The organism is Hymenobacter sp. B81, assembly GCF_044628455.1.
Lineage (GTDB): Bacteria > Bacteroidota > Bacteroidia > Cytophagales > Hymenobacteraceae > Solirubrum.
In genome coordinates this window covers 2,045,896-2,100,036 of sequence record NZ_JBIYZW010000001.1, presented here as the reverse complement: position 1 = coordinate 2,100,036, position 54,141 = coordinate 2,045,896, and the positions used below count along the sequence as shown (strand labels likewise).

General features: G+C 66.3%; 55 protein-coding genes (2 of these 55 cut by a window edge). 23 read left to right on the top strand and 32 right to left on the bottom strand.

The features are described 5' to 3' along the window. Positions 1-3 carry the 5' end (the start) of a Crp/Fnr family transcriptional regulator gene (locus ACE191_RS09250; protein WP_400191916.1) on the bottom strand. It extends 606 nt beyond the left edge of the window, so 3 of the gene's 609 nt are visible here — the first part of the coding sequence; it begins with the start codon at positions 1-3; its stop codon lies beyond the left edge, outside the window. Positions 4-122: 119 nt separating this feature from the next. Here ACE191_RS09250 and ACE191_RS09245 point away from each other — a divergent pair, with 119 nt between their 5' ends. Continuing rightward, on the top strand, positions 123-1,259 hold the full coding sequence (locus ACE191_RS09245) for an FAD-dependent monooxygenase (RefSeq protein ID WP_400191915.1): 1,137 nt from the start codon (positions 123-125) through the stop codon (positions 1,257-1,259). A gap of 78 nt (positions 1,260-1,337) precedes the next feature. After that, a complete protein-coding gene (locus ACE191_RS09240; protein ID WP_400191914.1) occupies positions 1,338-2,210 on the top strand; it encodes a carbohydrate kinase family protein in 873 nt (290 codons plus the stop codon). Positions 2,211-2,483: 273 nt separating this feature from the next. Here ACE191_RS09240 and ACE191_RS09235 read toward each other — a convergent pair whose 3' ends face one another. The 5 genes from ACE191_RS09235 to ACE191_RS09215 all read right to left on the bottom strand — a co-directional run bounded on the left by ACE191_RS09235 (position 2,484) and on the right by ACE191_RS09215 (position 8,783). After that, on the bottom strand, positions 2,484-3,182 hold the full coding sequence (locus ACE191_RS09235) for a hypothetical protein (RefSeq protein ID WP_400191913.1): 699 nt from the start codon (positions 3,180-3,182) through the stop codon (positions 2,484-2,486). Positions 3,183-3,404: 222 nt separating this feature from the next. Continuing rightward, positions 3,405-4,460, bottom strand: a complete 1,056-nt coding sequence (locus ACE191_RS09230) for a hypothetical protein (RefSeq protein WP_400191912.1) — start codon at positions 4,458-4,460, stop codon at positions 3,405-3,407. Beyond that, a complete protein-coding gene (locus ACE191_RS09225) occupies positions 4,448-5,698 on the bottom strand; it encodes a polysaccharide ABC transporter ATP-binding protein (RefSeq protein ID WP_400191911.1) in 1,251 nt (416 codons plus the stop codon). Before ACE191_RS09225 ends, ACE191_RS09230 begins: the two co-directional genes overlap by 13 nt. Next, complete coding sequence (locus ACE191_RS09220) at positions 5,698-7,953, bottom strand: cytochrome P450 (protein WP_400191910.1); 2,256 nt, start codon at positions 7,951-7,953, stop codon at positions 5,698-5,700. Before ACE191_RS09220 ends, ACE191_RS09225 begins: the two co-directional genes overlap by 1 nt. Further along, positions 7,953-8,783, bottom strand: a complete 831-nt coding sequence (locus ACE191_RS09215) for an ABC transporter permease (RefSeq protein WP_400191909.1) — start codon at positions 8,781-8,783, stop codon at positions 7,953-7,955. The genes ACE191_RS09220 and ACE191_RS09215 overlap by 1 nt, the downstream gene beginning before the upstream one ends. A gap of 45 nt (positions 8,784-8,828) precedes the next feature. Between ACE191_RS09215 and ACE191_RS09210 the strand changes: the two genes are divergently transcribed. Beyond that, entirely contained in the window at positions 8,829-9,905 is a 1,077-nt protein-coding gene (locus ACE191_RS09210; RefSeq protein ID WP_400191908.1) for a UbiA family prenyltransferase, read from the top strand. Here ACE191_RS09210 and ACE191_RS09205 read toward each other — a convergent pair. From ACE191_RS09205 to ACE191_RS09195, 3 genes are all read right to left on the bottom strand, one after another. Next, on the bottom strand, positions 9,887-10,837 hold the full coding sequence (locus ACE191_RS09205; RefSeq protein WP_400191907.1) for a glycosyltransferase family 2 protein: 951 nt from the start codon (positions 10,835-10,837) through the stop codon (positions 9,887-9,889). The two genes, ACE191_RS09210 and ACE191_RS09205, sit on opposite strands and share 19 nt — an antisense overlap. 64 nt (positions 10,838-10,901) lie before the next feature. After that, positions 10,902-12,044: a glycosyltransferase family 4 protein gene (locus tag ACE191_RS09200; protein ID WP_400191906.1), complete on the bottom strand. Its 1,143-nt coding sequence runs from the start codon at positions 12,042-12,044 to the stop codon at positions 10,902-10,904. 199 nt (positions 12,045-12,243) lie between these two features. Beyond that, a complete protein-coding gene (locus ACE191_RS09195; RefSeq protein WP_400191905.1) occupies positions 12,244-13,086 on the bottom strand; it encodes an oxidoreductase in 843 nt (280 codons plus the stop codon). 289 nt (positions 13,087-13,375) lie between these two features. Here ACE191_RS09195 and ACE191_RS09190 point away from each other — a divergent pair, with 289 nt between their 5' ends. The 4 genes from ACE191_RS09190 (at position 13,376) to ACE191_RS09175 (ending at position 15,281) form a co-directional block, all read left to right on the top strand. Then, complete coding sequence (locus ACE191_RS09190; RefSeq protein ID WP_400191904.1) at positions 13,376-13,861, top strand: TlpA disulfide reductase family protein; 486 nt, start codon at positions 13,376-13,378, stop codon at positions 13,859-13,861. A 47-nt stretch (positions 13,862-13,908) separates the two neighbouring features. Beyond that, positions 13,909-14,532, top strand: coding sequence for a thioredoxin family protein (locus tag ACE191_RS09185; RefSeq protein WP_400191903.1), 624 nt, complete (start codon positions 13,909-13,911; stop codon positions 14,530-14,532). A 103-nt stretch (positions 14,533-14,635) separates the two neighbouring features. Continuing rightward, positions 14,636-14,935 (top strand): heavy metal-binding domain-containing protein, encoded by a 300-nt coding sequence (locus tag ACE191_RS09180; RefSeq protein ID WP_400191902.1) that lies wholly within the window; start codon positions 14,636-14,638, stop codon positions 14,933-14,935. A 133-nt stretch (positions 14,936-15,068) separates the two neighbouring features. Then, complete coding sequence (locus ACE191_RS09175) at positions 15,069-15,281, top strand: heavy-metal-associated domain-containing protein (protein WP_400191901.1); 213 nt, start codon at positions 15,069-15,071, stop codon at positions 15,279-15,281. 74 nt (positions 15,282-15,355) lie between these two features. Here the strand turns inward: ACE191_RS09175 and ACE191_RS09170 are convergent, their stop codons facing one another. After that, positions 15,356-16,051, bottom strand: coding sequence for a TVP38/TMEM64 family protein (locus ACE191_RS09170; RefSeq protein ID WP_400191900.1), 696 nt, complete (start codon positions 16,049-16,051; stop codon positions 15,356-15,358). A gap of 92 nt (positions 16,052-16,143) precedes the next feature. Here ACE191_RS09170 and ACE191_RS09165 point away from each other — a divergent pair, with 92 nt between their 5' ends. Then, positions 16,144-17,397, top strand: a complete 1,254-nt coding sequence (locus ACE191_RS09165; protein WP_400191899.1) for a zinc dependent phospholipase C family protein — start codon at positions 16,144-16,146, stop codon at positions 17,395-17,397. A gap of 121 nt (positions 17,398-17,518) precedes the next feature. Then, positions 17,519-18,472 (top strand): alpha/beta fold hydrolase, encoded by a 954-nt coding sequence (locus tag ACE191_RS09160; protein ID WP_400191898.1) that lies wholly within the window; start codon positions 17,519-17,521, stop codon positions 18,470-18,472. A gap of 88 nt (positions 18,473-18,560) precedes the next feature. On the opposite strand, the gene ACE191_RS09155 is transcribed toward ACE191_RS09160, so the two are convergent. The 6 genes from ACE191_RS09155 to ACE191_RS09130 all read right to left on the bottom strand — a co-directional run bounded on the left by ACE191_RS09155 (position 18,561) and on the right by ACE191_RS09130 (position 29,378). Then, the gene (locus tag ACE191_RS09155; RefSeq protein ID WP_400191897.1) at positions 18,561-20,927 is read right to left on the bottom strand and encodes a hypothetical protein; all 2,367 of its coding nucleotides are present in this window, start codon (positions 20,925-20,927) and stop codon (positions 18,561-18,563) included. Between the two features lie 343 nt (positions 20,928-21,270). After that, on the bottom strand, positions 21,271-22,569 hold the full coding sequence (locus ACE191_RS09150; RefSeq protein ID WP_400191896.1) for a CUB domain-containing protein: 1,299 nt from the start codon (positions 22,567-22,569) through the stop codon (positions 21,271-21,273). A gap of 203 nt (positions 22,570-22,772) precedes the next feature. Beyond that, positions 22,773-24,185: a TolC family protein gene (locus ACE191_RS09145; protein ID WP_400191895.1), complete on the bottom strand. Its 1,413-nt coding sequence runs from the start codon at positions 24,183-24,185 to the stop codon at positions 22,773-22,775. 152 nt (positions 24,186-24,337) lie between these two features. After that, on the bottom strand, positions 24,338-27,451 hold the full coding sequence (locus tag ACE191_RS09140; RefSeq protein WP_400191894.1) for an efflux RND transporter permease subunit: 3,114 nt from the start codon (positions 27,449-27,451) through the stop codon (positions 24,338-24,340). A gap of 63 nt (positions 27,452-27,514) precedes the next feature. Beyond that, positions 27,515-28,684: an efflux RND transporter periplasmic adaptor subunit gene (locus ACE191_RS09135; protein ID WP_400191893.1), complete on the bottom strand. Its 1,170-nt coding sequence runs from the start codon at positions 28,682-28,684 to the stop codon at positions 27,515-27,517. Between the two features lie 190 nt (positions 28,685-28,874). Beyond that, complete coding sequence (locus tag ACE191_RS09130) at positions 28,875-29,378, bottom strand: ferritin-like domain-containing protein (protein ID WP_400191892.1); 504 nt, start codon at positions 29,376-29,378, stop codon at positions 28,875-28,877. 156 nt (positions 29,379-29,534) lie between these two features. On the opposite strand from ACE191_RS09130, the gene xseA reads away from it, so the two are divergent. The 8 genes from xseA (at position 29,535) to ACE191_RS09090 (ending at position 36,022) form a co-directional block, all read left to right on the top strand. Then, the gene (gene xseA / locus ACE191_RS09125; protein WP_400191891.1) at positions 29,535-31,040 is read left to right on the top strand and encodes an exodeoxyribonuclease VII large subunit; all 1,506 of its coding nucleotides are present in this window, start codon (positions 29,535-29,537) and stop codon (positions 31,038-31,040) included. Positions 31,041-31,048: 8 nt separating this feature from the next. Then, entirely contained in the window at positions 31,049-31,273 is a 225-nt protein-coding gene (xseB, locus tag ACE191_RS09120; RefSeq protein ID WP_400191890.1) for an exodeoxyribonuclease VII small subunit, read from the top strand. Positions 31,274-31,309: 36 nt separating this feature from the next. Continuing rightward, positions 31,310-32,023, top strand: a complete 714-nt coding sequence (locus tag ACE191_RS09115) for a hypothetical protein (RefSeq protein ID WP_400191889.1) — start codon at positions 31,310-31,312, stop codon at positions 32,021-32,023. A 120-nt stretch (positions 32,024-32,143) separates the two neighbouring features. Continuing rightward, positions 32,144-32,455 (top strand): hypothetical protein, encoded by a 312-nt coding sequence (locus ACE191_RS09110; RefSeq protein ID WP_400191888.1) that lies wholly within the window; start codon positions 32,144-32,146, stop codon positions 32,453-32,455. A gap of 23 nt (positions 32,456-32,478) precedes the next feature. Continuing rightward, positions 32,479-33,174, top strand: a complete 696-nt coding sequence (locus tag ACE191_RS09105; protein ID WP_400191887.1) for a hypothetical protein — start codon at positions 32,479-32,481, stop codon at positions 33,172-33,174. A gap of 182 nt (positions 33,175-33,356) precedes the next feature. Further along, the gene (locus ACE191_RS09100) at positions 33,357-34,178 is read left to right on the top strand and encodes a sensor histidine kinase (protein WP_400191886.1); all 822 of its coding nucleotides are present in this window, start codon (positions 33,357-33,359) and stop codon (positions 34,176-34,178) included. Further along, complete coding sequence (locus ACE191_RS09095; protein ID WP_400191885.1) at positions 34,178-34,582, top strand: response regulator transcription factor; 405 nt, start codon at positions 34,178-34,180, stop codon at positions 34,580-34,582. Before ACE191_RS09100 ends, ACE191_RS09095 begins: the two co-directional genes overlap by 1 nt. A 162-nt stretch (positions 34,583-34,744) precedes the next feature. Further along, a complete protein-coding gene (locus ACE191_RS09090) occupies positions 34,745-36,022 on the top strand; it encodes a hypothetical protein (protein WP_400191884.1) in 1,278 nt (425 codons plus the stop codon). 27 nt (positions 36,023-36,049) lie between these two features. Here the strand turns inward: ACE191_RS09090 and ACE191_RS09085 are convergent, their stop codons facing one another. Then, positions 36,050-36,406 (bottom strand): MGMT family protein, encoded by a 357-nt coding sequence (locus ACE191_RS09085; protein ID WP_400191883.1) that lies wholly within the window; start codon positions 36,404-36,406, stop codon positions 36,050-36,052. A 151-nt stretch (positions 36,407-36,557) separates the two neighbouring features. Here ACE191_RS09085 and ACE191_RS09080 point away from each other — a divergent pair, with 151 nt between their 5' ends. After that, on the top strand, positions 36,558-38,675 hold the full coding sequence (locus ACE191_RS09080) for a M13 family metallopeptidase (RefSeq protein ID WP_400191882.1): 2,118 nt from the start codon (positions 36,558-36,560) through the stop codon (positions 38,673-38,675). 128 nt (positions 38,676-38,803) lie between these two features. Next, entirely contained in the window at positions 38,804-39,238 is a 435-nt protein-coding gene (locus tag ACE191_RS09075; protein ID WP_400191881.1) for a hypothetical protein, read from the top strand. 97 nt (positions 39,239-39,335) lie between these two features. On the opposite strand, the gene ACE191_RS09070 is transcribed toward ACE191_RS09075, so the two are convergent. The 3 genes from ACE191_RS09070 to ACE191_RS09060 form a co-directional block, all read right to left on the bottom strand. After that, a complete protein-coding gene (locus ACE191_RS09070; protein ID WP_400191880.1) occupies positions 39,336-40,088 on the bottom strand; it encodes a peptidylprolyl isomerase in 753 nt (250 codons plus the stop codon). A 96-nt stretch (positions 40,089-40,184) separates the two neighbouring features. Then, a complete protein-coding gene (locus ACE191_RS09065) occupies positions 40,185-41,087 on the bottom strand; it encodes a manganese catalase family protein (RefSeq protein WP_400191879.1) in 903 nt (300 codons plus the stop codon). A 176-nt stretch (positions 41,088-41,263) separates the two neighbouring features. Beyond that, complete coding sequence (locus ACE191_RS09060) at positions 41,264-42,454, bottom strand: zinc dependent phospholipase C family protein (RefSeq protein WP_400191878.1); 1,191 nt, start codon at positions 42,452-42,454, stop codon at positions 41,264-41,266. Between the two features lie 223 nt (positions 42,455-42,677). Between ACE191_RS09060 and ACE191_RS09055 the strand changes: the two genes are divergently transcribed. Further along, positions 42,678-43,709: a hypothetical protein gene (locus tag ACE191_RS09055; protein ID WP_400191877.1), complete on the top strand. Its 1,032-nt coding sequence runs from the start codon at positions 42,678-42,680 to the stop codon at positions 43,707-43,709. A gap of 9 nt (positions 43,710-43,718) precedes the next feature. Here ACE191_RS09055 and ACE191_RS09050 read toward each other — a convergent pair whose 3' ends face one another. From ACE191_RS09050 to ACE191_RS09040, 3 genes are all read right to left on the bottom strand, one after another. Beyond that, positions 43,719-44,342, bottom strand: coding sequence for a hypothetical protein (locus tag ACE191_RS09050; protein ID WP_400191876.1), 624 nt, complete (start codon positions 44,340-44,342; stop codon positions 43,719-43,721). Positions 44,343-44,390: 48 nt separating this feature from the next. Next, positions 44,391-44,906, bottom strand: a complete 516-nt coding sequence (locus ACE191_RS09045; RefSeq protein WP_400191875.1) for a CinA family protein — start codon at positions 44,904-44,906, stop codon at positions 44,391-44,393. 82 nt (positions 44,907-44,988) lie between these two features. Next, on the bottom strand, positions 44,989-46,281 hold the full coding sequence (locus ACE191_RS09040; protein WP_400191874.1) for an amidohydrolase family protein: 1,293 nt from the start codon (positions 46,279-46,281) through the stop codon (positions 44,989-44,991). A 151-nt stretch (positions 46,282-46,432) separates the two neighbouring features. On the opposite strand from ACE191_RS09040, the gene ACE191_RS09035 reads away from it, so the two are divergent. Further along, positions 46,433-46,690: an acyl-CoA-binding protein gene (locus tag ACE191_RS09035; protein ID WP_400191873.1), complete on the top strand. Its 258-nt coding sequence runs from the start codon at positions 46,433-46,435 to the stop codon at positions 46,688-46,690. Positions 46,691-46,812: 122 nt separating this feature from the next. On the opposite strand, the gene ACE191_RS09030 is transcribed toward ACE191_RS09035, so the two are convergent. Genes ACE191_RS09030 through ACE191_RS09020 form a run of 3 tightly spaced genes read right to left on the bottom strand, consistent with a single transcriptional unit; the run spans position 46,813 to position 48,168 of the window. Continuing rightward, on the bottom strand, positions 46,813-47,037 hold the full coding sequence (locus ACE191_RS09030; protein ID WP_400191872.1) for a CDGSH iron-sulfur domain-containing protein: 225 nt from the start codon (positions 47,035-47,037) through the stop codon (positions 46,813-46,815). Between the two features lie 42 nt (positions 47,038-47,079). After that, complete coding sequence (locus ACE191_RS09025) at positions 47,080-47,568, bottom strand: hypothetical protein (RefSeq protein ID WP_400191871.1); 489 nt, start codon at positions 47,566-47,568, stop codon at positions 47,080-47,082. A gap of 45 nt (positions 47,569-47,613) precedes the next feature. Continuing rightward, on the bottom strand, positions 47,614-48,168 hold the full coding sequence (locus ACE191_RS09020; protein WP_400191870.1) for a GNAT family N-acetyltransferase: 555 nt from the start codon (positions 48,166-48,168) through the stop codon (positions 47,614-47,616). Between the two features lie 142 nt (positions 48,169-48,310). Between ACE191_RS09020 and ACE191_RS09015 the strand changes: the two genes are divergently transcribed. Further along, on the top strand, positions 48,311-49,033 hold the full coding sequence (locus ACE191_RS09015; RefSeq protein WP_400191869.1) for a hypothetical protein: 723 nt from the start codon (positions 48,311-48,313) through the stop codon (positions 49,031-49,033). Between the two features lie 89 nt (positions 49,034-49,122). Here ACE191_RS09015 and ACE191_RS09010 read toward each other — a convergent pair whose 3' ends face one another. Then, the gene (locus ACE191_RS09010; protein WP_400191868.1) at positions 49,123-49,581 is read right to left on the bottom strand and encodes a hypothetical protein; all 459 of its coding nucleotides are present in this window, start codon (positions 49,579-49,581) and stop codon (positions 49,123-49,125) included. Positions 49,582-49,694: 113 nt separating this feature from the next. Between ACE191_RS09010 and ACE191_RS09005 the strand changes: the two genes are divergently transcribed. Further along, positions 49,695-50,318 carry a deoxynucleoside kinase gene (locus ACE191_RS09005; protein ID WP_400191867.1) on the top strand — a complete coding sequence of 208 codons (624 nt, stop codon included), beginning with the start codon at positions 49,695-49,697 and terminating at the stop codon, positions 50,316-50,318. Between the two features lie 215 nt (positions 50,319-50,533). Here the strand turns inward: ACE191_RS09005 and ACE191_RS09000 are convergent, their stop codons facing one another. The 5 genes from ACE191_RS09000 to ACE191_RS08980 form a co-directional block, all read right to left on the bottom strand. Further along, on the bottom strand, positions 50,534-51,208 hold the full coding sequence (locus ACE191_RS09000; RefSeq protein ID WP_400191866.1) for a DUF2461 domain-containing protein: 675 nt from the start codon (positions 51,206-51,208) through the stop codon (positions 50,534-50,536). A gap of 152 nt (positions 51,209-51,360) precedes the next feature. Further along, positions 51,361-52,158, bottom strand: a complete 798-nt coding sequence (locus ACE191_RS08995) for a DUF547 domain-containing protein (RefSeq protein ID WP_400191865.1) — start codon at positions 52,156-52,158, stop codon at positions 51,361-51,363. 205 nt (positions 52,159-52,363) lie between these two features. After that, positions 52,364-52,825, bottom strand: a complete 462-nt coding sequence (locus ACE191_RS08990; RefSeq protein WP_400191864.1) for a hypothetical protein — start codon at positions 52,823-52,825, stop codon at positions 52,364-52,366. Between the two features lie 5 nt (positions 52,826-52,830). Further along, entirely contained in the window at positions 52,831-53,895 is a 1,065-nt protein-coding gene (locus tag ACE191_RS08985; protein WP_400191863.1) for a hypothetical protein, read from the bottom strand. A 40-nt stretch (positions 53,896-53,935) separates the two neighbouring features. Next, positions 53,936-54,141, bottom strand: the 3' end of a protein-coding gene (locus ACE191_RS08980) for an MOSC domain-containing protein (protein ID WP_400191862.1). The gene runs 613 nt beyond the window's last position; the window shows 206 of its 819 coding nt (coding positions 614-819); the start codon falls outside the window, past its right edge; it ends in the stop codon at positions 53,936-53,938.

Here is a 54,141-nt window from a genome sequence, read left to right as displayed (position 1 = left end):
CATGGCGGGCGAATGGGGCGGCAAAATAAGGCAGCGGGCGCCATTACTTAACATATGTAAAACCGGCCCGGCGGCCCGCCCCCTAGTTTTGCGGCATACTTCGCTTCTACCTCACCAAGGCTATGAAAATCAGCATTGTGGGTGCGGGCATTGCCGGGCTGGCAATGGCCGTGGCCCTGAAACGCGCCGGCTTCGACCCCGAACTCTTTGAAGCCGCTCCCGCCGTGCGGGCCGCCGGCGCCGGCCTGGGCCTGGCGCCCAACGCCATCAAAGCCCTGGCCGCGCTGGGCCTGGCCGAGCAGGTGGTGCCGCTGGGCCGCGCGCTGCCCTACTTTCGCATTCAGGCGCGCCGCGGCACCGTGCTCACCCACACCGACAGCCGCGCCGTCAGCGCCCGGTACGGGCTCGACAACTTCGCCATTCACCGCGCGGCTCTCCACCAGGCGCTGCTGCAGGCCCTGGGCGACGTGCCCATCCATACCGGCAAGCAGGCCATTGGGCTGATCCAGGACGGCAACGCTGTGCAGCTGGCGTTTCAGGACGGCAGCCTGCACCAAACGCCCTACCTGGTGGTGGCCGACGGCATCCAGTCGGCTCTGCGCCGCCAGCTGGTGCCCCACTCGGTTCCCCGCTACGCCGGCTACAGCTGCTGGCGGGCCGTGGTCGACGCGCCCGACCTTGACGTGCCGGGCGCATTCGAAACCTGGGACCCGGCGGGCCGGTTCGGCCTGGTGCCCCTGCGCCAGGGGCAGCTCTACTGGTTTGCCTGCCTCGCCGGACCCGCCCAGTGCCCCGCGTTCAAGGCCTACACGCTGGCCGACCTGCAGCAGCAATTTCAGCACTTCCACGACCCGGTGCCGGCGGTGCTGGCGCGCACCACGCCGGCGCAGCTGCTGCACCACGACATCTACGACCTGGAGCCGCTCGACCGCTTTGCCTACGGCAACGTGCTGCTGGTAGGCGACGCGGCCCACGGCATGACGCCCAACCTGGGCCAGGGTGCCTGCCAGGCCCTGGAAGACGCCGTCGTGCTGGGCGCTATTCTGCGGCAGCAATCCGGGGTGCGGGAGGCCTTTCAGGAGTTTGAGCGCCAGCGCCTGCCCCGCACCGGGGCCCTTATCCGCCAGTCGCGGCGCGTGGGAGAGGTGGCGCAGACCACCAATCCGCTGCTGGCCGCGCTGCGCAATACCCTGCTGCGCCTGGCGCCGGGGCGGCTGCAGCAGCGGCAGTTCGACCAGCTCTACAACGTGCAGTTTTAAGCGGCCTGTTTCCTGCGAGCTACGTCGAAACCGGCGCGGACCAGCCGGTTTCGACGTAGCTCGCTTATTTGCCATTGTATGTCCCACGTGCTCATTCTGGGCGGCACTACGTTCGACCACGTCGTGACGCTACCCCACCTGCCTTCCCCGGTTCCGCAAACCATCCACTCGGCCCCGTTTCACGAGGGTACCGGCTCCACTGGCGCGGGCAAGGCCTTGGCGCTGACGCGGCTGGGCCTGGCCAATACCCTGTATTCCGCCCTCGGCGACGATGCCTTCGGGCGCCACATCGTGGCCGACCTGCAAGCCCAGGGCGTGGACTTCCGCTACCACCTGGACCCCGCCGGCACCGAGCGGCACATCAACCTGATGGACGCCACCGGCCGGCGCATCTCGTTGTTCGTAACCCAATCGTCGGAGGAATTGGCCTTCGACCTGGCAGCGGTAACCGAGCTGGTGAGCCGGAGTCGGTGCGTGGTGCTGAACATCATTCCCTACTGCCGCCAGTTCATTCCCCTGCTGCAGGGCTATCCGTACCCCGTCTGGACCGACCTGCACGATTACGACGGCCAGAACCCCTACCACCAGTCCTTCATCGACGCGGCCCGGTACATTCACCTCAGCTCCGACAACCTGCCGGACTACCGCGCGGTGATGCAGCGGCTGGTGGCCGAGGGCAAGCAGCTGGTCGTGTGTACGCACGGCGCGGCCGGGGCTACGCTGCTCACTGCGGCGGGCCAGTGGCTGGAACAGCCCGCCGAGCCGGTGCCGGTCGTGGTGGATGCGAACGGCGCGGGTGATAGTTTCTTCGCCGGTTTTCTGTTCGGCTACCTGCAGAATAAGCCCCTGCCGACCTGCCTGCGCTACGGCGCCTTGTGCGGCGCCTGGAGTGTGGGAACCCGGGGACTGGTAGGCGAGGGGCTGACCGCTGCGGCGCTGGAAGCTGGTTAGTTAGGTCGGCTCAGGGGCTGAACCCCGGGAACAATGCCGGCTTTGTAACCAGCAGGGAACCCCAAGGAGCGCCAGGTATCCAGACTCCTCGTCTTTTCCAAAGCAGGAGCAAACACAAGTAGTTGCCTCCGCGACCTGCTCAGACACGGAAAAACCCCGGCTGTTGGCGCAGCCGGGGTTTTGCAGAAGCAGAAGCGGCAAACAGCCGGTTCCTACTTATTCAAAGGAGCCGACCGAGGGAAGGTGAAGTTCCCGCCGCCTGGCCCTGCGGCCCTACAGCTTAATCACGCCGGAGGATGGGGCGCCGCCGCCCGTGGGGGGCGGGCCACCGGCCGCGGCCTGATCGGCCAGCATGCGGTACTGCTGCGTGCCCTTTGCGGTCTGAATCGAGCCTGCCACGGTGTACAGGTACAGGTCGCCCGACACGGAGTAGTCGTTGTTGAGGTTGTTGACGAAGAAGTTAATCTCCACGGTGTTCATGCGCGAGGCCCGCTCCAGGAAGGTCTCCATCAGCGTGTCTACCTGGGCTTCGGTCAGGCCCTTCGACTGCATGGTTTCGCGGGTCTTTTCGTACGAAGCCGAGGCCCCGCCGCCGCCGAAAAACCACGTCCACACCGAGAGGTTGGCGCTGGCGGAGGTCTTCTCGTACTCCTTGATTTGCTCGCGGTACGAGGCCGACAGCATGCCCAGGGCCAGCTCGTTGAGGTCTTTCACATCCTGGCTCGACATGGCCGTAACCTGCAGCTTGGCCTTTATGGTGCCGCTGGAGTGGGCCGGCACGGTGTAGGCCAAACCGGTAAGCTGCCCCATGCCCGATACCGTGATGGAGAATGAGTCGCTGGAGGAGCCCGTTACGCTCATTTCTTCCGCGGCAGGCGCAACGCGCGGAGTTGGATCGATAAGCGCCACGTCGGTGGCCGTGATGGTAATTTCGCCGGGAGCTTCGGCTACTTCGTAAGTCGGTTGTGCCATGACACAAAATGAATGAGGTGAAACGATAGGTCAAAGCAACAGGTAATGAAGGTCTTGCGGCAGCGTAGAACCACGGGTTCGGTTAAAACGGGTAGTTCTACGCGGCCGCTTGCCCGGCATAGAATAACGGCCCGGGGTAGGCGAATCCGGTGACCTGGCCCGCTAGGAGCTGCTGGAATGCCCCGCACACCGAAGCAGGTGCGGCTGCATTGGGCAAGCCGTTCAGCCCCCAGCCTGCGCGGCCCGGTAGCGGGCCAGGGCTTCGAGGCAGAAGGCGGTAGTAATTTCCTCCGAGCCCCAGCCCATCCGCTTTTTCGGCCCGCCGTAGTACACCAGCCACCGCGGCCAGTGGCCGGGCCTTTCCTGGGTTTGCAGTAGAAACGCTACGGCCCCGGCTAGCTCGGGCGGCGCGGCCTGCAGGCTGAGCAGGGCGCACACCGACAGGGCTGTGTCCACCACGGTTTCGCCCAGGCGCCCGTCGGGCTTGGCGGCGGCGCAAATGCGGTCGATGATGGGCTGGCGCAGGGGCTCGAGGCGGGTGGGGCAGAGGGGGTAGGTGCGGGCGAAGAAGTAGTACACGATGGGCGCGTCGCGGTACCACAGGTCACAGTCGGCCTCGCGGCCCTCGGCAATGATGCGCAGCAGAAAGTCGATGATGGGCTGGGTTTCGGGCCGCTCACCGAGGTAGTACAAGGCGTTGGCATTCACCACCCCATCCACGTCGTTGCGGTTGGCCTCCACGCCATACCAGAACTTTATGCTTTGCAGGGGCCGCAGCAACTCGGGTAGCGTCACGCGCCAGTAGGTGCGGTTGGCGTTCCAGCGTGGGCGCAGCAAGAACCAGGAGTAAAACAGCCCCTGGCGGGTGCGGTTAGCCAGCAGCAGCGGCTCGTTGCCGGGTGGCGGCCAGCCCAGCCCGCGCGCGCGCAGCACGGCCGAGATGCAGCAGGTGTCGTCCACATCGAGCGGGCACAGGTAGCGCCAGCGGTGCAGCAGCGTAAAGTGATTCCACAGCCCGCCGTGGGCCATCTGATACTGGAAAAAGTCCGTGGACAGGGCCAGCATGGCGTCGGCGCGCGGGTCGTCGGCCAGGTGCAGCAGGCTGCCGGCAATCAGGGCCGTGGGGAAGATGGCGCTGTCGGGCAGCGTCCAGCCCAGCATGGGGGCGTCGGCCGCGCAGTACACGCAGAACTCGCCGTTGGGGTACTGGTGCTGCTGCAGGTAATCCAGCCCGCGGGAAATGGCCGCGTCGAGGATGGCGGGGCTTATTGGTTCCATTCCGCGTCGATGGTAATCAGCTGTTGCATCATATTATGGACGTTTTTGTGGAGGCTGGGCGCATCCTCGAGGCGCAGTCGGCTGGGCGCATTATCCCAGCCCCACAAAGCCAGCGGCTGCAGGCCTTCGAAGTGAAAGATTACGGCTTTCACCAGGTACTCGCCGGCGGTGAGCGGCAGGTGGGGCAGCTGGCAGGCCAGCGCGTGCGCCCCGGCCTGCAGCACCAGCGGGTGCGGCTGATAAGCCCCCGTGATGCACACGCTGCCATCTTTGGTGTAAATGAAAAAGCCCCAGCCGACGTTTTCCATCGTCCGCAGGGCCTGGTAGTTCACGCTCAAGGTCAGAGCATCGCCGACTTGCATGGCTGCCCCGGAGCCCGCCAAACTCACTTCCATGATGGCTACCGGGTGCGCTTCGCTGAGCGTAACGACAGCGGAACTATTGGCCTCGCGGGCGGCCTGCGCCGCCAGCTGCCGGGTAAAGTAGTGGTCGAGCGCATCGGTGGCCGAGCCGGTGAAGCTCACCTGGCCTTTTTCGAGCACAATGCCGCGCTGGCACACCGCCTGAATGTGGTAGGGCTGGTGCGATACCAGAATGAGCGAGCCGCCGCCTGCTAGGTAACCCAGCATGTGGTTGATGCACTTGCGCTGAAAGTCGATGTCGCCCACCGCCAGCACTTCATCCACCAGCAGCACATCGGGGTGGAAGTGCGCCGCCACCGCGTAAGCCAGCCGCGACACCATGCCCGAGCTGTAAAACTGCACCGGCATCTCAATGGCCTCGCCCAGGCCCGTAAACTCGATGATGGCCGGCAGCAACGGCAGGGTGCGGGCCCGCGAATAGCCCAGCAGGGCCGCCCGCACGAAGATGTTTTCACGGCCGCTCAGCACCGGGTCGAGCCCCGCCCCCAGCTCAATGAGTGCCCCCACCTGCCCGCGCATCCGGATGGAGCCGGCGTCGGGCTTGATGAGGCCGTTGAGCAGCTTGAGCAGCGTGCTCTTGCCCGCCCCATTGGCTCCGATGATGGCCAGGGCTTCGCCGCGGCGCAGCTCGAATGACACATCACGGAGACTCCAGAACTCATTGCGCCGCAGCTGTTTGTCAGGTGGCCGCGCCCCGGGCCAGGTTTCGGCCGCAATATCGCGCAGTCCGTACCAGAGCGAAGTGCGAAAGTGGGTGCAGAATTTTTTGGAGAGGTTACGCACCGTAACCACGGCATCCGGGGACGAGGAAAGCATCAGGCAACGGGCTGTAGGGTAACGGGCAAGCTACTCAGCGCGCGAAAAATGGGCGTTGGAAAGTAGGTGGGCACCGCCGAGGGGTTAATTGGGCGAAGGCTGGAGCCTTGCGCCAGCACCCACTGCACCAGAATGCGGGCTTCCAGCCGGGCCAGGTGCGCCCCGATGCAGGCGTGAATGCCGCCCCCAAAAGATAGGTGCCGGGTTGGGCGGCGGCTCAGGTCGAGCTCATCGGGCTGGGTGTACCGCGCCGGGTCGCGGTTGGCCGCCACGATGCTGCACATCACCCGGGCCCCGGCCGGCAGCTCGTGCCCGCCCAGGGTTACGGCCTGGGTGCTGATGCGCCAAAAGGCGCTGAGCGGGGGCTCCAAGCGCAGGATTTCCTCGATAAAATTATCGATGAGCGCTGGGTTGGCCCGCAACTGCTCGGCCACCAGGGGGTGCTTGAGCAAGTAGTGCGTGGCATTGCTCATCAGCATGCTGCTGGTGGCAATACCCGCCAGCCACATGGTTTTGAGCAAGCTCAGCGCCGCCGCCTGCGAAAGCTCCCCGGCCTGGATAAGGGTGAGCAGGTGGTTCATCATGGTGGGCTGGTCGGTCGGCTCCCGCTGCTGCAGGTAGTCGGTAAAAAAGCCGGTTAGCTCAGCCATATAGTTGAGCTGGTAGGCGTGGCCGGGCATGCAGCTTTGCAGCTGCCGGAGCTCCGGTGCGGTCAGGCCCATTAGCTGCCCGCTCACACGCTGGGTAAGTGGAATGGCCAGGTCCGTCACAAAATCGAAGAGCGGACGGGTGTGTAAGTCATCGACCAGCTCAGCCAGAGTTGCTTCCGTGAATCCGCGCAGGGCCGCCAACTCTTTGGGAGCGAAGAAGGGCTGCATCAGCAGGCGGTTGGTGGTATGGGTGGGCGGGTCAGCCCCAATCAGCTCGTTGTCGAAATCGGAATTAAAGGTGCTCGAAAACACCAGTGGCTCCCGCAGGACTTTATTGATCAAGTCGGTGTCCAGGATCAGCCAGCCCTGTTCGGCGGGCAGAAACTGCAGGCCGCCCCACTGCCGCAAATGCGCGTAGGCGGGGTAGGGGTCGGCCTGGGCTTCGAGGGCACCCAGCGAAAACCGGGCGATGAACTCCGGTGGGCCCAAGGCGGGGGCCGGCTGCGGCACCGGACTTACCAGACCCCGCTCGGCCAACCGCTGCCGGCTGTTGGCAATAGTAGTCCGTTCGGGTTCGGTGGCGCGCAGGCCGGGCAACAGCTGAACGGTTTGCAGCACGGCCCGCTGGGCGGGCTCGAACAAAAAGGGAAACGGGTCGGCGCCGATGGGGTTAATCAGTTGATAGCCATCGGCTAGTGCAGCGCCTAGGGCACCGGCTACATTCACCGGGTATTGAATCAGGGCCAGCCAGTATTCCGGCCCCAGTATCGTGCCTGCCGCCAGCTGCCGGCCCGTGGTGCTCAGGTAGCAGGGCAACGCCAAGGGCTGAGGCTGCAGGCCTTGCAGCGGCTGCCGCAACGCGGGCAAGTGCCGCGCCAGGACCGGCGAATGGTAGGGCCAGATAAGCTGCGTGGCCGGCGCGGCGCTGGTAATGCCGTGCGCCATCAGATGCTGCTGGGCTTCTGCCACGCTGACTTTCGGGCAAAAAGTCAGGCAGGAATCCGCATTAGTAATCAAGACGACGAACAGCTCCACGGGGCACTTGCTGGCCAGGGGCCCCACCTGCTCAAAGCTACCGTTGACGACCAAGAGCGTGTAGTCGGGCTGCGTTACCTGGCTTATTACGCAATAGCAGAGGCCGACACGTAAGGCATCGGTCAAGCTCAGTCCTCCGGCGGCATACACGGCGGCTACTTCTCCCAGGCTGACCCCCAGCACCGCCGTGGGCTGCGCACCCAGTGCCCGCCACAGGTCCACCAGTGCTAACTGCATCACCAGGCTGGTATGCATCAGGCGGACCTCGCTGGCGAAGAAATCGGGGTCGGGCGGCCCGGTGAAATGGCCGAGAATAGAGGGGCCGCCCAGCTCTTGCTGGGTGATTCGCTCGCACGCATCGATGGTGGCCCGGAAAGCGGCCTCGTGGGCGTACAACTCGCGGCCGGTGCCCGGGGCGTACTGCGTACGCCCGCCGAAGGCGAACAGCAGGCGTGGGGCTGCGGCGCGCCCCCGTAGCCGCTGCACCCGCCGCCAGGTGCGGCGCAGGAGGCGCTTCAGGGCAGTTGACGCGTAGCGGGCTACCAAGGTGCGGGGCAACTGGCTAATCATCAGAGGCGGGCAATGAGGTGAGGCTGAGCCAGCCGGTAGACCAGCCAGTTGAGGATGAAGAAGATGCCCGTCAGCCCCGCTACTATTCCAAAGCCCGGCGCCGGGGCCGGCAGGCCCGTCAGCAGCCAGCTGCGGGTGGTAGTGAGTAAGGGCGCCACGGGGTTGAGACTGAGCCATTGGCCGAAGCCGACGGGGAGCGTGTACACGATGGGCGTAATTAAAAACCACAGGTTCAGCACCACGGGCAGGGCCTGGGTTACGTCGGCGTAGAGCAGGCCCAGCAGCGCCACCAGCCAGCCCAGGGCCAGGCCCAGTGTCAACAGCAGCCCCAGCCCCAGCGGAACCAGAGCCAGGGTGCCCGTCAGCGGCACGCCGAACCAGAGCAGCACGCCCAGCAGCACCAGCAGGCGCACGCAGCTGTTGAAAACCACCACGGCGGCGCCGGCCGTCACAAAGGCTTCGTGGGGCACGCGCACCTTGGCCAGCGTGGCGCGGGTGGCGTTGAGCTGCTGCAGCGGGCAGTTGAGGGCCTCCACGAAGCCCTGCCACAGAAACACGCCTGCCAGCACGAAAGCCGGGTAGGGCACCCCGCCGGTGGCCACCTGCACCACCTGCGCGCGGCCCAGAAAAATCCAGACCAGCCCGGCCACCAGTGGGGGCAGCAGCATCCAGGTGTAACCCAGCAGGCTTTGGCGAGCCTGCACCTTCAGATTGCGCAGGAAAAGCTGCCAGCCAATGCGATACACCACCCCCACATCGGCCCGCACGTCACGCAGAAAAGTGCGCGGGGCCTGCAGGGGCGACTGCGAAGTGTAGATTGTTTCTTTCATTTGAGGTTAATGAGGCAACGGCGCAGTGGCTGGCCCAAAGAAATTATGGTGAATGAAACGGCGCGGGCCCAGCCCGCAGCCCGGCAGCGAGCAGCCTACACCCTGTGGCAGATGTCCCGCGCCAGCGAGTGGTGGGCATATAAGTTTGCCCCGATTCTAGCCACGGCCTACGCCACGGCGGCCAGCCTGCGGGCGCCGCTGCTGCCCGTGCTGCCCCGCCTGCTGCTGCTGCTGCTGGCCCTGACGGTGGGCGCCACCTACGTGAGTTTGCTCAACGACTGGACCGACCGGGCTCAGGACCAGGCTGCCGGCAAGGCCAACCGGCTGGCCGGGCAACCCGCGGGGCGGGTAGTGGCGGCGCTGCTGGGCTGCCTGGCGGCCGGGCTGGCGTTTGGCAGCTGGTTCTGGCAGCTGAGTCGGCTGGCCGCGCTGCTGTACCTGGGCGCCTGGGTGGCCTACTCCTTGTACTCGCTGCCCCCGTTGCGGCTGAAAGTGCGCGGCGCCTGGGGCCTGCTGGCCGATGCGGCCGGGGCCCACGGATTTCCGCAACTGCTCACGGCAGTGCTGGTAAGCACCTGGGCCGGCGCTGAACCAACGGCGGCCTGGCTGGCGGCCGTGGGCGCCTGGGCCCTGGGCTGCGGGGTGCGCAACATTCTGTGGCACCAGCTGGGCGACGCCGACGCCGACACGCAGGCGCGGGTAAACACCTTCGTGGTACGCCGGGGCCGGCGGGCCGGCCGCCAGCTGGCCCGGGTGGGCTTGCTGGTCGAAGCCGGGGGGCTGGCGGCGCTGCTGTACCTGGGCGGGCTGGGCCTGGCCTTCCTGGCGCTGCTGCTCTACGGCGTGCTGGTCGGGCTGCGCACCCGCGTGTGGCAGCAGCCGGTGGTAGTGGCCGAGCCCCAGCCCGGCCGGCCGATTCTGCTCAACGAGTACTACGAGGTGTACTACCCGCTGGCCCTGCTGCTCACGCTGACGCTGCGCCACCCGGCCGACGGGGGAGTGCTGGGGTTGCACGCGCTGCTGTTTGGCTTGCACAGCTGGCAACGGCTGGCCGTGTGGGGGGCGCTGCTGGCCGTGGCGGGCAGCAAAGTGCGACGGCTGCTTCACGCGGAGCGGGGGTAGCTTTTGGCGTAGCTGTACACTTCGTACACGATGCGGTAGCTGGTCGTGAACGGTGCGGCGCGGAAGGCCTTGACCAGGTAGCGCAGCAGCAGGGTTTTGCGCTGCTGCTTGTAGCTGCTGTAGGCGTAGTTGAGCAGGTGCTGGGCCTGCCGCTGCTGAAACATGATTTTCTCGTGCCAGCGCAGGTGCTGGCGGTAGCGCTGCAGCAGCAGGGGCTCGTCGTGCAGGCTCAGCTCCTCGGCCACGGCCTGGTAGTCGCGCCCGTCGTAGATGTTCTGGCCGTGCACCTGCTTGAGCCAGTGCGGGGTGAGGGTGAACACGGCGGGCGTGGGCTGGTGCAGTACGAGGTCCAGCAGCAGGCACCAGTCGTCGGCAATGCGCATCTGCTCGTTCCAGCCGCTGCCCATGGCGCTGCGCCGCACAATCAGGGCCGACGACGGGGCCGGGCAGGTTTCCAGCATCAGGCGCCGCGTCTGGGCCGCGCTCAGCAGCCACCAGTCGCCGGCGGGCTGGGTGAGGTAGCGCCGCCGGGCCGAGGTCAGGTTGCAGAAGATTTCCAGGCCGTTGGGGCCGCCGCTGGTGCGCCAGTTCAGAAACCCTAGGTTCACCCCATGCTGCTGCAGCTGGGCTATGCCCGCGCTCAGGAAGCCCGGGTCCCAGATGTCGTCCGAGTCGAGCGTGGTCACGTATTCGCCCCGGCTGCGGCGCAGCCCGGCGTTGCGCGCCGCGGCCTGCCCGGCGTTGGCCTGGTACTCATACTCCACCTGCGGAAAGGCACTGACCACCCGGCGCGTGTCATCCGTCGAGCCGTCGTCGACCACGATGATCTGCTTGTGCGGATAATCCTGCGCCAGGGCGCTGCGGATGGCATCGACTACCAGGTGGGCCCGGTTGTACGTCGGGATGATGATGGAAGCTAGGCCCGCCTGCATGTACAGGTTTTAATCATAGATGAACGGTGGGGAAGATGGCGGCAATTGCCTGGGGATTGGGTGGCTAAACCAGCTGAAGCAGCTGCTGACTAAACTGCGCGCCGGGCTGCGGCGGCACCTCGCGGCGGGCGTGGGCGGCGGCGGCGCGGCCCAGGGCGGGCCAATCGGCCTGCCGTGCCCAGGCTCGTTCCAGCGCCTCGTCGAGGGCCGCGGGCGTGGCGGCGGCGGCCAGAAAGCCCGTTTCGTTGTCGCGCAGCAGCTCGGCCGTGCCGCCGGCGGCCGTGGCCACGGCCGGGCGGCCGCAGAGCATGGCCTCAACCAACGCCAGCGGCAGGCCTTCGTAGCGTGAAGGCAGCACCAGGACGTGGTGCCGGGCCCATACGGCGGTTACGTCGGGCACCTGCCCGGCCCAGGTCACGCGCCCGGTCAGGCCCAGCAGCTCGGCCATTTCCCGCAAAGCCAGCTCGTCGCCGCCGCGGCCGAAAAAGCTCACGTGCAGGTTGCGCTGCCGCCACTTGGGCAGGCCCAGTACCTGCAGCAGCGCGTCCTGGCCCTTGTCGAACACTTCCAGCCGGGCCACGCAGGCCAGCTGCAGTTCGGGCTGCGGCGCGGGCCAGGGCTGCTCGGCGGAGTAGGGTACGTTGAAAGGGTTGCGCACCACGCTGGCCTGCTCCAGGGCCATGCCCAGCTGGTGCTGGGTCAGCTCCAGGTTGTGGCGCGACACGAAGAAGCAGTGGCGGGCGACCCGGTAAGCCTGGCGGGCCTGCTCGCGCTGCAGCCGGGGCGGAAAGTACACCTCGGCCGCTTTCTGGGCCAGCATCACGTAGGGCTGATTCATCCGGCGGCAGAAATCGGCAAACACCAGTCCATCAAAGTTGGAGCCCTGGGCCACTACTATCAAGTGCGGCCGTTCGCGGCGCAGGTGGCGCCGCAGCTCGCGCAGCTGCCCGGCTTCCGCCGGCCACTTCCGGTGGGTGGGCAAGGCCCGGTTCAGCACGCGCTGGTAAAAGGGCGGGTAAGCCGGCATTCCAACCACGGTGCAGCCCGCGGCCCGCAGCTGCTGCACGCGCGGGTGCGCCGCGTCGAAGGCGGTTTTGAACACCGCCACCCGGTGCCCGGCCGCGCGAAGGCTCAGGGCCGCCTCGGCCCACAGTTCTTCGCTGCCGCCCCAGGGGTGCATGCAGGAGCTGATAATAGTAAAAAGCACGGGTAGGGAATGCCGCAAAAAGGAAAGTAAATATAAAGATGCGGCAAATATTGAACTTAAGCTAGAGCCCGCCCGCTACGGCCGGCGGCAAGCAACGGGCAGCCCCGGTGCCGCGGGCGGCAATGCAGGTCTGAAGCCCGCAAAAAGCCCGCTTCCGGGGTAGGAAGCGGGCTTTGCAGGCGCGTAGATAAAACTGCGGTTAGGCCGGAAAATCGGCGGAGTCACCGAGCGCGGCCACGCTTTCCAGCTCCTGCACCAGGGCGGCAAACTTTTCGCGGGCCCCTTTCACGGCAGCTTTGCCCAGGGGCAGGTGCAGGGGCGGGTTTTCCTGGCGCACGAGCTCGTACATGATCTGGGCGGCGCGCTGCGGGTCGCCGGGCTGGCGGCCGCTGTAGCCCTGAATGCCCTTCAGGTTTTCGCCCACCGTAGCCTGGTAGTCGTCGATGCTGGTGGTGACCACCGAGGCCGAGCGGCCGGCCCAGTCGGTGCGGAAGCCGCTGGGCTCGATGTTGGTAACGCGGATGCCCAGCGGGCCTACCTGCTGGGCCAGGCTTTCGCCGATGGCTTCGAGGGCAAACTTGCTGGCGTTGTACACGCCCACGCCGGGGAAGGTCTTGAGCCCGCCGATGCTGGTGATGTTGATGACGTGGCCGCTGCGGCGCGGGCGCAGGTGGGGCAGCACGGCCCGCAGCACGTGCAGGGGCCCGAATACGTTTACCTCGAACTGCCGCCGCACCTCGGCCGCGTCGATTTCCTCGATGCTGCCCAAAGAGCCGTAGCCCGCGTTGTTTACTACCACATCAAGGTAGCCCAACGCCTCGATGGCGGCGGCCACGGCCTGCTGCACCTGCGCCTCGTCGGTCACGTCGCACACCAAGCCGATGCCGTTGGCGCCAGCTTTCCGGGTGAATGCATCGGCCTGTTCGGCCTGGCGGAAGGTAGCGGCCACGAAGTCGCCTTTCTCGAGCAGCAGCGCGGCCAGCGCGGCGCCAAACCCGGTGCTGACGCCGGTGATAAACCACCGTTTAGGGGAAGTAGTCATAGTAGACAAGAAGGAGTGGGGTGGGAGCGGCCGCCAACTCTGGGGCCGTGGTGGTGAACTACCGACCCGCCCCCGAGGTTTGCGGCCCGGTTCAACTTACCGGGCTGTGGGCCGGCCGAGTGCGGGTGGCCGCCGCGGTTTTCAAGGCGTCGCCTGCGAATAGCGCATGTTCAGCTCCGGCGAAGGCCGCGGAAATCAAGGGGCGTGCTACCTTACGTGCAGCCCGGGCGGCCCGGCCTCGTCCCTTGCATGCCGGGGCGGGCGGCCGCCCCGGGCGCAACCCACTTCCATGAACAACGGCTTGAAAATCTTACTGGTGCTGCTCTTGCTGGCCGGGCCGGCCGCGGCCCAGCAGGTGCGGGTGGTGAAGTTGCCCGCCGTGGAGCAGCTGCTACGCGGCCGGTCCGACACGACCTACGTGCTCAACTTCTGGGCAACCTGGTGCGGGCCCTGCGTGCAGGAGCTGCCGCACTTCGAGCGGGTGCGCGCCGCTCATGCCGGCCAGAAGGTGCGCGTGGTGCTCATTAGCCTAGATTTTGCCTCGCAGCTCGACAAGAAAGTGCGGCCCTTCGTGCAGCGCCACCAGCTGGCCTCGGCGGTGTGGCTGCTCAACGAAACCGACCCCAACGCCTACATCGACCGCATCGACCCCGGCTGGTCGGGGGCATTGCCGTTTACCTTGCTCATCAACCCCGCCCGCGGGCAGCGCAAGGCCTTCGAACGGCCCCTCACGCAGGCCGAGCTGGAAACCGAGCTGCGGGCCTTTGGCCATTAGGCGGGCGCACCCGAGTTTTTGTTTTCACCTTTTTCAACCCGAACACCATGAAAAACAAGGTTCTGCTGCTGGCCCTGGTGGCCGTGCTGACTTCGCTCAGCAGTTTTTTCCGGCCACTCGAAGGCGGCCTGCAGGTGGGCGACCAGGCCGCCGACTTCAAGCTGAAAAACGTGGACGGCAAAACGGTGTCGCTGGCCGATAACAAGGCGGCGAAGGGCTACATCCTGGTGTTCACCTGCAACACCTGCCCCTACGCCCAGGCCTACGAGCAGCGCATCATCGACCTGCACCGCAAGTACGCTGGCCAGGGCTACCCCGTGGTGGCCATCAACCCCAATGATCCGCAGGTGACGCCGGGCGACTCCTTCGCCGAGATGCAGAAGCGCGCCAGCAGCAAAAAGTACCCCTTCGCCTACCTGCTCGACGAAACCCAGGAGGTAGCCCGCACCTACGGCGCCACCCGCACGCCCCACGTGTACGTGCTGCAGCGTGCCGGTGCCGACCTGAAAGTGGCCTACATCGGCGCCATCGACAACAACACCGAGGACGGCAAGGCGGCCACCGCCCGCTACGTGGAGCAGGCCCTGACCGAGCTGATGGCCGGCCGGCCCGTGTCGACCACCGCGACCAAGGCAGTGGGCTGCGGCATCAAGTGGAAAAAGAAGGCCTAGCCAGCCGCCACGAGCTTAGAAGCGGGGATTGGGGCCGGGCCGGCGTCAATCCCCGTTGGTTTTTCGGAAGTTTGCAACTCACTCCACGATGCTTTTCGCTCTTATGCGTACTCCCCGCCTTCTTCTCGTTGCCCTGCTGCTGAGCAGCGGCCTGCTGGGCGCCTGCAACAGCCAGCCCGCCGACAACGCCACCACCCCGCCGCCCACCGAAGCCACCGCCGACTCGGCCCGCATTCAGCAGCCCGCCGACGAGGTGTCGCGCCCCGCTACCGAGGGCGGCACCGGCGACCAGACCAACACCGGCACCACCAGCTACGTGTGCCCCATGCGCTGCGAGGGCAGCCAGAGCACCCAGCCCGGCAAGTGCCCGGTGTGCGGCATGGACCTGGAAAAAGCTGCTTAGCCGCCACGGCCGGGCGGGCGCAAGCCGGCAATTATGTAAGCGGCCGGTCCGAATTCTGTTAATCGGCCGGCGGGTGCGGGACGTAACTTTGCAATGTACTCCGGGCTTTCGAAGCCCGCTTGGCCCTACGCTTATGTCAACCCTACGCTTCAAAACCAACATCAACTGCGGCGGCTGCATCAAGGCCGTTACGCCCACGCTCAACGAGGTAGTCGGCGCCGGCAACTGGCAGGTCGACACCAACTCGCCCGACAAGATTCTGACCGTAAACACCGACGAGCTGACCGCTGCCGCGGTGGTGGCCGCGGTGGAAGACGCCGGCTTCGAGGCCCAGGCGGCCGCCTAAGCCAGCTGGCTAACTGATTTCCCCGGCCCGATGAGCGTGTGCTCGTCGGGCCGGTCTGTTTCCGGGTCAACCAGCTACTTGCGCTTGCGGCGCCGGTCCCACCACACGTAGCCGCCGAACAAGAGCAGCCCCACGCCCGACACCCACAGCAGTCCGGTTTTCAGGCGCCCACTGTCCTGGCCCAGGTAAGCCAGCAGGCCAATGAGGGGCAGAATGGCCGCCGCCGTCACGCCGATAAAGCGCAGGTAGCCCATGCGTGCCACCCCAGCCACGAAGCTGATGGCGTCGTTGGAGATGATGGGCGTGAGCCGGGCCAGGGCCACCGCGCCCATGCCGTAGTCTTCGACGAAGCCGGTGACTTTGCGCTGGCTTTTGCGGCCCAGCAGCCGCCCCACGAAGCCTTCGCCCAGCGCCCGCCCGATCCAGTAACCGATGCTGGAGGCCGTGAGCACGCCCACCCAGGCCAGCAGCCCGCCCCACCACGGCCCGTAGGCCAGCACGGCCACCAGAATCAGCAGGGCGTTGTTGATGACGACCAGAAACATCTGCGCCACCATGGCCACCACCAGCAGCACCGGCCCCCAGTAGCCGAACTGCCGGAACCAGGCCGCCACCTTGGCCTGGTCGCCGGTGCGCAGCACGGCCCAGCCCTGCTGCACGCCCTCCTGGAACGCCGGCCACAGAAAGTAGGCGCCCACCAGGGGCAGCAGAATGCCGAGCGAGACAAACAAAGGCAGGCGGCTGGAGCGGGCGGGCGCGTCGTGGGACATGGCAGCGGGGCAGGGGCTGGGGTGCGTTACGGCAACGCGGGCGGCTGGTTTGCCGTTGCGGCAGCGGGGCCTCGATGGGCCTCACCCGCCGCATGTTTCGTTTGCTTTTGGTGCTGCTGCTGGCCGCGCCGTTTTCCGCTTCCGGCTACTCCGTGCTCACGCACATGGCCAACGTCGACTCCACCTGGGAAGCCTGCCTGCTGCCCACCCTGCAGCGCCGCTTTCCCGGGGGCTCCCCCGAGGACCTGGCCGCGGCCAAGTCCTACGCCTACGGCGGGGCCATCATTCAGGACATGGGCTTCTACCCCTTCGGCTCCAAGCTGTTTACCAATCTCACCCACTACGTGCGTAGCGGCGACTTTGTGCGCGCCCTGCTCGACGAGGCCCACGACCGCAACGAGTACGCCTTTGCCCTGGGGGCGCTGGCTCACTACTCGGCCGACAGCAACGGCCACCCCGAGGGCACCAACCGCGCCATGGCCTCGGTGTATCCCGATCTGAAAGCGCAGTTCGGTCCCGTCATTACCTACGAGGAAGCGCCCGCGCAGCACACCCAGCTGGAGTTTGCCTTCGACGTGGTGCAGGTGGCCGCCGGCCGCTACCGCTCCGACGACTACCACCGCGCCATCGGCTTCGAGGTGAGCAAGCCGGTGCTGGAACGGGCCTTTCTGAAAACCTACGGGCTGAAGCTGGGCCAGGCCATTGCCAACGTGGACCTGAGCATCGGCTCCTACCGCTTCGTCATCAGCCAGCTGATTCCCACTGCCACGCGCGCCGCCTGGCGGGCCAAGGGCGACGAAATCCGCCAGCTCAGCCCCGCCGTGCGCCGCCGCGACTACGTGTACCACTACCACCCGCGCCAGTACCGCCGCGAGTTTGGCGGGGCCTACCAGAAACCCGGGCTGGGCGCGCGCCTGCTCAGCGGCGTCATTCGCGTGCTGCCCAAAATCGGCCCGCTCAAGCCCTACGCCTTCACCGTGCCCACGCCCGAAGCCCAGGCCCTGTTCCGCAGCAGCTTCCGCACCGTGCTGCGCCGCTACTGCGAGCTGGTAAAGCAACAGACCGCGCCCGGCCAGCTGCCCCGCCTGCCCAACACCGATTTCGACACCGGGGAGCCCACCAAGGCCGGCCACTACGCCCTGGCCGACGAAACCTACGGCGAGTGGCTGCGCAAGCTGGCCGACGACAAGTTCGCCTCGGTGGAGCCGGGCGTGCAGCAAAACATCCTGGCCTTTTTTGCGGGCCAGCCCAAAGAGCCCCGCGACGAGGACGAGAAAGAAGCCCGCACCCGCGCCCAAACCCAGGAGGCTTTGCAGCAGTTGCGGGGGTGGTCGGGTAAGGAGTAGGGCGCGCCTTTTTTCGGCGTGACAACGACGCGGTTAGGGGCGCCGGCGGGCGGGCAGACAACGGTTGACGGGCACCGGCCATCTTTGCGCTACTGTTTCCCCTTTCCTTTTTTCCATCGTTATGCGTTTCGCGTTTCGGCTGCGCACGGCCCTGGTGTGGGCCCTGCTGCTGTGCCCCCTGCTGCTGGCCGCCGGCCCCAAGCCCGGCCTCGCCAACGGCCCCCGCACCTTCACCACTTCCGACGGCGTGCAGTTGTTTGCCTCCGTTACCGGCCAGGGCCAGCCCTGCGTATTCGTGCACGGCGGGCCGGGCGCCTGGAGCGGCATGCCCGAGCAGCTGGCCGGTCCCGCCCTCAACGGCCAGCTCCAGATGATCTGGACCGACCAGCGCGGCAGCGGCCGCTCCCACAACGACCCCCGGCACGACTACTCCCTCGATCGTATGGTGCAGGACCTGGAAGAGCTGCGCCAGCATTTGGGCCTGGAGTCGTGGGTGCTGATGGCCCATTCCTTTGGCGGCACCATTGCCACCGAGTACGCCGCCCGCTACCCCCAGCGGGTGCGCGGCCTGGCCCTGATTGAGTGCACCCTGAATTTGCCCGCGTCCATGCAGAGCATGATTGTAAGCGGCTTCGACTTCGTGCCGGCCATGGACCGCGCGCCCTACCTCGACCAGACCAAGCCGGTGCAGGAACGCTTCGGCATGATGGTGCAGCACTTCAACCAGCACGGCACGTGGCGCAAGTTGCAGTATACCACCGACGCGGGCTTTCAGCGGGTGGAAGATGCCGACAAGAGCAACCCCCACACCGGCAACGAATTTGGCCAGTACGCCATGGGCATTGCCGACTACCAGAAGGACTTCACCGCCCTCACGCCCCAGATCAAGGCGCCCGTGCTGGTGATGACCGGCAAAACCGACTACTGCATCGGCGTCGACCACTACAAGGCTTTCCGCTTTCCCCGTCAGCAGGTGGTGCAGATGCAGACCGGCCACGTGCCCTTCGTGGAAGAGCCCGAGGCTTTCCAGAAAGCCGTGGCCGCCTGGGTGAAAAAGCTGCCCCGCAAGGCCTGATTCCGGCTTCCGCCCCCAAACCAAGCGCCCCGGCTTCCGCAAGTGGAAAGCCGGGGCGCTTGGTTTGGGGAAGGGGCGTGGGGCAGGCTTACTGCTCCCAGGCCATCCACACCACGCGCAGGACCTGGGCCCAGCTGGCGTTTTCGTCCACGCGCCGGATGTTGACGACCACCTGCGTGGGCGAAACCGAGCGGGCGGTTACGGCGAAGGTGTCCCAGTAGTCGGTATTGGGCTGGGAGTTGACCGTCAGCTGCACCAGGGGCGTGCTGGTGAAGGGCGTGGGAAAGGTGATGAGGTAGGAGCAGGTGCTGGTACTGCAGCCGTTGAAGGAGGCACTGCCGGTTTGCAGGTTGCGGAACACCGAGCCCTGCGGGCCCAGGCGCACCGAGCCGTTGACGTCGAGCTGAGCCTGGGGCGTGGTGGTGCCGATGCCCACCTGGCCGGCGGGGGCCACGTAGAGGCGGGTGTTGGAGCCGGCAGCGTTGTCGATGTCGTTGACGGCCGACGAATTGTAGGTCTGCAGGCGCAGGGCCGGGGCGCGCAGCGTAATCAGGTCGGGGCCGAAGCCGTTGCTGCCGTCGTTGCCGTGGAACAGAATCAGCTCGCTGCGCTCGGTGGCCGCGTCCTGGCCGTCGGGCACGGTGCGGGCCGTAATGCTGGGCGCCAGGTCGCTGGGGGGCGGGGCCAGCTGAAACGTTTGGGCGCGGGCCGTGCCGGCCACGTCGAGCAGCTGCTGGGGCGTGGTGGTGCCGATGCCCACCCGGCCGTTGGCGGCGATGCGCATGCGCTCCTGCCAGGCCTGGTCGGCAGTGGTGAAAAAGCGGTGCTGGCCGGTGGCGCCCGCCACGTTGCCGGGCCCGCCGTGGTAGTCGAGACTCCAGTTGGTGGTGTGGGCCAGCTTCGAGCCGTTGGCCTGGGTCGTGAAGTACAGCTTGTCGCCGTCGGCGGTGTTGGTGCGCAGCGTGCCCGTTACGCGGGTGTCGCCCACCACGTCCAGCGCCGTTTCGGGGGTGAAGGTGCCGATGCCCACCCGGCCCTGGCTGGTCCAGCGCAGGGCCGTGCCCTGGGTGCCGTCCACGTTCGAGCCCAGCGCGCCGCCGTTGAAGCCGTAGAGCACCGGCCCGTTGATGTGGGTGTTCTGCCAGAGCGTGCGGGTGGTGCCGTAGTAGCCCAGGCCGTGGTCGGCGTCGCCGGCGGTGCGCAGCAGCAGCTCGCGGTTATTCAGGGCCAGGTTCTGGGTAGCCGAGTGGTTGCCCAGGTTGTCGCCGGGCACCGTCACCGCGCTGCCCGCGCCGCTCACGCCCGAAATGCTGATGGTGGAGCCGCTGATGGAGAGCGTCTGCTGGTCCGAGTCGGGCACCGAGCCGCCGTTGGTGAGGGCAATGGTGTTGCCGCTTTTGCTCAGCTGGGGGTAGTCCTGGCGGCTCAGGCCGCCGTTGTTGTCGGTGCCCACCAGGCCCGCGCCGTTGCCGCCCAGGCTCGAAAAGCGCACGTTGGAGAGGCCGCTCAGGCCGGCCACGTGCAGGTCGGCCTGGGGCGAGCCGGTGCCGATGCCCACCCGGGCGCGGTTCACGCTCAGAGTCGTGGTGGGCGCCGCGGGCTGCACAATGAACGTGCTGAAGCGCAGGTCGCTGTCGGGGCCAATCGAGGACGTGCCTTCGGGGTAGGGGTTGGCGTCGGCGTAGGGGAAGGTGGGCAGGCCGCTGCCCGCCAGGCGCTGCACCCGAAGGGTATATACCTCGCCGGCTACTACGGGGAGCGGCGTGGTGAACTGCGCCGAAATGGCGCTGCCGGCCGCGCTGGCAGTGACGACGCTGCGCAGCACGGCGCCGCTGGTGCCGCTGCCCTGCAGCAGTTCGAGGCGGTACTGCTGGGTGCCGGTGCTGCTGCCTACCCCCGGTTGGATAAAGGCCCGGTACAGCCCTCCCGACTGCTGCACGGTGAAGCTCTGCCAGACCGTCGAGGCTGTGAGTTGGCCGGTAATTGCTCCGCCGTAGTTCGCATCCTCCGTAACGAGGTTGGTGTTGTAGTCGGTGGCCGTGGAAGTTATCGTGAGCGGTTGGGCACCGGCTGCCACGGCGGTGGGCTGGGTGAGCGTGCCGCCCAGCTGCAGCTCGTTGCCGGTTTTGCTCAGGCCGTTGCCGGCCGTTACGGCCGCCGTGTGTTGGTTGGGAATGGCGTTCCACTGCCCGCCGAAGTAGTACCAGAAGCCCGGCGCCGGCCCGTCGGTCTGAAACACCATTAGCCCGTCGGGCACGCTGCTCATGGCCGTGCGCTGGGCCTCGCTCAGGCGCGGAATCAGCAGGCCCTTGTCGGTGGCCGACAGATCGAGAGCAGCCCGGGGGTTGGGCGTGGTGGTGCCAATGCCCACCGAGCCGGGCGTTTGGGCCAGGGCCGCGAGGGGCAGGCCCAGCAGGGCCAGCAGCAGCGGGCGCAGGGAGTAAGCGTGTTTCATGCAGCAGGTAGAGTGGACTGTACCCCCGGAACGGCGGCGCAGCGGACTACCAAAACTAGCAGCGCAGCCGGGGTAAAAGCAAATGACAAGCTTGTTTCGTCCTATTCGGAGGGTGGGAACTGGGGCTAAGCGGTCTACCTACCAGCTAAGGCAAGTAGCCACTGGAAACCTCGGGACCGGAAACCGTACCACCGACCAGTCCGCTGCGCTTAGCGGGGGGGCTGGGGCAACGCAGGAAATCCGGGAGCCGGTGCCCGAAGCTGCCGCCAACTCAGGAGCCTTGAGTTGAGCCCCGGCCCGACGCCGGAACCTGTTCACGGATCGGCAACAGCATTGCCGGCCTTTAGGGCGCCATACGGGCGCAGATGCAGTAGTAGCGCGTGGCGCGGCTGCTGCCGCTGTTGTTGGTGACGATGACGCGCCACTGGGTTTCGGGGGCGTCGGGGTGGGGGCCGGAGTAGTTGACCACGATGTCGCTGGCGGCCGAGTTCCAGTCGCGGTGGCCGCCGCCGCCACCCAGCACGCGCATGCCCGCGGGGCAGGGCAGCGTCCAGACCGAGCGCGAGTTGCCGGCCATGTTGTCGTTGGCCGTTACCAGGGTGTAGCCCATGCCCACGTTGCCGGTCACCGTCAGGTCGCTGGCCACGCGGGCCGTGCCGTTCACGTCGAGGGTGCGCTCGGGGGTGCTGGTGCCAATGCCCACCTGCCCGCCGGGCTCCACGTACAGCCGGCTGTCGGATACGCCGGTTTCGGCCAGGTTCAGCCCGTCGCCGGCCAGGTTCCAGTGCCAGCGCGTGGTGCCGGCGGTAGTGCGCAGGGAAATCAACTCGTGGTTGGTGCCGGTGCCCTGCACGGTGAGGGGCCGGTCCGGGCTGGCCGTGCCGATGCCCACCTGCCCGCCGTTGGTGATGCGTAGGCCCCGGGCGCCACCGTTGTTGCTGAGCCAGTTGCCGTTGAGGCCCACGTTCTGGGTGGCGGTGTGGTTGCCCAGGTGGTCGCCGGGTACCGTCACCGAGCCGCCGTTGGTGAGGCTGATGGTGGAGCCCGTGATGCTGAGCTGCTGCACGTCGGTGGCGGCCGTGGGTTGCAGCGTGCCGTCGGGGAAGCGCACCCCGCCCTGGGTGCTGTACACGATGCCTGCTACCTGCAGCTTTTCCTCGGGCGCGCTGGTACCCACCCCCACGTTGCCGGCCGTGGCGCCGGGCAGCAGCACGCAGCTGAGCGCGGCCACCCAACCCGCACGGCTGATGGAATTGTCGGAGGTGAAACGGAGCGTGAGCGTGCCCTCGGCGTTGGTGGCGGTGTAGGGTATGCCCGTATTGGCCATGTTGCTGATGGTGGCCAGCAAGGGGGCACTGGTTGAGGAGCCGTCGTATATCCGGAGGAAGTCGCAGCAGGTTTCCAGCTGCACCTGGGAGAAGGTGAGGCTCACCCGGCGCGCCGAGGTGGTCGGGCGCAGTACCTGCAGGCCGTCCGCGTTGTTGCCATAGTTGCCACTGGGGCCGCCCGGATCGGTGATGGTGCCGCCACAGGCGGTAACCATGGCCGAGCCCGAGGTGGGCATGATGTAGGTTTGAGCGTGCAGGCGGCCGGTCCCGATCAGCAGAATCATTAGGCAGCCGATACAGTAAAGTTGTTTCATAGAGGCAGGCTGAGCGAAGGGTTATTGTTCAGCGCAATATTAATATAGTCCTGCTGCAAGTTTTGTGGGTTGAGCCACAAAAGGCTTCGTAACTGGGACTGGCCCGGGCCAGCAAGGGGTACCCATACAAAACCCTCGGTCCGGCTGGCTTCCCGAGCGGGGAGGCAGCCGGACCGAGGGTTTCGGAACAGCAGGTGGGGAGCCTACGGGGCCGCGGGGGCTTGCTGCACTAGCTCCCCGCTGAGGCGGCGCAGCACGGTTTCGGCCTGCTTGGCCAGGAAACGGATGTCGAGCAGGCGGTTTTCGGCATCGAGCTGGGTGCGCTGGGCCTCGCGCAGCACCAAGGGCGTGAGCAAACCCAGGCGGTAGCGCTCCAGGGCAATGGCCACGTTCTGGCGGGCCAGGCGGATGTTGGCTTCTTCCAGCTCCAGCAGCTGCAGGCGGTTCCGGTACTGCAGGTAGGCCTGCTCGGCCTGGGCGCTGAGGTCGAGCTGGGTTTGGTCGAGCACCAGGCGGCTTTGCTCGATGTTGATGCGGGCGTTCTGCTCGAGGCGGCGGCGGTTGAAGCCGTCGAAGATGGGCACCGAGGCCACCACGCCGTAGTTGAAGCCCTGGGTGCGGCCGGTGTTGGTTACCAGCGCACTGCCGAAGAAGGCGGCGCCGTTCACGTTGCGGTTGAGGCCGTAGCCGCCGGTGAGGCCCACCTGCGGAAAGCGCGAGGCCGTTATCAGGCGGCGGTCGTAGTCGGCTACCTCAATGCCCAGGCGGGCCTGCTGCAGCTCGGGGTTGCGCTGCACAATGCCCTGCACCACGGCGTCCTTGGCCAGGGCGCGGTTCACCACGATGGAGTCGGCGGGCGAGAGGTCGGTGGCGGGCGGGCGGCTGAGCAGGTTGTTCAGGTTCACCTTGGCCGTGGCCAGCAGCTCCTGCTGCTGAATAAGGGCCGAGCGGTCGGCGTTGAAATCGACCTGGGCCGTGAGCAGCTCCACCTTGGCGGCCACGCCCACGTTCACCTGCGCCTGCGTGAGGTCGATGCGGGCCTGGCCGATCTTGAGGGCTTCCTCGAAGGCGCGGATCTTGCCCGACTCGCGCACCACGGCAAAGTAGGCGTCGGTGATGGCAGCCACGGTTTGCTCCACGGTGGCGCGCGTCACCTGCTGCTGCTGGCTCTCCAGGGTGCGCAGCCGGTCGTGGGCAATGAACATGCCCAGGCCGTCGAATACCGTCCAGGTCAGGGCCACGTTGGCGTTGAGCTGGTTGGAGCGGGCCCCCGAGGCAATGCTCGGGTCGGGCCGCGCCGACGACTGCTGGCGCACGTTGTTGATGGTGTAGTTGCGCACGAAGTTGCCGTTCACAGCAGGCAGCTGGCCGGCGTTGCCGCGGGTCACGTTGTTGCGGGCAATCAGCTCGTCGCGCTGGGCCAGCCGAATGCCGTAGTTGTTTTCGAGGCCGATGCGCACGGCCTCTTCCAGGCTCAGCAGCGGGCCGGCCGGAACGGTGCGGGGCTGCTCGAGCTGGGCGCCGGGGTCGGGCTTGGTCGCGGGCTGCTGGGCCAGCACCACCGCCGGCAGCAGCAGGGTAGCGAGTAGAAGGGAAGAGCTAAGGGAAAAACGCACGTCGAAAGGTCGCAGGTTGGAAGGAGCACCTGCCCGGGGGCAGGCAAGGGGATGGGGGCCGGGCAGCTTCGCGGTACTTGTTCCACGAGGGTGCTGCCACCGCCCGCGCTACCCAGCCCCTCGCCCTGTGGAGACGGGGGCTGGACAACGAATTAAGCCGCTACGTGCTTGGTCGTATCGACCTCGGGCGCGGGCTGGGCCTGGCCCTTGCCGTGCTTTTTGGCCGTGGCGAAGTACGAGTACATCACCGGCACGATGTAGAGGGTCAGGATGGTGGAGAACAGCAGCCCGCCCACCACGCCGATGCCCATGGCCCGGCGGCTGAGCGCGCCCGCGCCGGTGGCCAGGGCAATGGGCAGAATGCCCAGAATGGCGCACAGCGAGGTCATCAGGATGGGGCGGAAGCGGGTGGCCGAGGCCTCAATCAGGCCTTCCATAAACGAGGCACCCTGCTCGATGCGCTGGTTGGCAAACTCCACGATGAGGATGCCGTTTTTGGTGACCAGGCCGATGAGCATGATCACCCCGATCTGGGAGAAGATGTTGAGCGTCTGGTTGAAGTACCAGAGGCTCAGCAGCGCGCCGGCCAACGCCAGCGGCACCGTCACCATGATGATGGCCGGGTCCTTGAAGCTCTCGAACTGGGCCGCCAGCGTGAGGTAAATCAGCAGCAGCGCCAGGCCAAAGGCGAAAATCAGCGAGGACGAGCTGTCCTGAAAGTCGCGCGAGGGGCCCGAGAGTTCGGTGCTGTAGGTCTCGTCCAGGGTTTTGTCGGCAATGGCCTGCATGGCCGCAATGCCTTCGCCCAGGGTTTTGCCCTTGGCCAGCGAGGCCGAGAAGGTGGCCGAGTTGTAGCGGTTGAAGCGGAACAGCTGCGGCGGGGTGCTGCTTTCGCTCAGCCGAATCACGTTGTCGAGCTGCACCTGCTCGCCGCGGTTGTTTTTCACCGACAGCAGGCGCACGTCCAGCGGCTGGCTGCGGTCGTCGCGGCGCACCTGCCCGATGATCTGGTACTGCTTGCCTTCGCGGATGAAGTAGCCGTAGCGCTGGCCCGAGAGGCCCGCCTGCAGGGTTTGCGAAATGTCCTGCACCGATACGCCCAGGCTCTGGGCCTTTTCGCGGTCGATGTTTACGCGCAGCTCCGGCTTGTTGAACTTCAGGTTTACGTCCACGAACTGGAAGGTCGGGTCGGCCTGGGCGGCGGCCAGAAACTTGGGCACCGCGGTCCGCAGCTTCTCGAAGTCCTGGGTTTGCACCACAAACTGCACCGGCAGACCGCCCCCGCCGCCGCCGATGCTCTGGTCCTGCGAAATGGAGGTCCGGGCAGCGGTCAGTTTTTTCACCCCGGCGCTGAGGGCATCGGAAACCTGCGCCTGCGTCCGGTCGCGCTGGTCGGCATCGGTCAGCAGCACCCGGGCAAAGCCGGAGTTGGTGCCGCCGCCGCCGCCGAAGCCCGGCGAGGTCACGGTGAACACGCTGTTCAGGTCGCTGCCCGCCGAGTCGATGGCCAGCTTGGTGAGCTGGGTGATGTACTGATCCATGAACTCAAACGAGGCGCCTTCCGGAGCCGTGGCGTTGACGTTGATGCGGCTGCGGTCTTCCACCGGGGCCAGCTCCGAGGGAATGACCTGGAAGAAGTAGTAGGTACCGCCCAACGTGCCCAACACGATAACCCAGGACCACAGGCGGGCGCGCAGGAAGGACTCGAGGCTGTTCTTGTAGCCGTTGGTCAGCGCCACGAAGAAGGGCTCGGTTTTGCGGTAGAACCAGCTGTGGCCGTGTTCCCCCACCGGGCGCTTGAGCAGGCGGGAGCACATCATGGGCGTGAGCGTGAGCGACACGAAGGCCGAAATCAGCACCGAGCCGGCCACCACAATGCCGAACTCGCGGAACAGGCGGCCCGTGATGCCCTCCAGGAACACCACCGGCAGAAATACCGCCGCCAGCACCACCGTGGTCGAAACGATAGCGAAAAAGATTTCGGCCGAGCCCTTCTGGGCCGCCTCCATGGGCTCCTCGCCCGCCTCGATGCGGGTATAGATGTTCTCCAGCACCACAATGGCATCGTCGACCACCAGGCCAATGGCCAGTACGATGCCGAGCATGGTGAGCACGTTGATGGAGAAGTTCATCAGGTACATCACGAAGAAGATACCGATCAACGACACCGGAATGGCCACCACCGGAATGAGGGTGGAGCGCCAGTCGCGCAAAAACAGGAAGATGATGACCACCACCAGGATAAAGGCCTCCACGATGGTGTCGCGCACTTCATTCAGCGAGTTGCGAATGAAGATGGAGTTGTCGATGGCCTTCTGCAGCTTCAGGTCCTTGGGCAGGTCGCGCTGGTACTGCTCGAGGCGCTTGTTGAACTCGTCGGCAATTTCCACCTGGTTGGAGCCCGGCTGCGGCACCACGGCCAGGGCCACCATCGGCTGGCCGTTCACGCGAAACAGGGTCTGGTCGTTTTCGGGGTACAGCTCGGCGTAGCCCACGTCCGACATGCGGATGAGCGACGTGGAGTCGCGGCGCAGGATCAGGTCGTTGAAGTCCTTTTCCGACGAGAGGCGGCCCATGGTACGCAGCGTGAGCTGGGTGTTGGTGCCCTGCACGGCGCCCGAGGGCAACTCCACGTTTTCGCGCACCAGGGCCTGCTGCACTTCCGTGGGGCTCACGCGCAGGGCGGTCAGGCGCACCGGGTCCAGCCACAGGCGCATGGAGTAGCGCCGCTCGCCGTACACGCGAATTTCCGACACGCCCGGAATCGTCTGCAGGCGCTCCTTCAGCGTGTTGTTGGCGTAGTCGGTCAGCTCCAGCAGGCTGCGCTTGTCGGAGCCCAGGTAGGTAATGACGATGGGCTGCGAGTCGGCGTTGGCCTTCTGCACGGTGGGCGGGTCCATGTCGCGCGGCAGGCGGCCCTGTACTCCCGATACCTTGTCACGCACGTCGTTGGCGGCGGCCTCCAGATCGGCTTCCAGTTCAAACTCCACCGTGATGGTAGCGCGGCCGTCGCGCGAGGTGGAAGTCAGGTTTTTGATGCCCTGGATGCCGTTGAGGGCTTCCTCAAGCTGCTCGGTCACCTGGCTCTGAATCACGTCGGCCGAGGCGCCGGTGTAGTTGGCCGACACGGTAATAATCGGCGGGTCCACGCTGGGGTACTCGCGCACCGAGAGGTAGCGGTAGCCGATGACGCCGAACAAGGTGATGACCAGGCTCATCACGATGGCCAGCACCGGCCGGTTAATACTGGTGGAGGATAAACTCATGGGTGGTGGTTCGATTTCGGTTTCGCACGGCGGCCTCCCGGCGGGACCCGCTTCAGCACAGCGCTACGGTTGGATCTTGATCCGGTCGCCCGGCTTCACCTGCAGAATGCCGGTGCGCAGGATGGTGTCGCCGGCGGCCAGGCCCTCGGTAATCTGCAGCAGCGTTTCGGAGCGGATGCCGATTTTCACGTTCTGCGGCTGGGCTTTGCCATTCACCAGCTTGTACACGCGGTAGCCGCTGGCCTCGGGCGACACGGCCTCGGTGGGAATCTGCAGGGCTTCCTCCACCTGGCCGATGTTCAGGTTCACCCGCACGAAGGCGCCGGGGCGCAGCTCCTGCTGACGGTTAGGGTACACGGCCCGCACCGAGAGCGTGCGCGAGGCCGCGTCGATCTGCGGGTTGATGGCGTAGATGCTGGCCTCGTACTTCTTGCTGGTGGCCTCGTCGAGCACCATCACCTTGTCGCCCACCTTCACGGCGTTGGCGTAGCGGCCCGGCACGGCAAAGTCAACCTTCACGGGCGAGATGCGCGAGAGCGTGGTAATGGGCGTGTTGGGCGTCACGTAGCCCCCCACCGACACCGAGCGCAGCCCCACCACGCCGCTGAACGGAGCGCGGATGTAGGCCTTGGCCAGGCTGGCGCGCAGCAGCTGCAAGTCGGCCTGGGCCGTGAGCACCTGGTTGTTGGTTTGCTCGTACTCCTGCTGGCTGATGTACTCCTTCTCGAGCAGGGTGCGCTGGCGCTTTTCCTGGTCGCGGAACAGCTTCAGGTTGTACTGCAGGCGCTGCAGCTGGGCCTGCAGTTCGTCGGCGTTGATGGTGAGCAGCAACTGGCCCTTGCTCACGGGCTGTCCTTCCTTGAAGTTGAGGCTGGTGATGCGCCCGTTGATTTCGCTGCGCACGGTCACCTGCTCGTCGGCCAGCACCGAGCCGGTAGCGGCCACGGCGTCGGTCAGGCGGGTAGGCTGCACCACGAAGATGCGCGCGGGCAAGGCGGCTCCGCCCCCGGCCGGGCCGCCCTTGGCGCCGGCGGCGCCCGGGCCTCCTTTGCCGCCGCCCTTGCCGCCATCGGCCGAAGGAGCGGGGAAAAACTTGATTTTGACGAAAGCCAGCGCGGCTACCACGGCCGCGGCCAGCAGCCACCAGCGCCAGGCCCCGCCGCGGCGCGGCTCTTCGGGCGAATAATCCTGGTATACTTCCGGCGCGTCGGGTCGCGACTCAGTCTGGGGCATGGAGTGGGGGAGGGTAGTGGGCAAAAAAACAGCGGCTGGGGCGCGTAGCGTAGCCGAAGTCGGTTAACACCCGCCGGCCGGGAAAAGTTGGGTGGACCGGGTGGCGGCGCGGCGGGAAGTCCAACCGACACGAAAAAAGCCTGCGCGTTGCAGGCTTTTTAGGAAAAAGGCAGTCGACCGGCGGGCCGGTTTACATAGCCCGCTGATTGATATAGCCTTTGGCCAGGTCGTTGAGCTTGGTGTCGGCCAGCTGCTCTTCCTGCAGGGTTTGGGCCAGCAGGGAGGCGGCTTCGGAGTGGCCGAGGCGCTCGGCAAAGTGGCGGGCCGAGCCGTAGCCCGAAATTTCGTAGTGCTCGATGCGTTGCGAGGCCACGATCAGGGCGGCGTCCTTCACCTCGTCGGTGGCGTCTTCGCTGATGGTTTCCTTGCCCTCGGCCACTAGGCCCTGCATAGCCTTGCAGGTGTGCCCGTTCAGGTCGATGTTCAGGCCGCGGCCGATCTGCTCGAGCCGGGCTACCTGGTTCTGGGTTTCCTGCAGGTGCATTTCAAATGCCTGGCGCAGGCGCGGGTCGCGGGCCTCGCCGGCCATCTGGGGCAGCGCTTTCACCAGCTGGGTTTCGGCGCTGTACAAGTCTTTCAGTTGCTCGGCAAAGAGGTCTTCGAGCGTGTTGAGTTTGCCTTCAAAGAAGCCCATGGAAATAAGGTTTAGGGTGTTGGAAGTGGAAAAGAGCGGAGTGGGAATCAAATGCGGCTAACGAAGCCCGTGTACGGCCCCCGGGCCTCCGGGGTTCGTTGAATTCACTGATTCGGCCGCCGCCGCGGCCGGCCGAATGCGTATCTTGCCGGTTGCATGGCTCCCCGTCCCGCTCGTCGTCCTTCCGCCTCCGCTCCGCTGTTCGACGCGGCTCCGCTGCCGCTGGCCGAGCTGCTGCGGCGCGTGCGCGAGGTGCTGGCCACGTCCTTCGACGACGCCTACTGGGTAACGGCCGAAATTGCCGAGCTGACTTTGCCGCGCTTTGGCGCCGGGCACTGCTACCTCACCCTCACCGATCCGACCAGCGGCCCCGGCGGCATCGAGCTGCGCACCCAGGTGCGGGCCACCATCTGGCGCAACCGCTTCGAAGTGCTGCTGCCCCACTTCGAGCAGCAAACCGGCCAGACGCTGCGCGCTGGTATGCGGGTGCTGGCCCGCTGCCAGGTGCGCTTCCACGAGCAGTACGGCCTGAGCCTCGACGTGGTGGCCCTCGACGCCAGCTACACCGTAGGCGAGCTGGCCCGGCAGCGCGCCGACACCATTGCCCGCCTCGAAGCCCAGGACCTGCTGCAGCGCAACAAGCGGCTGCCGCTGGCGTTGGCCCCGCAGCGGCTGGCCGTGGTGTCATCGGCCACCGCCGCCGGCTGGCAGGATTTCGTGCGCCAGCTCGAAGAAGCGCCCTACGCCTTTGAGGTGGCGCTGTTCCCGGCTCAGATGCAGGGCCAGGAAGCCCCAGCCAGTCTGCTGGCTGCCCTCGACCAGATTCGCCGCCAGCGCCGGGCCTTCGACGCGGTCGTCATCATCCGCGGCGGCGGCGCCCGCACCGATTTGCTGTGCTTCGACGACTTCGGGCTGGCTGCCGCCGTGGGCGCTTTTCCCCTGCCCGTACTCACCGGCATCGGCCACGACCGCGACGAGGCGGTGGTGGACCTGACGGCCCACACCGCGCTGAAAACGCCCACCGCCGTGGCTATTTTCCTGGTCGAGCGCCTAGCCCGCCTCGAAGCCGCTTTCGACGGCTACGGCGCCCGTCTGCACGAGCTGAGCCTAACCCAGCTGGCCGAGCACGGTGCCGCGCTCGGCCGCCAGGGCCGGCAGCTGGTGCAGCTGGGCCGGCACCAGCTGGCCGACGAGCAAAGCCACCTGCGGCAGCGCCTGCGCCGCGCCGGTGAGCTGCCCCGCCAGGGTTTGCAGCGGGCGGCCCGCAGCCTGAGCAGCCAGCAGCAGCACCTGTACCGGGCCGCCCGCCACTGTGCCGCGCAGCAGCGCCGCCAGCTGCGACGGCAGGAGCGGGACGTGCTGCGCCGGCTGCGCGCCCTGCACCAGCGCCGCCGCGAGGCCTTGCTGCGCCAGCGCTACCAGCTGGAGGTGGCCGCGGTGCGCGCCACGGCCCGGCTGGCGTTGGCGCTAGCCGCCGCCGCTACCCGCCACGCCGCCCTCGACCCGCAGACCCTGAACCAGCGCGGCTACGTGCGCACCGACAGCCTGCACCCCGTCGGCCCCGATTCGCCGGCCGGTACCCTGCTGCTGCTGCAATTGCCCGCCGGCCCGCTGCCGGTGCAGGTGGTCGACCTGACCGCCGACGCCGCCCCGCACTCCTAGAACCCGTTATGCCCGAACTACCCGCCGACCAAACCTACCGCGACGCCATTGCGGAGCTGGAAACCCTGCTGCGCCGCCTCGAAACCGAGAACGTGGACGTGGACGAGCTGACTGCCAGCGCCCAGCGCGCCGCCGACCTGATTCGTTTCTGCAAGCAGCGCCTGCGCACCGCCGAAGCCACCCTCGACCGTGTATTCGATTCCCTCGACGACGATGACCAGGAGGATGCCTGAGTGCGCGACTCGGGGCAGGGTATGGCGGCGGCGTAAATGACGCTCGAGGGAGTGCCCGACTGGCTACTGACGCTGCACCAGGGGGTAAACTACCTCGGCAGCTTCGGCGTGGCCATTCCGCTGCTAATCGGGCTGCGCCGCTGGCCGAGTTTGTCGGGGCCGGCGCGGGCGCTGGTGTGGTACTTCGCGTTCTGGACCCTGGAGGCGCCCGTGAATTTGTGGAGCCGCCGCGTGCTGCACACCAACATCTACCTCTACCACCTCGACAGCCTGGTGGAAACCTGGCTGCTGGGCTGGGTGTACTACCGCGCCCTGCCCGCGCCGCAGCTGCGCCGCTGGTTTGTGCCCGCGGGTTTAATCTTCACCGCCGTAGTTGTAGCCGACGCCACCGTGCTGTCGGGGCTGCAGGCGCTGAACGAGTACGCCCGCATTGCCCAAACGGTGCTGCTGCTCACGCTCACCATCCTGTACTTCGACCGCTACATGTGGCAGCTGCCCCAGCAGTCCGCCTGGCGCGACTTTATGTTCGTGGTAAGTCTGGGGCTGGCCGTGTACTACGCCGGCTCGGTGAGCGGCTACGTGCTGTTCAGCCGCTACGCCAGTCTGGGCGAAGACAACCCGCTGCTCTACAGCCTAGCCGGCCTCATCATCGACAGCACCTATCTGGTGACGCTGGTGCTGCTGACCCTGGCCCTGAGCCGTGACCAACGCCCCCGGGGGTGGCCGGTGCGCCGGCCCGTGGGAGCCTGAGCCTACTCACATGAAGTTGTGAGGCCGGCGTCAATTGCATGCCGGGATTGATATATTTGACCGCTTCAATCCCGGAGCAGCCCCGTTCTCTTTCCCTTCCTTACTCTTCACACCTCGATTATGGCTTTTAACGGCGACGAAGGCGGCCTCATTCCCCTGCAAACCGGCATCGACATGACCACGCGCTACCGCGACGCGGGCCTCAACAGCAGCCAGGGCGTCTTCATTGGCTCCAAGCTGCTGCAAGAGCTGCTCGACCCGGAAAGCGGCGCCAAGGGCATCCGCTTCTACTTCGGCCTCGACGAGGAAGGACTGCTCACGCTGGTGCTGGCCGGCGCCAACGGCGACGAGCGCGACCTGCTGGGCAAGGTGGGCAACAAAGGCTGCCTGTGCCCGCCCTACAGCGACATGAGCAGCCCGCTGTTTCAGTAAGTTTCGTGTAGCCCCGGCAAGCCATGCCTACCGATTTCGACAGCTGGATGGCCGCCGCAACCATGGTGGGCCAGTGGCTCAGCAGCTTCGGCGTGCTGGTGCCGCTGGCCCTGGGCATTTGGCGCTGGCGCAGCTTGTCGGGGCCGGCGCGGGCGGTGGTGTGGTACTTCGCCTTCTGGACCCTGGAGGCCTTCGTGGACGTGTGGAGCCGGCGCGTGCTGCACACCAACATCTACCTCTACCACGTGAGCGTGCTGGTGGAAACCTGGCTGCTGGGCTGGGCCTACTACCGCGCCCTGTCGTCGCCGCGGCTGCGCCGCTGGTTTGTGCCCGTGGGTTTGGTCTTCACCGCCGTAGCCGTGGCCGACGCCACCGTATTGTCGGGCCTCGACCGCAGCAACCAGTACGCCCGTGCCCTGCAGGTGGTGCTGATGCTGGGCTGCGCGCTGCTGTACTTCGAGCAGTGGCTGCACGAGCTGCGGGTACGCGAACCGTGGCAGGACTTCATGTTTCTGGTGAGCGTGGGCTTGTCGGTGTACTACGCCGGCTCGGTGATGAGCTACATGGTGGCCGACAGCCAGACCGCCGCCAACCAGCTGATGCACGCGCTGGCGCTGGTCATCAACCTTTCCTACCTGTTTGCCCTGGTGCTGATGACCCTGGGCCTGTGGCGCGACGGCCGGGCCGGCAACGACCTGCGCCTGAAATTCACCAAATAGGCCCCACTGAAGGCCTGCTTTACTTTCGCCGGGAGGATCAGCCGCAATAATTGTGGCGGGTCATGCTATTAATCCAGATTGACCTTTATACTTTTATAAGTCGGTAGTCGAGCTGAGGAGCAAGTTACCCGCGGTATCGGTCGATTTCCTGCGCGGGCCCCGGCCGCGGCTTACTTTATTCCATGAATTCCTTGCTCGCTTCCTTGTTGCTGGTGACGCCGGTTCTGCTGGTATTGGCCCTGGGCATCGTGGGCTTCGTGCTGCGCTACCAGCGCCGCCTGCTCTGGCAGCAGGAGCAGCTGCGCTACGAGCGGGAGCACGCCCAGCACCAGTCGCTCGAAGCGGCCCTGCTGGCCCAGGAAGACGAGCGCCGCCGCATTGCCGCCGACCTGCACGACGCGGTGGGTACCATGCTCTCCATTGTAAAGCTGCACCTGAGCGCGGTGCCCGAAACCGCTGCCACCCAGGAAATGACGGCCATGCTCGACCAGGCCATTTCCGAGGTGCGGCGCATCTCGCGCAACCTGCTGCCGGCCGTGCTCGAGAAGTTTGGCCTTTCCTTCGCCCTCGAGGCCCTGTGCCGGGCCGTGGGCGGGGGCGCGGCCCGGGTAATGCTGGTGCAAACCGGCGAAGCCCGCCGCCTGCCGCCCCACCACGAGCTGGCCGTGTACCGCGTGGTGCAGGAACTGCTGGGCAACGGCATCAAGCACGCCCAGGCCCGGCAAATCGAGGTGCGCCTGCACTTCGACGCCGACCGTCTTTCGGTGGAGTACGTGGACGACGGCGTGGGCTTCGACGTGAGCACCTTCGAGCAGGCCGCCCCCGTGCCGGGCGCCCGCACCGGCCTTGGCCTGACCAACCTGCGCAGCCGCGTAGCCCTGCTGCGGGGCACGTTGCGCCATGAATCGGCCCCGGGCGCGGGCACCCGGGTTTGGATTTCGTTTCCGGCGACTTATCTTCCGGTCCTGCAAGCTGTTCCTTCCGCCGCCACTGCTGCTTTTTAATGTCTTCGCATCCCTCTGTCCGGCTGGCTATTGCCGACGACCACATTTTATTCCGCAAGGGCCTGCGGGCCCTGCTGGGCGGTTTCCAGGATGTCGAGGTGCTGTTTGAGGCCGGCGACGGACAGGAGCTGCTCGAGCGTCTCGACCTGGTGGACGAGCGGCCCGACGTTATCCTTATGGACTTGCAGATGCCCGTGCTCGACGGCCTGCAAACGACCCGCCTGCTGAAGGCCCAGTACCCGCGCATCCGCGTCATCATTATTTCGATGCACGACGAGCCCGAGCTGATTGAGAGCCTGAAGGCGGAAGGCGCCTTTGGCTACCTGCTGAAAAATGCCAGCCCCGAGGAAATGCGCCGGCTGATTTACGCCGCCGTCGGGCGCAAGGTGGGCGCCGCGGTCTAGCGCCATGCGTCGTGAGCCGGCGACGTCGGCGCACCTTTTATCGGAATTTACAACGCTTTTATAGCAGTGGTCAGATACATGATTGCCGCTGCCGCTCTGGTTACGGCGGCGCCGGCGCATGCCCAGGTTCACCGGATCAACCTGGCTAGCCAAAGCCTGCTTTTGCCAACCAGCCCGGTCCACGTCACGCAGGTAATCGACGCCCGCGCGCATTCCGGAACGGTTGGCTGGGTGATGAAGGGCCTGGACAATACCCTGGTTCGGGCCGACGTAGCGGGCGGCGCGGGACCCGGCCTGGCGGCGCTCTTATACAAGCACCTGCACGCGGCGGCTGGCTCGCCCAAAGCTGTGCTGCGCCTGACCCAACTGCAAATCACCGAGCAGCTTTACTCGGCTTCGGAGGCAGCCATGGCTGAAGTGGGCCTGGAGTTGTGGCTGGAGCAGCCGAATGGATATGTGTTTTGGGGGCAGGCCACGGCTACGCACCGCAGCACCGCTCTCGATGTCACGTCGGAGCACGCGGGCAACATCGTGCGGGCGCTAGATAAAAGCCTGCGGCAACTCCTGTCGCAGCCCCGGCCCGACCCGTTGCCCGCCGCGCAGCCCCTGGCAGTTTTGCAGCGCCCCGTGCGTAGCGAGGCCGGGCAGGAATTTCCCATTCAGCGCGACACAGTGCTGCGCGCGGGCGTGTACCGCGACTACCTGCAGTTTCGCAACAACGCGCCCGAAATGCTGGCAAACCTCACCCTCAAAAGCGAGCTTGCCACCCACGACGAGGAAATGGTGACAGCCCGCCTGCAGCTCGTGGATGACAACGGCAAGCGCGTGCCGATAAAAAACGTCTGGGGGTTTTCCGACGGCCAGCGGGCCTACGTCTATTTCCAGTACAATTACTTCGCCCTCACCCCCACGGCGCACGGGTTTAGATTTCGGGGCCCTCACCTGCTCACTTCCCATGAAGCCACGGAAAGAGCAGGCCTGGCAGTGGGCCTGGGCATGGTGGGCGGGCTGCGCTCGGCCGCGCAAACGGCCCGCACGGCCATGTATGAAGTCAGCCTGCTCACCGGGCAGGTGATAAAGTACGGAACACAGGCGCCCAGTCTGGCCAGCACGCCAGTGGCCAACCAAGCCACCAGCCTGGTGCTGTACTGCCGCGGTGCGGCAATCGAGCCGGCGGCAGCGGTAAAACTTAACGGGCAGATCCGGCCCGAGATGCTGGGAGCAACGCGGCTACTGGTTATTCCCTATGAAGACTACCCCGCGGGCGAAACCGAGGTGTGCGTGGGCCCCGGGCCCGGGAGTTGCCTGCGGCTGACGCTCGACCGGGCCACCGCCAACTATGTGGAAGTTCGGTTCGACAACCCAGCTGCGCCCACCTTGCGCCGGGTGCCGGCCAGCCTGGGCGAAGTGCACGTGCGCAAGTTGAGCGTCGGCGAATAAGCCTTGGCGCCGTTATGGCCCGTTGGGCTAGGGCTGCAGCTCCGCACTGGGGTCCCAGAACAGCTGGGGGAAATTCTGCACCTGGTCGTCCTGCACCACGATGCCTTCGGCTTCGAGGGCTTGCTGCATGGCCGTGGGCGAGCCAAAAAACTGCTTGCCGGTGAGCTGCCCCAGGCGGTTGATGACGCGGTGGCAGGGCACAAACTCGTCGCCGCGCAGGGTATGAGCCGCCTGCATGGCCCAGCCCACGGTGCGGGCGCCCTGGCGGCTGCCCAGGTAGTGGGCAATGGCGCCGTAGGTGGTTACCCGGCCGGGCGGCACCTGGCGCACCACCTCGTACACGTCTTGGAAAAAGTTGCGGTACCGCTCGTTCACGTCTTTCATGGGCAGCAAGATACGGGCCGGCGCGGGCCCGAGAAAGCCGTCGGCCCAGCCCGAAAGACCGTTGGGTTCGGCCGGAAAGCCGTGCGTGGGTCGCATTTCTGCCTTACCTTACCTGCCCGAACCAAGACTTCTCACCAATTTCCCTTTACCAATGAAAAACCGCAACCGCGTGTCGTTGGTCGTTGCCGCCTGGGCCAGTCTGGCCGTGTGGGGCTGCTCCGGCTCGAAGACGGCCGTTTCGACGACTGCGCCCGCCACGACCACCGCTGCCCCCGCCGCGCCCGTGGAGGAAGCCGCGCCCAAGGGCGTGGGCCTGAACGTGGCCAACATCGACGCCTCGGTGCAGCCCTGCGACGACTTCTTTCAGTACGCCTCGGGCAACTGGTTGAAAAACAACCCCGTGCCGGCCGCCGAGGTGCGCTGGGGCTCGTTCAACGAGCTGTCGGACAAGAACAACGCCGTGATGCGCCAGATCCTGGAGGAAGCCGCCGCCAACACCGGCGCCGCCAAGGGCTCGAACGCGCAGAAAGTGGGCGACTACTACGCCACGGCCATGGACTCGATGGCCATCGAGAAGGCCGGCATTGCGCCGCTCAAGCCCGAGCTCAACCGCCTGGCCGCGGTGAAAACCCTCGACGGCCTGCAGATTTCCATTGCCCGCGACCTGATGCTGCAAACCGGGGCGTTCTTCAACACCTACGTGGGGCAGGACGACAAGAAGAGCGACCAGTACGCGGTGAACTTCTACCAGGGGGGCCTCTCGCTGCCCGACCGCGACTACTACCTCAAGGACGACGCCCGCTCCAAGAGCCTGCGCGCGGCCTACCAGACCTACCTGGTAAATACCTTCAAGCTGCTGGGCGACACCGAAGCGGCGGCCAAGAAGAACGCCGCCACCGTGCTGCGCCTCGAAACGCGCCTCGCCAAGGCCTCCAAAAGCCGCGTGGACCTGCGCGACCCCTACGCCAACTACAACAAGATGACCCTGGCGGAGGCGCAGAAGAAATACCCCAACCTCAACCCCAAGCACGTGCTCGAGCACGTGGGGCTGAAGTCGGTGAAGGAAGTGATTGTGGGCCAGCCCGCGTTCTTCCAGGAGCTGAACACCATGCTGAAGGCCGAGCCGATGGCCGACCTGAAAACCTACATGCGCTGGCACCTGGTGACTTCGTTCACCTCGGCCCTGCCCAAGGCCTTCGGCGACGAGTCGTTTAAGTTTTCGCAGGTGCTCACCGGCGCCAAAAAGCAGCAGCCCCGCTGGAAGCGCATGCTGCGCGCCACCGACGGCGCCCTGGGTGAGGCTTTCGGCCAGCTCTACGTCGACAAGGCCTTCCCGCCCGAAGCCAAGCAGAAGGCCCTGGAAATGGTCAACAACATCAAGGAGGCCATGGGCGAGCATATCCAGAAAAGCGACTGGATGAGCGCGGCCACCAAGCAGGAAGCCCTCAAGAAGCTGAGCACCTTCACGGTAAAAATCGGCTACCCCGACCAGTGGAAGGATTACTCGGCGCTGAACATCTCGCGCGACTCGTACCTGAGCAACGTGCTGGCCTCGCGCATGTGGGCCTACCAGGACAACGTGAGCAAGTACGGCAAGCCCATCGACCGCAAGGAGTGGGGCATGACGCCGCCCACGGTGAATGCCTACTACAACCCGTCGATGAACGAAATCGTGTTCCCGGCCGGCATCATGCAGCCGCCGTTCTTCGACCCCAACGCCGACGATGCCGTGAATTACGGCGGCATGGGCGGGGTTATCGGCCACGAAATCACCCACGGCTTCGACGACCAGGGCCGCCAGTACGACGCCCAGGGCAACCTGCGCGACTGGTGGACCAAGGAAGACGCCGAGAAGTTTGAGGCCCGCGCCGCCATCGTGGGCAAGCAGTTCGACGCTTTCTCGCCGCTCGACTCGGTGTTTGTGAACGGCAAGCTGACCATGGGCGAAAACCTGGCCGACCTGGGCGGGCTGAACATCGCCTACACGGCCCTGCAAAAGCAGCTGCAGAAAAAGTACGGCAACGGCCCGCGTCCCAAGTTCGACGGCCTCACGCCCGAGCAGCGCTTCTTCCTGTCGTGGGCCCAGGTGTGGCGCACCAACGCCCGCCCCGAATACCTGCGCCAGCAGGTGCTGACGGACCCGCACTCCCCGGCCCAGTACCGCACCATTGGTCCGCTGCAAAACCTGCCCCAGTTCTACGAGGCCTTCGGCTGCAAGGACGACGCCAAGATGGTGCGCGCCCAGGCCGACCGCGCCAAGATCTGGTAAGCGAGGCTGAGCAATTGACGTTTGACAAAAAAGGCGGCCCGCACCCTGCGGGCCGCCTTTTTTGTGACTGCGCCATGCTCTAACGCCCGCCCCCCAGCGCCTAAGCCCAGCGCCCCGTATACACCCCGATGATTAGAATAGCTGCCCGACTGGCGGCCGGCCTGCTGCCGCTGCTGACTGCCTGCCAAGCCAACGACTCGCCGCCCGAGCAAGCCGCGGTCCAGCCTTCCACGACGCCGGAAATCACCGCGGCACCGCCCGACCGCACTGCCGGATATTTGGCCGATCTGCGGGTGGGCGACGTGCTGGTGGTACGCTTTTTTCCCGAAGGCGGCTCTACTCCCCAATTCTATTTCTACCAGGTGTTCCGCCTCACGCCCGACAGCGTGCTGACGCACCCGGCCTTGGAGCCCGCCTTATCGGCCGAGGCCGACGTGCGCCGCCCGAGCGTGTTTGCCCCGCAGGCCGTGCGCGCCTACACCCGCGCCGAACTGCTCGCGTTTCAACGCGAAGACCCCCTCGACCCGCAGCACTCGCGCCTGGTGAAGGTGGTCAGGAATTAGGAGAGCGTCTGGATTAGGAACCCGGAAATTCGAGTCGGGGTAGACGCTGGAATTCTTCGCCGACAGCCCCGGGCGGCCTGCTACGACCACCGAAACCCTACTTCACCACCTGCATCTTCATGCCGATATCCTTCAGGGGCCACTTGTAGGGGTCGACGGGCTCGTTGGTGATTTTCTCGACCACGTCGAGGCCTTCGATTACTTCGCCGAAAACGGTGTACTGTCCGTCGAGGGCAGGCACGCCGCCCTCAGTGGCGTAGACTTTGACCTGCGCGGGCGTGAGCTTGCGGTTGGCGGTGGCCCGCGCTTGCTCGGGCGTGAGCTTCTGGCCCTGCACGAAGTAGAAGTCGTGCGAGGACGACAGGCGCTGGGGGTTTTTCTCGTCGTCGTAGCGGGCCATGCCCAGGGCGCCGCGGCGGTGGAAGTGCTGCGGGCGGATTTCGGACGGCACGTGGTACTTGCGCAGCTGAATGGTGCGGCTGTCGGAGTTGCCGCCCTGGGCCACGAAGTCCTTGACCACGCGGTAGAACACGGTCTGGTCGAAGTAGCCCTTGTTGACCAGCAGCAGGAAATTGGCGCGGTGCAGGGGCGTGTCTTCGAAGAGGCGCACGCGGATGTTGCCCAGGCGCGTGGTTACCAGCACTTCAGTTTCGGGATGCTCCCGGCCGTACTGGGTGAGCACGGCCACGGCGTTGGAATCGGCCATGCTCAGCAAATCGGGGCCGGGGCGGCCCGAGCCGTCGGGCGTAGTGGGCGGCGCGGGCTTTTCGACCACGGGCGGTGGCGACTGGTTGCAGGCGCCCAGCAGCAGGGCGGTAGCGCAGGCCAGGGGCAGAACACGGCGAAGCATGGGCAGGAATTGCGTAAACGGGAAACGGAAGCGTCCCCCGCGCCCGGCCCGAAGCGGGCAGGCGCGGAGGACGCGAAGGTAAGGCCCGGCGTCAACTCAGAGCTTGATGCCGAGTTTCTTGGCAATGTCCTTGAACATGTCGGGGTCGTAGTCGTCGGCCCCGGGCGAGTTCAGCTGCGGCTCTTCTTCCAGGTCGGGGTAGGGCACGCCTTCCACCGAGCCCTGAATCAGCTCCAGCGGTTGCCCGTCTTCGGGGTGCGGGCCGTTCCAGATCAGGCCGGCCTGCTGGTAGTCTTCCTGGCTGAAGGTGTAGAGCTTGCGGTGCAGGCCCTTTTCCTCGTGCTTGCGGGCTTCCTTAAAGGCCTTGTTGCTCAGATCGGGCACTGGCACGAGCTTGGTGACTTCCACGCCGGTGAGGTATTCCAGGGCGCGGGCGTAGGCCACCACGTGCACCCCGCCGCGCACCAGCAGGTAGCCCACCATTTCGCGGGCCGTGGGGTCGGTCACCATCGAGTACACCCGCATCTTGTTGGCCCGGGCGCCGCACTCCAAAAAGAAGTTGTGCAGCAAGTCCAGTTTCAGGTTGCCCGAGTTGTGCACGTACTGCCCGGTCCAGGGGTTGCCCATCGAGTCGTAGGGCATGGCGGCCTGGTTGCTGCTCAGGAAGTGGTAGCTGTTGCGCGCGTCCACCGCGTTCTGCAGCGGCCCCGGCTCGGGGTCGTGGCCGCGCTTGGTGGTGCCGGTCAGCAGCAGGTTGATGGCGTACGACACGGCCTCGATGTGGCTGTACTCCTCGGCCGCGATGCTGGCCACCAGTTCGTAGAACGGCCGCAGGCGCTTGCGCCCCCGGAAGTTGAACGACTGGAACGTGTAGTTCATCAGGGTCGACATTTCCCCGTACTTGCCGCCCAGCAGTTCCTGCACGGCCGCCGCGTCGTTGGGCGAGGCATTTTTGGGCGTGGGCAGCTCCAGCGCGAGCCGATCGATGCGGTGAATCATAGGATGGGGTGTTTGGGTTGGTTGGGAATGGGAGCCGGGGCCGGGCCGGAATCGGGCAGATGCCGACCTGGGCTCAACGCCTTAAGCAGCAGCGTAGTTATAGACGAGCTAAACAAACAACGCCCTCCGGTGGGAGGGCGTTGCGCGGGTAATAATCTGGAATAAAGCAGGTTAGTCTAGTCGCCGAAGGGGCTGTTGGCGTCTTCCTTCTTTTTCTTGTCCTTGGTTTTCTGCTTGCCACCGTCTTCCTTTTTCGACTTGGTTTTCACCTTGTCGGCTGCCGGGGCGGGAGCGGGGGCGGCGGGCGTAGCGGGGGCTTCGGTTACCGGGGCGGGGGCGGCGTTTTCGGCCGAGCCCACCACGTCGGCCTTGGGAGCGGCCTTTTCCTTGCGCATGGCCAGCAGCAGGCCCTGGTCCACCAGCTCGTGCTTTTTCCAGGCCGCCAGCTGCAAGTCCAGCGTGTCTTTCTCCGACTTGCGGAGCTTACTGGGCTTCATGAGCTTGTTCAGGTCGGGGCTGCCGGCGTCCTTCCAGGCCGTGTACCACATCGACGACACCATGGTGGTGGCCAGCTTCAGGCGGAAGGCCACCATGCCGCCCACTTTCTTGTGGTAGGCGTCGGCAAAGGCGTCGGAGTAGGAGCGGCGGGTGGTACCGTACTTGTGCGAGTAGGTGTACTTTTTCTCGGGCGTGAACTTCTTGCTCACCTCCACCTCGTAGTCGAAGGTGGCGCCCAAAAAGCCGTACGACTCCTGCACCACTTTCCAGATGCTGGTGAGCGGGTCTTTGATGTACTCGGCCTTCTCGCCGTCGAGCTTGTACTCGGCAATGTGGCGCTCCACCAGCTTCGACTCCCACAGCGAGTGAAGGCCGTGCTGCTTGGTGAGCTGCCCGTCGTAGTTCTCGGTGGTGTGCAGCGGCACGTAGGCGTCCGACACGTAGTGGCCCAGGTCGGCCGACAAGGCCACGATGGCCGTGGTGTCGCCCTCCTTGAAGGCCTGCACCAGCTTGTCCTTCACCTCCATCACCACCCACGGCACGGTGCCGTACTTGCGCAGCGTGTCGGCGGTGTATTTGGCCACGGCCTTCTCGTACACCTTGGGCATGAGGCCGAAGGGGTTGTCGCCGTAGTGGTCCATGTCGATGTAGTGCTTGGGCGCCTCGCTCGCATCCTCGTTGCGCCGCTCATCGGGAGCCGTCGACAGCCGCACAATCTGGTTGAGGTGGCGGAAGTAGAAGGGCTGCATCGAGCCGGGCAGCTCGTACACGGCCACCTGGGTGATGGTGCGGTGGCCGAAGAAGCCCCAACCGGGCGACAGCACCGGGCAAAGCAGCACGATGGCCAGAGCAAAGAAGAATTTTTTCATCGGGAAGCGGCAAAAAGGCGGAGGGCACTAGGGCTCCGAAAGTTCGGGAAAAAATCGGGTGCTGCCAGCAGGCTTCGGCAAAACGCGCGGCCCCGCCAAGCCGGCCGCCGAGGCCTCCGAAACCGGCCTGCGCAGGCGCCGCCCACCGGCTGATGGAGGGCAGCGTTCGGCCGCGACGCCGCGTTTGCCGTTCTTTAGCCCGCGCCCGTTTTCCGCCGCACGCATGAACACCATCTCCAAGAAGAAGCCCAGCTACCGCATCAGCCCGCCGCTGCGCCAGTACCTGCAGCTCTACGACCGCGAAACCACCCTGCCCGTCAGCTACGCCGATTTGCGCCGCTCATCGGGAGCTTTCCCACTGCTCGACCGGCAGGGCAAGGACACGCTCTGGGAAACGGTGCAGTACGAGCCCCACACCCTGCTCGAACTCAGCCAGGGGTTGACGGAAGTGTACGCCCTGCTGAAAACCGACGGCGACCTGTCGTTTTCCGAGCACCTGCTGGCCGACCGCATCGACTACTGCCGCTTCGGCAACTCCAACCCCTTCCGGGTGCGCATCGTCAACCAGTTCAACGACAACTACGACTACTTCTACGTAAAGCGCGCCGACGCCTCGCGGGTGTACGGACTGGAGCTGGAGCACTTGTTGTCGCCCAACTCCATCAACTTCCTGGTGACCGGCGACACGCTTATCGAGGAGCACATTGCCGGCATTCCCGGCGACGACTTCATCAAGACGCGCCTCGACCGGCCCCACCTCAATCAGGTGCGCATCGCCAAGGAGTTCGTCAAGTTCAACGAGCGGTGCTTTGCCCGGCTGCTGGGCGACATGCGCGCCTACAACTACGTCATCGACGTGACGCCCGACTTCGAGGACGAGCAGTACCGGGTGCGGGCCATCGATTTCGACCAGCAGAGCTACGAGGGCCACAAGAGCATGTACCTGCCCCAGTACTTTGCCGACAACCGCCCGGTGGTGGAGCTGGTGCGCCGCCTGCTCTCCCCCGAAACCATCCGGCAGTACCAGGCCGAAGAGCGCGCCCTGATGGCCCGCCGCGCGCGCGCCGAACGCTACCGTCTCAAGGATCTGGTGGACTGCATGCGCCAGGAAGAACTCTCGCCGCCCGACAAGATCGAGCAGCTCAAGAAAGAGCTGAACCTGCAGCACCAAACCACCCTCTTCGACCGCTGCGACTCCATGGGCGACGTGGTACGGCTGAATCTGCGCCTGGTGCTGGGCCGCCGCAAAGAATAGCCGCCGGGGCTAGCGGCCCAGCCCGATGTGCAGGGCTACCGATACTTCGAGGCCGCCGGGGCTGAGAATGCGCGCGGCGTTGCGCAGCCGGACCGAGGGTGCGGGGTAGTTGGGGCTGAACTCCACCGGATTGCCGCCCAGGCGCAGGCCCTGACCCACGGTGCCCGAAATGCCCACGTGCCCGGGCTGCCAGCGCAAACCGCCGCGCAGGTGCAGCACGCCGCTGGGACACAGGCGGTATTCCGTTTCCTCGTTGTCGACTGACAACCGCACGTTGTCGATACCGCCCGAGCGCACCAGGTTGGCGCCCACATAAGGGGTGAAGGCCCGCTCGGTGGTAAGGTAGTAGCGGGCACCTACCCCGATTTTGCCGCCCAGCCCCAGCCCCGCGCCGGCATTGACGTCGACGTGCGAACTGACCAGGTACGCGTATTCGAGGCCGAAGCCGTAGGGCGCGCCCCAACCCAGGGACAGAGCCAGGGAAGAAGTGCGGAATGGCGAAAACGAAGTGGGAGACGTCGGTTGCGGGACACTTGGCGGGGCCGCTGATGGCGGGGTAGCAGCATCCTGGGCCGGAGCCGTGGCAACGACGGCCACCGTCAGCAGGCCCGTGAGGAAGGTATAGCGTAACATGGCACAAAGATGACGGGCCCGCCCCGGAGTTGCACCCTGAGCACCGCGCTAGCTGCCGTGCACCGGCTCGCCGGGGCCGGCTTGGCGGCGGTCGAGCAGCTCGTCGAGCTTGGTGTAGATGAAGTCGGCGGCCAGGTCGCGCAGCTTGTCGGTGGGGCCCTTCAGCACTTCGCGGTACTCGTGGGCGCGGCCTTCGAGCAGGATGGTGACGAAGATGGTGCCCGAGGGCTTGTCGGGCGTTTCGGAGGCGCCGGGCCCGAACAGACCGGTGATGGACACGCACACGTCGGCGGGCAGCTGCTTGTGCAGGCCGGCCACCATTTCGTTGCTGATCTGCTGGCTTTCGGCTGAATACTCGTCCAGGGTTTTCTTTTTCACGCCCAGCAGCCGCTGCTTGGCGTCGGCGTGGTAGGTGACCACCGAGCCCAGCAGCACCTCGCTCACGCCCTGGGCCGGGGCCAATTGAGCCGCCACCCAGCCGCAGGTGCAGCTTTCGGCCAGGGCCAGGGTGAGCTTGTGTTGCAGGAATTTCTTGACGAGGGCCGAAAGGTCGGTGGGTTTCATACGGGAAGGTTGAAGGACGAAGCGGCAGGGTGCCTTACGTAAGGCCGGCCCCGCGGGGTTGGACTACCCCGGTTGGCTTGGCTCAGTCCCGGCGGTACACCCGGCCTTCCTTCATCACGAAGCGCACCTGCATCATGGCGCCGATGTCCTGCAGCGGGTCGCCGTCCACGGCCACCACGTCGGCCAGCTTGCCAGGCTCCAGGCTGCCCAGGTTGGCGGTCTGGCCCAGCAGCTCGGCAGCCGAGAGGGTGGCGGCGCGTAGGGCCTCGAGCGGGGGCATGCCGGCTTCCACCATGTAGCCGAATTCCAGCGCATTCACGCCGTGGCGAAACACCGAGGCGTCGGTGCCGAAGGCAATCTTCACCCCGGCCTTGTAGGCCCGCCCAAACGTGCCCTGCAGCCGGGGGCCGATGGCCAGGGCCTTGGGCGTCACCAGCGGCGGATAGTAGCGCGGGTTCTTGGCGGCCGAGTCGGCCACCGATTTGCCTGCCGTGATGGTGGGCACGTACCAGGTGCCGTTTTTCTTCATCAGCTTCATCGTCTCGTCGTCCATCAGGGTGCCGTGCTCGATGCTGGTCACCCCGGCCCGGATGGCGCGCTTCATGCCCTCGGCGCCGTGGGCGTGGCAGGCCACGGCCAAGCCCAGGTCGCGGGCGGTGGTTACCACAGCGCGGATTTCCTCTTCCGTCATCTGCGGGGCCGAGCCGTCCTTGGCTACCGACAGCACCCCGCCGGTGGAGGCAATCTTGATCAGGTCGGCGCCGCGCTTGTACTGCTCGCGCACGGCCTGCCGGGCCTGGTCGGGGCCGTTGGCCACGCCGTCCACGGGCCCGGGCACGCCCATCAGATCGAAGCGGTAGCCGTTGGTGGGGTCCATGTGCCCGCCGGTGCCGCTGATGGCGCGGCCCACGGTAAAAATGCGCGGCCCCAGCACCTGCCCGCGGTTGATGGCGTTGCGCAGCGCCAAGTTCACGCCCGAGCCGCCCAGGTCGCGCACGGTGGTGAAGCCGGCCAGTAGGGTAGTGCGGGCGTAGCCCTCGGCGGCGTAGGCCACGTCGGCGGGGTTCAGGGTAAACTCCTGGATGAAATTGTCTTTGCTGGTTTCGCCCTCCACGTGCACGTGGCAATCGATGAGGCCGGGCAGCACGGTGCGGGTTTTCAGGTCGATGACCTGGTCGGTGGGGCCGGCGGCGGCATAACCGGCCTGCACGGCCTGCACGCGGCCGTTTTCCACCACCAGCGTCTGCTCGCTCAGCAGCTTGCCGGCGCGCACGTCGAGCAGGCGGCCGCAGTGCAGGTAGGTTTTCTGGGCCCGGGCCGGAGTGGCGAGCAGCAAGCCGGTCAGCAGGGCCAGCAGAGTAGAGGTTCGGAGCATGGCAGTGGTTGGGGAAAGAAGGCAGTGGGGGCGGAAGATACGCGCTATAAGAATGCTGCATGCCTACCAAATTGCCGGCAATCCGTACCTTACCCGCCGGAGCCGCCGCCGCGGTTCCGCTCACGGTTTCACTTCTTCATTTCATTCCCGCATGGCTACTCAGGAAGCTTTCGAACAAGCCGCCCAGCGCGCCCAGCAACTGCCCAGCAAGCCCTCCAACACGGTGCTGCTCCAGCTCTACGCCCTCTACAAGCAAGCCACCGAAGGCGACGTACAGGGCGAGCGGCCCGGCGGCTTCGACTTCAAGGGCATTGCCAAGTACGACGCCTGGAGCAGCCTCAACGGCAAGAGCGCCGAGGACGCCCGCGCCGAATACGTGGCCCTGGTCGATTCGCTGTTCAACCAGTAGACGGCCAGCCCGCGGATGGCCAGGAGCCTAGCCGCAACAAACAAAGGGGCCCCGGCTACTAAGTCGGGGCCCCTCGCGTTTCAGGCTTTCCGCGCCGGCTGAAACTCCGGCGCAGACCGCCGCTAAACCTTTTTGGGCGGCAAATCGAAGGCTACGGCGTTGTGCTCGAAGTGGCCTTTGTGGGAGCCGTCGCAGAAGGGCTTGTTTTGGGAGAGGCCGCAGCGGCAGATGCTCACCAGGGTGCGGCCGTTCAGGCCGTAGGGCTGGCCCTGCGGGTCCACGATTTCGAAGTCTTCGCCCTCGATGCGCAGGGAGCCGTTGTTGTTGACGGTAATTTTAGTGGCCATTGGCGGGGTATTAGGAGGAAAAACAAAGGAAAATGGCTGCGGCTAGCGGCAGCCGGTGCAGGTCAGCGGCGTGAAGATGCCCGACAGAATGCGCCAGCTCCCGTTCTCGAAGCCCCACATCAGCCAGTAGCGCCCGGTTTGCTGCGACTTGCCGGCCCCGGCCTTGGGAGTCCAGCTTTCGGTGAACTCGCCGGTTTCGTAGCCCACCAGCACCTGGTCGTTTACCTGCACCTGCAGGGTGCGGTTCATCCAGTTCAGGTCGGGGCGGCTGCGCCAGCGGGTGCGCAGCAGGCGGCGCGCGTCGGCCGGGGTGGGGTAGCAGGCGTCGGCCTCGCACAGGTTCACGCGCGAGCTGAGCAGGGCGTAGAGGGCGGTGGAGTCGCGGCCGTTGAAGGCCCGGTTCCAGGCCACGCTCTGGGCCTTGATGTCGTCGATGTGGCGCTGCTTGGGAATCTGGGCCAGAGCGGCAGGCGCGGCGCCGGCGGCAGTCAGCAGCAAAAGCAGGGCAAGTAGGCGGGAGCGAAGCGGCACGGGTGGGTGGGGTAGTAGGCAGGAGAAAGCAGCGCGGCCCGGGCGCTAGGCCAGGGCTTTGCGCAGCACGTAGTCGTTCATCCAGTAGGGGCCGATGGCAATGTCCTCGCTGCGGTGCTGCTGGAAACCCTGGTGCTCGTAGAAGCGCAGGGCGGGGTTGTGGCGGTTCACGTTCAGCTCCAGCCACCGGGCGCCGGCGCGGCGGGCGGCGGCTTCCACGGCCTCAATCAGCTGGCGGCCCAGGCCCCGGCCCTGGTGGGAGGGCAGCAAATACAGCTTGTGCAGCTTGTATACTTCGGGTGCTTCGGTGCGGGGGCTGAAGGAAGCGTAGCCGGCCGGGTGCCCGTCGGTGTGCAGCAGCAGGAAGGCGTGGCCCTCGTCGCTCATCTGCCGCCGCAGCGAGGCGGGCGTGTAGATGACGCGGTACATGTAGTCGATCTGCTCCTTGGAGATGATAAAGCGGTAGGTGGGCTCCCAGGTGGCTTCGGCCAGCTCGATGATGACCGGAATATCGGCCAGGGTAGCCGGCCGAACCGCCACGGCCGGGGCCGGCGAGTGGGGCGCGGCCGAGGAAGCGGAATCGGGTGCGGGGGTAGACATAGGGCGCAAGTAAGGGGACAATTTGGCGAAAAAACGACTATTGGCCGGCGGCGCGGCGGCTTTGGCCCGAAATTTCGAGTAGCAGGGCGCCGCTGCCCGCCTAGTTCCAACCGGTTGGGCCCAATCTCGTAACCCCGTTGCTATGAAACGTTCCCTTGCTTTTTCTACTGCTTCCCGCCTTTTCCTGCCGCTGCTGGGCGCCGCGGTGTTGCTGAGCCCGGCCCCGGCCGCGGCCCAAACCAAGCCCGCCGCTTCCAAAGCCGACACGACCAAAACCACCAGGCCCGCGGCCAAATCCACGATTTCGGAATCGGTGCTGGCGCCCGTGGAGCGCGACCTGCGCGTGTTCGGCGAGTGGGTCAACGACAAAGTAGAGCGCGCCGACGCCACCATCCGCCGCGAGCTGCCCCAGGTGAAGGCCGACTTCGAGCGGCAAAGCCAGCGCATCGACCGCGCCGCCGACAGCCTGTCGAACCAGTCGAAGCGCGAGTACGGCTACCTCAAGAGCCGCTACAAAAGCTGGGAGGCCGAGCAGGCCCAGCGCGAAAGCCAGGCCCGGCAGCCCGCCACGGCCCAGCAGGCGCAGGTACGCTTCCTGGGCGAAAATGTGAACATCGCCCGCGCCCGGCCCGCCGAGCTGCACGACCTCTACGGCCGCTTCATCGACTACAGCCGCGAAAACCGCAAGCAGTGGACGCCCGACGACTGGGCCCAGGCCAGCACGGTGCTCAGCAAGCTCAACCAGCGCTACGAGCAGGTGCGCGAGCAGATCGAGCTGGATGAGCGCCTGCGCATTCGCTCCTGGCAGGCCGAGTTCCGCACCTTCGAGAAGGCCCGCGGCACCAAGGATGCGCTCAACAAGTAGCCTGGCTCTTCATTCAACTGCCGCGGCCGCCGCCCGCCCCTCAGCCGGGGGAGTGGGCGGCGGCCGCGGCAATTAGTGCCCACATCGGCTCAGGCCACCGACAACAGGCGCTGGGTACGCTGGCGCATCCAGCGCCAGGCGGGGCCCACGGTGTAGAAGGTACGCAGCTCCAGCTCCTGTTCCAGGTGCTCCAGGGTTTGCGCGTTGCCCGGCGACACGGGCGTGTCGGGGTCGAGCACGTAGGCGAAGCTGCGCAGTCCGTTGGCCTTCACCACCGGCGTCCACTCAAATTCCAGCCAGGTCAGCGCCTCGCCCCAGTCGCCACTGGTGCCGCGCTTGTCGTTGATCATTCCCAGCGGGTGCAGCTGCTCAACCCAGGGCAGGCTGGCCTGGGCCACGCGCACTACCTCCTTGCTGGTCAGGTGGCCGTGCCAGCGCACGTACAAGGTTCGTTCGTTGGGGAAAAAATTGAAGTCGGCTACGGAAATGCCAAAATCATCGGTGACGGAGTGAATCAGGTCGGAGGCTAGGTGGGGCGAGCGGGGCATGGCAGGCGGTGGTATATCATCAAGGTACGATATTCAGCTACGAAAGGAAACACTTCGGCGCGTGCCGGGTTTGCGCTACTTTTGCAGCCCCACTTCCGTTTCGCATCCCGCTCATGCACATCGCCATCGTCGGCAACATCGGGGCCGGCAAGACCACCCTGGCCCATAAACTGGCTCACCACTTCAACTGGGAAGTGTTTCTGGAGGACGTTGACCACAATCCCTACCTGAAGGATTTCTACGACGACATGCCCCGCTGGGCGTTTCACCTGCAGGTGTACTTCCTCAACAGCCGCTTCCGCCAGACCCAGCACATCAAAACGATGAAGGCCGAGGGCAAGGGCGTGATTCAGGACCGCACCATCTACGAAGACGCCCACATCTTCGCGGCCAACCTGCACCAGTCGGAGCTGATGACCGAGCGCGACTTTCAGAACTACCTGGGTTTGTTCGAGTCGATGATCAGCATGGTCGACCCGCCCGACCTGCTGCTTTACCTCAAGGCCGACCTGCCCAAGCTCATCGGCCAGATTGAGAAGCGCGGCCGCGACTACGAGAACAGCATGCGCATCGAGTACCTGCGCAACCTCAACGAGCACTACGAGCAGTGGATCAGCTCCTACACGGCCGGCAAGCTGCTGATTGTGGACGTAAACCAGCTCGACTACGTGAGCCGCCCCGAAGATCTGGGCACCATCATCGAGAACATCCAGAGCACCCTGTTCGGCCTGTTTTAATCAGGTCTTAGGTGATGAGGTGACAGGTAACACGTGACACGTCACTCACGAGTGGCAACTGACAGATTATACGTGACAGGTAATAGGGTTTCAGGGTAAGTTCAGGCCCGGGCCAGCCGCTGTTGCAGTGGCTGGCCCGGCTCGTTGTTTCGGACCACGAAATCCGAGCCAATTGCGCGCCTCCTGTGACGTGTTACCTGTCACCTGTTACCTCATCACTCAACGGCCATGGCCTCGTTGAGAAAGCGCACCAGCGGGCGGGCGGCCTGCCAGCTGCTCACTACGCGGTCGACGAAGTCGGGGCGCAGCACCTCGGCGTCGGGTACGGTGTGCCACACGAAGTAGCTTTTGAGCCGCAGCCACTCGATGTCGGGGTCGGCGCGGTCGTAGCCCTTAGGCGCGGTTTTCAGGGCGTTGGTTTGGTCGAGGCCGGCGGGGAAGTGGCGCAGCAGCTCGGCATCCTGGCGCAGGGCGTGAAAGGCGTCGGCGTTGTAGTGAATTTCCTGACGGATGCGACCGAGCTGGGCCGGCTCGGGCAGCCAGCGGCCGGCGCCCACGTAGGTTTCGCCGCCCGGCTCCACGGCCACGAAATAGCCCGCCCAGGGACTGTGGCGGCCGCCGGGCTTCAGGCCTGCGCCCATGTGGCGCTTGTAGGGCTCGTCGCTCTGCTGAAACCGGTCGTTTTTGTTGATGCGGTACATCACGTCGGCGGCGCTGAGCGGGGCAAGGCCGGGTTCGAGCGTCTGGGCCCGGCGCAGCAGCTCGGTGGTGAGGCCCGTAAAGGCGGCGCGGGCCCGGTGGTAGTCGGCGCGGTGCGCGTCCATCCACGCTTTGGAGTTGTGGAGGGCCAGCTGGCGCAGGAAATCGAGCAGGAAAGGCAGGTCGTTCACGGCAAACAAGGGGCAGGGTACGGGTGCTGGCAAACGCAGGTCCGGCCCCGGGTGTTGCCGCCGTCGGCCGAATCAATCAGCTGTAAAAGCGTGCGGCCGCTTCCCGAAGGAAAGCGGCCGCGCTGCTGGTAAGAAGGATGGACGCAGCGCGCTTAGCGGCCGGCGCGCTGGGCGGTAGCGGCGGGAGCGGGGCTGTCGTTGAGCGACCAGTCGAAGGGCAGGTAGCTGATCTGGGCCGTGGCGGGAATGGGCGTGGCAGCGTAGCGGTTCAGGAAGGCTAGCAGCGCGGCACCCTGGCCGAACTCGGCGGCGTGCCAGTCGAACAGACTTGAGACCTGCACCTGGGCGGGCGTGAGCTGGTTGCGCAGGGCGTCGTTGACGAAGCGCTGGGCCTGCAGGGTGAGCTGCTGCTCCAGCTGGGCGCCCTCGTAGGCCGTGGGCAGCAGGGCCGGGCCCGAGCGGGCCGCCCGGTTGAGGGCAAAGTGCAGGCGCGGCTCGCCGGGCAGCAGCTTGGGCAGGATGTCGCGCTCGATCTGGTTCAGCGAGTACGTCTGATTGCCCACCTGTACCTCGGGCGCATCCCACACCGGCCGGTAGCCGCCCAGGGTTTTCACGCGCACCTCGCTCAGGCTCTGCACGGGGTAGTATTGCAGGGTCAGCGACACGCTGCTGGCGTTGTACACGTTGATCCAGTAAGCCGCCTGCTCGGCCCGCGACCAGCTGGGCTGGGGCGGCGTGCGGCGGGCCGCCTGCAGGTAGGTCAGCAACTGATCCTCGTCGTCGAGCAGGCCCTGGTAGTTCAGCGAACCATCGGCGCGCAGGTGGCGGGCCAGCAGGTCGCTCCAGGGAGCATGCAGCTGCGGCAGCGAGCCGCTGCTGGCGTTGGCGGGGAAGCCAGCGAGCAGCAGCAAGCTCAGCAAAAGAAAATAGTAACGGGGTAGGCGGGGCATGCGGTGAGGTAGGAGTAGTAGCGCGAAGCGTGCGTTTACCAGCGGGTGGGTAAGGCCCCGAAAGACGCCAGCCTGCACCGGAAGACCGTGCAGCTGAGCGGATAAACACTTGGCAAAACTACTCGGCAAGCAGCATAATGGCAACGGTTAAATGCCAAATTGTTAAGGATTCGGCCAAAAAGCGGGCTGCAGTTGCAATCGGCGCTTAAAATTCTGTAAGAGTCCACCGGTGCAGCGCAAAATGCTCCACCACCGCCTCGCGCAACCCGGTCCGCACCACCAGCAGCAGGTGCGGCGGTTGGTAGGCCGGCTCGTGCAGAATGCGCCGCAGCGCCGGGGCCAGGCCTGCACCCCGCAGCTCCAAGGGGCCTACTTCGTCGACCAGCAGCCACTGCGTACCGGCCGCGGCTGCGGCCCCCAGCAGGGCGTGGTTGGCCCAGCTGAAAGCGGCGGCCGAAAACCGGTGCGGCCCCAGGCACTGCGCCTGCCAGTCGCCGGGGCGCGCCGCCGTGGGCCACTGCAGGCCGCTGCGCAAGTCCCGGAAGTAACGGCCGTGGGCATCGGTGGGCATGAGCAGGCCGGCCGCCCCGGCCTGCCCGCCGGCCCAGGCCTGAAGGCGGGTGGTTTTGCCGCTGCGAATGGGGCCACTGAGCAGGTGGATGCGCACGGCGGTCAGGCGGGTTGCGGGGTGGGCGCTACTAACAGGTTGACGGCCAGCGCCCGGGCAAACCAGCGCAGCCGCTGCAGGCCACGGTGCCCGCCCGACAGCCGCCAGCACTGCCGCACCAGCCGCCGGGTGCCGGGCAGCAGCTGCAGGGTGGCGGCCAGGTCGCGGCCCCAGCGGCCCCGGGGTCGGGTGAGCCAGCCGCGCAGCCCCCGCAGCAGCAACGGCGCCGCCAGCAGGGTCCAGCCCCCGTAAAGCACCACCGAGCGCAGCAGCAGCCCCCCGAGCCGGGAGCGGTCGAGGGCTACGGCCGGGGGCCAACCGGCTACAGCAGCTGCCCACAGCGCCGCCACCACCAGCCACAGCAGCCCCAGGCCGGAGCCGATGCGCCAGCGCCGCTTGCCGGCGCGCACCTTTGGGGTACCAGGCAGGTTTGCTGCTGCCGGAGCTTCGGGCGGCAGCCATAGCCAGGGGTAGCGCTCGGCCAGCCGCGGCAGTCGGGCGGGCAGACTGCCGGCCCACCAGCCCAGTACCAGCCCCGACAGCCCGTGCAGTCCCAGGTAGGCTACCACCAGGGCGCCGGCGTAGTTGGTGGAACCCGTCCCCGGCCCCAGCACCTGCTGCACCAGGGCGTTGAAGGCCGTGGGCAGGTCATTGCCAAACAGCAGCCACAGCAGCAGCGCCCGTTGCCCGGCCGATTCCAGCAGCGTCAGGCCCCCCAGCAGCAGGCCGCGCAGGCGCGGGTAGCCCGAGCCCCAGGACAGCACTTCGGCCAGCAGGCCCTGAAAAGCCACCGCCACGTAGGCCGTGGGTGGGCTGTGCGGACTGAGCAGGGCCTTGAGCGTGAGCACCACCAGCAAGGCCCGCAGCACCGTGCCGCGGCGGCGGGCGTAGTAACCCAGCAGCTGCAGCAGCACCACCGAAACCCCGCCCACCAGCAAACCCGTCACGGGCAGCTTCAGGGCGTGCAGCACGCCGCCGAGCAGGGCCTCACTCAGCGCCCACAAGGCCACCAGTCGTGCCGAAAGCAGGCGGGTGGCAACCGGGGCCAGGGCCGAAGCGGGAAGTGCCATGCCGTGAAAGTAGCAGCTTGCGGGTAGTCGGCGGTAGGCCTTACGCCTCCGCGTCTAGTACGCGCACGGGGTCGCCCACGTGCAGTGTGCCGGCGCCCGGGCCCACCACGTTCAAGCCAAACAGCACCTTGCTGCCCACCTTGCGGTACTCGGCCAGGGTGCGCAGCGGCTCCACGCTGCGCTCGGCGGTGAGCTGGTCGGTGGTGGTCATCACGCAGCGGGCACAGGGGCGCACCCCCCGAAACG

Excerpts from the sequence above, each read along its gene's own strand:
- xseB (WP_400191890.1), top strand. The coding sequence starts at position 31,049 with ATGCCCGAACTACCCGCCGACCAAACCTACCGCGACGCCATTGCGGAG.
- ACE191_RS09065 (WP_400191879.1), bottom strand. The coding sequence starts at position 41,087 with ATGATTCACCGCATCGATCGGCTCGCGCTGGAGCTGCCCACGCCCAAA.
- ACE191_RS09235 (WP_400191913.1), bottom strand. The coding sequence starts at position 3,182 with ATGGCACAACCGACTTACGAAGTAGCCGAAGCTCCCGGCGAAATTACC.
- ACE191_RS09015 (WP_400191869.1), top strand. The coding sequence starts at position 48,311 with ATGAAACGTTCCCTTGCTTTTTCTACTGCTTCCCGCCTTTTCCTGCCG.
- ACE191_RS09205 (WP_400191907.1), bottom strand. The coding sequence starts at position 10,837 with ATGCAGGCGGGCCTAGCTTCCATCATCATCCCGACGTACAACCGGGCC.
- ACE191_RS09135 (WP_400191893.1), bottom strand. The coding sequence starts at position 28,684 with ATGCCCCAGACTGAGTCGCGACCCGACGCGCCGGAAGTATACCAGGAT.
- ACE191_RS08995 (WP_400191865.1), bottom strand. The coding sequence starts at position 52,158 with ATGCCCCGCCTACCCCGTTACTATTTTCTTTTGCTGAGCTTGCTGCTG.
- ACE191_RS09030 (WP_400191872.1), bottom strand. The coding sequence starts at position 47,037 with ATGGCCACTAAAATTACCGTCAACAACAACGGCTCCCTGCGCATCGAG.
- ACE191_RS09100 (WP_400191886.1), top strand. The coding sequence starts at position 33,357 with ATGAATTCCTTGCTCGCTTCCTTGTTGCTGGTGACGCCGGTTCTGCTG.
- ACE191_RS09225 (WP_400191911.1), bottom strand. The coding sequence starts at position 5,698 with ATGCTTTCCTCGTCCCCGGATGCCGTGGTTACGGTGCGTAACCTCTCC.
- ACE191_RS09080 (WP_400191882.1), top strand. The coding sequence starts at position 36,558 with ATGAAAAACCGCAACCGCGTGTCGTTGGTCGTTGCCGCCTGGGCCAGT.
- ACE191_RS09005 (WP_400191867.1), top strand. The coding sequence starts at position 49,695 with ATGCACATCGCCATCGTCGGCAACATCGGGGCCGGCAAGACCACCCTG.
- ACE191_RS09240 (WP_400191914.1), top strand. The coding sequence starts at position 1,338 with ATGTCCCACGTGCTCATTCTGGGCGGCACTACGTTCGACCACGTCGTG.
- ACE191_RS09150 (WP_400191896.1), bottom strand. The coding sequence starts at position 22,569 with ATGAAACAACTTTACTGTATCGGCTGCCTAATGATTCTGCTGATCGGG.
- ACE191_RS09045 (WP_400191875.1), bottom strand. The coding sequence starts at position 44,906 with ATGAAACCCACCGACCTTTCGGCCCTCGTCAAGAAATTCCTGCAACAC.
- xseA (WP_400191891.1), top strand. The coding sequence starts at position 29,535 with ATGGCTCCCCGTCCCGCTCGTCGTCCTTCCGCCTCCGCTCCGCTGTTC.
- ACE191_RS09160 (WP_400191898.1), top strand. The coding sequence starts at position 17,519 with ATGCGTTTCGCGTTTCGGCTGCGCACGGCCCTGGTGTGGGCCCTGCTG.
- ACE191_RS09180 (WP_400191902.1), top strand. The coding sequence starts at position 14,636 with ATGCGTACTCCCCGCCTTCTTCTCGTTGCCCTGCTGCTGAGCAGCGGC.
- ACE191_RS09245 (WP_400191915.1), top strand. The coding sequence starts at position 123 with ATGAAAATCAGCATTGTGGGTGCGGGCATTGCCGGGCTGGCAATGGCC.
- ACE191_RS09070 (WP_400191880.1), bottom strand. The coding sequence starts at position 40,088 with ATGCTTCGCCGTGTTCTGCCCCTGGCCTGCGCTACCGCCCTGCTGCTG.
- ACE191_RS09035 (WP_400191873.1), top strand. The coding sequence starts at position 46,433 with ATGGCTACTCAGGAAGCTTTCGAACAAGCCGCCCAGCGCGCCCAGCAA.
- ACE191_RS09130 (WP_400191892.1), bottom strand. The coding sequence starts at position 29,378 with ATGGGCTTCTTTGAAGGCAAACTCAACACGCTCGAAGACCTCTTTGCC.
- ACE191_RS09190 (WP_400191904.1), top strand. The coding sequence starts at position 13,376 with ATGAACAACGGCTTGAAAATCTTACTGGTGCTGCTCTTGCTGGCCGGG.
- ACE191_RS09110 (WP_400191888.1), top strand. The coding sequence starts at position 32,144 with ATGGCTTTTAACGGCGACGAAGGCGGCCTCATTCCCCTGCAAACCGGC.
- ACE191_RS09040 (WP_400191874.1), bottom strand. The coding sequence starts at position 46,281 with ATGCTCCGAACCTCTACTCTGCTGGCCCTGCTGACCGGCTTGCTGCTC.
- ACE191_RS09050 (WP_400191876.1), bottom strand. The coding sequence starts at position 44,342 with ATGTTACGCTATACCTTCCTCACGGGCCTGCTGACGGTGGCCGTCGTT.
- ACE191_RS09075 (WP_400191881.1), top strand. The coding sequence starts at position 38,804 with ATGATTAGAATAGCTGCCCGACTGGCGGCCGGCCTGCTGCCGCTGCTG.
- ACE191_RS09170 (WP_400191900.1), bottom strand. The coding sequence starts at position 16,051 with ATGTCCCACGACGCGCCCGCCCGCTCCAGCCGCCTGCCTTTGTTTGTC.
- ACE191_RS09210 (WP_400191908.1), top strand. The coding sequence starts at position 8,829 with ATGGTGAATGAAACGGCGCGGGCCCAGCCCGCAGCCCGGCAGCGAGCA.
- ACE191_RS09155 (WP_400191897.1), bottom strand. The coding sequence starts at position 20,927 with ATGAAACACGCTTACTCCCTGCGCCCGCTGCTGCTGGCCCTGCTGGGC.
- ACE191_RS09230 (WP_400191912.1), bottom strand. The coding sequence starts at position 4,460 with ATGGAACCAATAAGCCCCGCCATCCTCGACGCGGCCATTTCCCGCGGG.
- ACE191_RS09010 (WP_400191868.1), bottom strand. The coding sequence starts at position 49,581 with ATGCCCCGCTCGCCCCACCTAGCCTCCGACCTGATTCACTCCGTCACC.
- ACE191_RS09165 (WP_400191899.1), top strand. The coding sequence starts at position 16,144 with ATGTTTCGTTTGCTTTTGGTGCTGCTGCTGGCCGCGCCGTTTTCCGCT.
- ACE191_RS09115 (WP_400191889.1), top strand. The coding sequence starts at position 31,310 with ATGACGCTCGAGGGAGTGCCCGACTGGCTACTGACGCTGCACCAGGGG.
- ACE191_RS08985 (WP_400191863.1), bottom strand. The coding sequence starts at position 53,895 with ATGGCACTTCCCGCTTCGGCCCTGGCCCCGGTTGCCACCCGCCTGCTT.
- ACE191_RS09060 (WP_400191878.1), bottom strand. The coding sequence starts at position 42,454 with ATGAAAAAATTCTTCTTTGCTCTGGCCATCGTGCTGCTTTGCCCGGTG.
- ACE191_RS09085 (WP_400191883.1), bottom strand. The coding sequence starts at position 36,406 with ATGAAAGACGTGAACGAGCGGTACCGCAACTTTTTCCAAGACGTGTAC.
- ACE191_RS09175 (WP_400191901.1), top strand. The coding sequence starts at position 15,069 with ATGTCAACCCTACGCTTCAAAACCAACATCAACTGCGGCGGCTGCATC.
- ACE191_RS09195 (WP_400191905.1), bottom strand. The coding sequence starts at position 13,086 with ATGACTACTTCCCCTAAACGGTGGTTTATCACCGGCGTCAGCACCGGG.
- ACE191_RS09095 (WP_400191885.1), top strand. The coding sequence starts at position 34,178 with ATGTCTTCGCATCCCTCTGTCCGGCTGGCTATTGCCGACGACCACATT.
- ACE191_RS09215 (WP_400191909.1), bottom strand. The coding sequence starts at position 8,783 with ATGAAAGAAACAATCTACACTTCGCAGTCGCCCCTGCAGGCCCCGCGC.
- ACE191_RS09055 (WP_400191877.1), top strand. The coding sequence starts at position 42,678 with ATGAACACCATCTCCAAGAAGAAGCCCAGCTACCGCATCAGCCCGCCG.
- ACE191_RS09220 (WP_400191910.1), bottom strand. The coding sequence starts at position 7,953 with ATGATTAGCCAGTTGCCCCGCACCTTGGTAGCCCGCTACGCGTCAACT.
- ACE191_RS09185 (WP_400191903.1), top strand. The coding sequence starts at position 13,909 with ATGAAAAACAAGGTTCTGCTGCTGGCCCTGGTGGCCGTGCTGACTTCG.
- ACE191_RS09140 (WP_400191894.1), bottom strand. The coding sequence starts at position 27,451 with ATGAGTTTATCCTCCACCAGTATTAACCGGCCGGTGCTGGCCATCGTG.
- ACE191_RS09105 (WP_400191887.1), top strand. The coding sequence starts at position 32,479 with ATGCCTACCGATTTCGACAGCTGGATGGCCGCCGCAACCATGGTGGGC.
- ACE191_RS09020 (WP_400191870.1), bottom strand. The coding sequence starts at position 48,168 with ATGTCTACCCCCGCACCCGATTCCGCTTCCTCGGCCGCGCCCCACTCG.